Origin of the sequence: Paenibacillus sp. USDA918EY, assembly GCF_009870825.1 — a bacterium.
Lineage (GTDB): Bacteria > Bacillota > Bacilli > Paenibacillales > Paenibacillaceae > Paenibacillus_AQ > Paenibacillus_AQ albilobatus.
The window spans coordinates 283,840-341,371 of the sequence record NZ_WTWY01000004.1; the positions used below are offsets into that span (position 1 = coordinate 283,840).

Below are 57,532 nucleotides of genomic sequence, written 5' to 3' on the forward strand. Positions count from 1 at the left end.
CGCGTCCGCCAAACTAAGGATGGCAGCCGACAGTTTAAACAATCCCAAACAGCCGATTTGGCTTCAATATTACAAGCTGATCCGCGAGGAACTCAACCTGATGAGGGCAGGGCTCGATCAAGGAGACATGCTGGGCGTGAAAAAAGCGTATGACCGCCTTCAGGAGCATTATGAAGTCATTCGTCCGGCGGTTATCATCCAACGAACCCCTTCGGACGTGACGATGGCGGATTCCTGGATGTCTTACATGGGAGGACTGGTGAATGCGGTGACGCCCAAACCGGCCGAGGTCGAAAGCATGATCGGGCAGGGCGAAGAAATGTTTAACGGGTTATTCGGCAAGAAAAAGGATTATCCGGCGCTGGCGCCGCTTGAACAGGTCGACGGGTCATGGCCGTGGCTGTTTTGGGGAGGGGCTTTTATCGCCGTCATCCTTGCTTATACCGCTTACCGAAAATATAGAGGCGAAAAAAACAGCTTTAAAAAAGTGACGCCAAGGACGTAACGCTCAAAAAGCTCCCTGAACGAAAGGTTCGGAGGAGCTTTTTTTGGCGTACGCAACGTTTTATGCCCGAGTTTTTGCCCAAAACATTTTTGAATGGAGTTCCCACGAGTGAAAAAGGGGAAGCCATCAGGCGCCATCAGGTTTCCTTGAACCCTTCCCCCAGCACGTCATGAACGTCGTTGATGATGACAAACGCCCGGGGATCGATCGATTTGACGATCTCGTTCAATCTCCGGATTTCATGTCTGGCGACGACGCAATACGCCATATGCTTGGCTTGTTTGGAATACGCGCCGATGGCCGGAATCAGCGTGACGCCGCGGTCCATTTCGGCCGTGATTTTGTCGGCGATCGCCGGGGCGTGGTCGCTGATGATCGTAAACGCTTTGGCCGCATAAGCGCCTTCCTGGATAAAATCGATGACCTTGGACGAGATGAACACGGCGACAAGCGTGTATAGAATTCTTTCTCTCGGGATAAAAAATAGGGAAGCGCCGATAATGACGATGTCGATGCCCAAAATGATCTGGCCCATGCTCCAGCCGAATTTGCGGTTGCAGATCCGAGCCACGATATCCGAGCCGCCTGTCGTCCCGCCGAACCGGAACACGATTCCGAGCCCCGCCCCAAGCGTGACGCCGGCATAAAGGGAGGCGAGAATATAATCGTGTTCGGTTTTGAAAGGGGTGATCCAGCCCCGGTTGATCCCTTTTTCGAACAGCCACAAAAAGAACGTCAGCGCGCCGATGCCGACGCCGGTGTAAATCATTTGCCTGCCGCCGAGGATTTTGAGTCCAAGCAAGAAAAGTGGAATGTTCAAAATGAGCGTCGAAAGCGCGGGCGGTATGGCGAACGCGTAGTTGAGCAGGACGGTGACGCCGGTGACCCCGCCTTCCATAAGCTGGTTGGGAATGATGAAATACAAAAGTCCGAACGCGTAAACCGCGGCCCCGAGAATGATCGGCAAAACCGTTTTCAAAGGTGAAATCCATTTTGATAACGTCATGAAACCCCTCGCATTAACCAGAAGTAGGAAGAACAAGCTCTTCGCTCCAATCATAGTATACCTTTTTCGGGGGGATTTAAAAAAGATTTGTGTTCATTTCGCCTTTGCGATAACATATGGAGTAAACTGATACCTTGTCTTAACGGGGTAGAACATGCAGATTTAAAGGGGGATGGTCCATCCGAGATGGAAAAGACACTAGCTGAAATGCAGAGGGAAGTCGACCGGTATATCTCCCAGTTCAAAGAAGGATATTTCAGTCCTTTGTCCATGCTGGCGCGGATGTCGGAAGAGGTCGGCGAGCTGGCTCGCGAGGTCAATCATTCCTTCGGAGAAAAACCGAAAAAAGCCACGGAGGAAGAAAACTCGATCGAGCTTGAACTCGGCGATATTTTGTTCATTACGATCTGTTTCGCGAATTCCCTCGGGATCGACCTGACGGAGGCGCATGACAAGGTCATGCATAAATTCAACACGCGTGACGCCGACCGGTGGACGAAAAAGGACACCGAATAAGCCCGTCATACATATGCTGTACAATAGCCCGTAATGACAGGGGGAGTACGGCAGGATGAAATCCGAACAATTTGTTCAAAAGGCATACCGCTGCATTTTGCAAAATGATTTCGAAGGGGCGCTTCAGTGGTTTGAAGCGGCTGCCGCGGAGGATCCGGGTTCCGCTGAAATCCGTTACCGCTGCTCCGTGACCTATGCGAGAAGCGGAAGGCTCGAAAAAGCGCTCGAGCATGCGCATAAGGCCTGCGAGCTGGACCCGGACAAATCGGAATATGCCCTGAATCTGCATCATCTGCAATCGATGCGGCTGGTGCAGGACGCAAAAAAGGTGCTCGATTCCGGGGATATGGCGCCTGCCAGCGAGCTGTACCGAACCGTTTCCGGCCTGAAGGAAGCCGTACGGCTTGACCCGCTGTACGGAGAGGCTTACATTTGGCTTGCCGTCGCATACACCCAGCTCAACGAGCACGCGCTGGCGATTGCATCATTAAAAGAAGCTATCGCCCTTCAGCCGCAGGATAACGGACTGCATGACATGCTGGATCAGCTCAAAAACCGGTTGAGCGCCTATTTGCATGATTCAACTACGTAGCGAAGAAAAGCGGGGGGAAAAGCTGATGTCAAATCAAATCAAAGTTGCGGTGGCCGGTGCGGCCGGAAGAATGGGGAAAGAGGTTGTCAAGCTGGTTCTCGAGGATCCGGATTTGCAGCTGGCCGCTGCGGTGAACCGGTCCCATGAAGGAACGGATGCGGGAACGCTCGTCGGTCTGCCGGCATGCGGCGTCAAGGTGACAAGCGATCTGGAGCTTGCTTTGGTCGAAACGAAGCCGGACGTGCTCGTCGATTTCACGACGCCGCAATTCGCTTATGCCAACACCGCGCTTGCGGTTGCCCACGGCGTCCGTCCCGTCATCGGGACCACCGGGTTTACCCCGGAACAAATCGAAGAGTTGGACAAGCAGTGCCAAAGCAAAGGCATCGGCGGCTTGATCGCTCCGAACTTTTCGATCGGCGCCATTTTGATGATGAAATTCGCGGCACAAGCCGCCAAGTATTTTCCTCATCTGGAGATCATCGAATACCATGGGGACCAGAAGCTGGACGCTCCTTCCGGCACCGCGGTCAAAACCGCCGAGCTGATCGCCCAGAACCGCGAAGAAATTCGCCAGGGCAATCCGAAGGAAGAAGAGACGATTGAAGGCGCGCGCGGCGGCTATTACAACGGCTTCCGCATTCACAGCGTCCGTCTGCCGGGCGTTTTCGCCCAGCAGGAAGTCATCTTCGGCGGATTCGGGCAGACGCTAAAAATACGCCACGATTCCTATGAACGGGCAGGATATATGCCGGGTGTCAAAATGGCGATCGAAAAGGTTATGGGTTACACCGGCATGGTTTACGGATTCGATCATTTTATAGAGTAGCTTCCGAAGGAGTGGGACAGGATGAAAATCGCGTTTATCGCACACGACCGCAAAAAAGACGAAATGGTCAATTTTGTCACGGCATACGAAAATGTGTTTGAAGGCCATGAACTGTATTCGACCGGAACGACCGGCAAACGGATCATGGAAAACACGAGCTTGAAAATTCACCGCTTCATGTCCGGCCCGCTGGGCGGCGATCAGCAAATCGGGGCGCTTGTTGCCCAAAACGAGATGGACCTGATCATCTTCCTGCGCGACCCGCTGATGGCTCAGCCGCATGAACCGGATATCAACGCGCTGCTGCGGCTTTGCGACGTACAGGGGATTCCGCTCGGAACGAATATCGCAACCGCGGAAATTTTGGTGAAAGCATTGGACCGCGGCGATTTCGCATGGCGCGAGCTCGTACATAAATACAAGCCTGGTGTTGAGGAATGAGCGAAAGGCTGGATATTTTGGTGTTCGGCGCGCATGCGGATGACGCTGAAATCGGCATGGGCGGCACCATTATCAAGCATGTGGACGCAGGTTACCGCGTTGGCATTTGCGATCTGACCTATGCCGAGATGTCTTCGAACGGCACGGTGGAACGGCGGCGGCAGGAAGCCGAAGCGGCGGCCGGGGTACTCGGGCTCGCGATGCGAAGCAACCTTGGTCTGCCCGACCGGGGATTGTTTATCACCCCTGGGCATGTACAGCGGATCACCGAAGAAATTCGGCGTTACGCTCCCCGCATCGTGTTCGCTCCTTATTGGGAGGATCGGCATCCGGATCATGTCGCGTGCAGCAAGCTGGTGGAAGAAGCCGTGTTCAACGCCAAGCTCCGCCGGTACATGCCGGACATGCCTGCCGTGCTTGTGGAACAGCTTTATTTTTACTTCATTAATGATATGGGACGGGCGGATGTCATGGTCGACATTACCGCCGAGCAGGCGAGAAAGGAACAAGCGCTTCTCTGCTACCGCTCCCAGTTTGAGAGCGCCCTCGGCGAAGAGGATGCCGTTTCGACTCCGCTCAATCAAGGGTATATCGAACGCGTCCGTTCCCGGGACAAGCTGACGGGACAGCGCCGGCTGATTCCGTATGCGGAAGGTTTCGCGGCGCGTTCGCCGTTTCTCGTGGACAAATTCATGTAGAGATCCTTTCAACAAGTCAGGACTGATCTTCGGCAGCTGCGCGAGGGTCAGTTCTGACTGTCTTCTGTGGAGATACGCCGATAGACGATATTCTTTCGCTTTCAGGACAAAAAATCTTAAACACATCTTTTCGTAAGGGAGGCAGGAAGAATTGAGCCAACCATTAAAAATAGGAATCACGTGTTACCCTTCCCTTGGCGGTTCCGGCGTCGTGGCGACCGAACTTGGGAAGCTTTTGGCCGAAAAAGGGCATCAGGTCCATTTTATCGCGAACAGCATTCCGTTCCGCCTCGGCGGAACGTTTCATAAAAACATCTTTTATCACGAGGTGGAAGTGAGCGACTATTACGTGTTCCGCTATCCGCCGTACGAAATGTCGCTGGCGACGAAAATGGCGCAGGTTGCCAAAATGCAGCAGCTTGACGTTTTGCATGTCCATTATGCCGTGCCGCATGCGGTCTGCGCCTTTCTTGCCAAACAGATGGTGGGAGACCAGCTGAAGGTCGTGACGACGCTTCACGGCACCGACATTACCGTGTTGGCGCAGGACGAGTCGTTAAAAGACCTGATCCGGCTGGCCATCAACGAAAGCGATGCGGTGACGGCCGTTTCCCAGGACTTGATTCAGGAGACGCGGGAAGTGCTCGACATCAGCCGCGACATCGATTTGACGTACAATTTCGTGGACAAACGGATTTATTATCCGCGTGACATCTCCTCGCTGCGGGGGGATTACGCCGAGCCGCATGAAAAAATATTGATGCATATTTCCAATTTCCGGCCCGTCAAGCGGGTGGGGGATGTTGTCGACATTTTCGCGAGGGTTCACGAAAAGATTCCTTCCAAGCTGCTGCTCGTCGGAGAAGGGCCTGAGCTGCCGAAAGTGCAGTGCAAAATCCAAGAGCTCGGCCTTCAGGAAAAAGTGCTTTTCCTTGGAAAGCAGGACGACATCGCGCAGGTGATTTCGCTGGCGGATGTGCTGCTGCTTCCGTCGGAAAAAGAAAGCTTCGGCTTGGTTGCGCTGGAGGCGATGGCTTGCGGCGTGCCGACGGTCGGCTCGATTGCCGGCGGCATCCCGGAGCTTGTCGTTCACGGCGAAACGGGATTTTTGGCTCCGATCGGGGAGACGAAACGGATGGCGGATTACGCGATACAGCTTCTGTCCAATGAAACGTTGGCTTCCACGTTCCGGGAGGCCTGCTTGAAAAGAGCATGCGAGAAATTTTGCGACGGGCTGATCACGAAGCAATATGAGCAAATTTATTACCGCGTCCTTGGACGAGGGGTTCCGGAGCTGGATTCGGTCTGCGGCTGACCCGGGTTCGGGGTTACGCTAGGAGGAATGATGTTGGTGCGATGGAAACAAGCCGACGCCGCCATGGCGCGGCAGGGCGAAGAAGTGGTCTCAAGGCTGCTTGAGCACGGGTATGAGGCCTATTGGGTCGGCGGCTGCGTCAGGGACGAGCTGATGGGCAGACCGGTCGACGATATGGACATCACCACCTCCGCATTGCCGGAAGAGGTCCAGACGGTGTTCGAACGGACCGTACCGACAGGGATCCAGCATGGCACCGTCACGGTGCTTAGCGGGAATTACGCGTTCGAAGTAACCACATACCGCGTCGAAGGAGCTTACGAGAAGCATCGAAGGCCTGCCGAGGTGGCTTTTGTTCGCGATTTGAAGGAAGATTTAAAGCGGCGGGATTTTACGATCAATGCGATCGCCAGAGACTTGGACGGAAACGTCGTAGACCCTTTTCACGGAAAAGAGGACCTGAACCGCCGCGTCATCCGCTGCGTCGGAGATGCAAAAACGCGCTTTCAAGAAGATGCGCTGCGGATGGTTCGCTGCATCCGGTTCGCTTCGGTGTTCGGATTCGGCATTGCGTACCGGACATGGAGAGGACTTTTTGAGGAACGGGAAAACATCCGCCATGTGGCGATGGAGCGGTTCCGGGTGGAGCTGGAAAAGATGATGGCAGGCAGCAAGCCGTCGAGAGGACTTGGCCTGCTGTATCGCAGCAAGCTGCCGGCTTACGCCAAAGCTCCTTTTCCGCATGCATCCGAACCGGGATGGATCGGCCTGATCGATGAAATTCCGCCGGGACGGGTCACGGTCCGTTGGGCGTTTCTTCTTTTGGCCTGCGGGTTATCGGCGGACGAAGCGAATGCTCACCTCCGGGACTGGACCTTCCCCAATGCGATGAGGGAGCAAATTGTCGGCATTTTAAACGTCGGGGAAGCTGTAAAAGCGATCGGCGATACCTTGGAGCTCCGGTTGGGGTGGATCCGGATCGTGCTTCGGTTCGGGCGGGAAAGCTCCGAGGCGTGGCTGCAGCTGGCGGATACGCTGAGCTCCGGAGGGGCCGCAAACGATTACCCGATCGGCGTCATCCAAAACGGGCGGACGTGGACGGAGGAAATGGCCGTGTACCGGATGTCCGAGCTGGCGGTAACGGGCAAGGATCTGCTGGCCGCGTCGGGACGCAAGGGCGGGCCGTGGATGGGCGAAATCTTGAACGACTTGCTGTTGCGGGTCGCCTCGCGGGCGCTCCCAAACGATAAAAACCGATTAATCGAAGAAGCGAAACAGGTGATATCAACCGATGAGTGAAAAGTTAACGCTGCTGGATTTGCTGCTGGCGAATCCGCAGAAATTTTTGTCCGGCGAGGAAATCAGCCGCAGGTTGTCCGTCAGCCGCACGGCGGTCTGGAAGCAAATCAACAAGCTTAGGGAGGCTGGATACGAATTCGAAGCCGTTCCGAACAAAGGCTACCGGATCGTCAACCAACCCGAACGAATCGATCCTTCGGCGTTAAAAAAGACGTTAAAGACGAAAACCTTTGGCCTAAAGCTGGATGTGCTCGAGACGAGCGTATCGACGCAAGAGGAAGCCAGGGAGCTGGCCGAAGCAGGAGCCCCGGAAGGGACGCTGGTCGTTGCGGAGGAGCAAACGGGCGGCAAAGGCCGAATGGGCCGCAAATGGTTTTCCCCTAAAGGCAAAGGCATCTGGATGAGTCTGGTGCTGAAGCCCGCCCAGCCGCTGCATTACATGCCCCAGCTGACGCTGCTGACCGGGGTTGCGGTATGCCGAGCCGTCCGCAGAGTAACCGGCGTAATGGCCGGACTCAAATGGCCGAACGACCTGCTTGTCGACGGCCGAAAAATATGCGGAATCCTGTTGGAATCGGCCGCGGAGGACGAATACGTCCGTTACTGCATTGCCGGAATCGGCATCAGCGCCAATCTCGACGCCGAAGATTACCCGGATGAGCTGAAACCGGTAGCGACGTCTTTGAAAATCGAAGCGGGAGAGGCGATCGACCGCGTGCAGCTCATTGCGGCGGTGATGGAGGAATTCGAAGCCTTGTACGACTTGTACCGGCAAGAAGGGTTTGCTCCGATCGCCTTGCTGTGGGAGGCGCTGTCCGTCACGCTAGGAAAGCAAGTCACCGTTTATACGGCGGCGGGGCCCGTAACAGGCCATGCGAAAAAGCTGGATCACAGCGGAGCGCTGACGATCGTGACGGAGGATGGGCGGGAACTCCCTGTTTTTTCCGGAGATGTCGAACTTAGACGATGAAATTTTTCGCGGGATTTGGTATACTCACATGTAGAGGCGGTATCGGCATTTGGACCGAACTGCACTCTGCATGTGCATCGAATCACAACAGCATACAGCAAGCATACGTTGGATTCTGCTCTGAGCCGAAGGGACCGAGACAGAAGGGACGATCGCAAGTGACTCTTTTTTGCCCTTTCGGAACCTTTTTAGTGATCTGCTAAAAGGTTTTTTTGTTTTTGTTGCAATCATCCGAAGAAAGGGGCTGCACACTATGGCAGTGAAACATCCGCTTAACATCGTAAAAATGAAAAAGATGAAACAGGAGGGCACCGCGCTTAGCATGGTAACCGCCTATGACTTCCCGACGGCACGGCTGGCGGAGGAAGCGGGCGTCGATATGATTTTGGTCGGCGATTCGCTTGGCAACGTCGTGCTCGGGTACGAATCGACGCTTCCGGTCACCATCGACGACATGGTGTACCATACGCGTTCCGTCGTCCGGGGGGCGGGAAATACCTTCGTTGTCGCGGACTTGCCTTTTATGACATATCACGGGAGCATCGACGAAACGTTGCGCAACGTGCGCAGACTGATGCAGGAGGGCCATGCCCATGCCGTCAAGATGGAAGGCGGGAAAGAAATCAGCGCCGCCGTCGAGACGATCGTTGCGGCCGGCGTTCCCGTGCTGGGACATATCGGCCTTACTCCGCAGTCGGTGAACCAAATCGGGGGATACCGGATTCAGGGGAAAGACGAGCAGGATGCTGAACGCCTTTTGGAAGACGCGAAAGCTCTCGAAAAAGCCGGCGCCTTCGGCGTCGTCCTGGAGCTTGTAACGGAACAGGTGGCGGCCTATATTACGTCGCAGCTGTCCATCCCGACGATCGGCATCGGCGCCGGACGCGGCGTTGACGGCCAGGTGCTCGTTTTCCATGATATATTCCAATACGCTTCCCCGTACCGCACCAAAAAATTTGTCAAAACGTTCGGCGATGCCGGAACGATGATCCGCGAAGGTTTGGCTCAATACGTCAAAGAAGTGAAAGAACGTTCTTTCCCGGATGAGAGCCATGTATTCACAGCAGACGACCATGTCGTGGAAAATTTGTACGGCCGGGGCCGGGAAAAGGTGAATAACGCATGAAAGCCGTTCGAACAATCGCAGAACTAAGAAACGAAATACAGAATTTAAAATCATCGAACGAGAAAAAAACGGTCGGTTTGGTGCCGACGATGGGATATCTCCATGAAGGTCATGCCAGTTTGATCCGAGCCGCGAAGGAAAAAACGGATATCGTCGTGGTCAGCATTTTCGTCAACCCGATCCAATTCGGACCGGCGGAAGATTTTGAAACCTACCCGCGCGATGAACAAAGAGATTTGGCCGCTGCGGAAAAAGCCGGCGCCGATCTGGTGTTTCTTCCGTCCGTGGAGACGATGTATCCGAAGGCGACCAAAACGAAAATTGCCGTGTCCGAGGTGACTTCGGGCTTGTGCGGCGCTTCGCGTCCAGGGCATTTCGACGGTGTGACGACCGTGGTCGCCAAGCTGTTTAACATCGTCCAGCCGGACGCCGCTTTTTTCGGCATGAAGGACGCGCAGCAGGTCGCCGTCATCCAGCAGATGGTTTACGACCTCAATTTTAACGTTAACATCGTCCCTTGCCCGATTATCCGGGAAGAGGACGGTTTGGCGCTCAGTTCCCGCAACGTGTATCTGAGCCCTGAAGAACGCAAGCAGGCGCTGGTCCTCTCCCGTTCGCTGCGCGAAGCGAAAGAAGCGCTGGAGAACGGCCAAATTCGGACCGCGGGCGAAGCCAAAGCCTTTTTGACCGCAAAAATCATGGAATCCCCGCTGGCCGACATCGACTATGTCGAAGTTGCGGCATTTCCGGCGCTGACGCCGCTTGCGGAGGGCGAAAACGTCCTTGAACAAAACGGAGCCGTGTTGATGGCGCTCGCCGTCAAATTCGGACGAACCCGTTTGATCGACAATAGTTTGCTTCATCCGAAAGGGGAATTGAGACATGTTTAGAACGATGATGAAGTCCAAAATACATCGCGCTACCGTTACCGAAGCGAATTTGAATTACGTAGGCAGCATTACGATCGATGAAGAGCTGATGGAAGCGGCAGACCTGCTCGAGAACGAAAAAGTACAGGTGGTCGACAACAACAACGGCGCCCGGCTGGAAACGTATGTCATTCCGGGACCGCGGGGCAGCGGCGTCATTTGCCTTAACGGCGCGGCAGCGCGTTTGGTTCAGCCCGGGGATACGGTCATTATTATGTCCTATGCGATGATGTCCAATGACGAAGCCCAAACCTTTAAACCGACGGTCGTGTTCGTCAATGAACAGAACCGGCCGCTGACGACGATGAACAAAGAAGTCCACGCGACGATCATTTAAGGGCGGCACCTAACGAAGACAAGGAATGGCAGGCTCCGCGGAGAATGAAAACCGCCGCTTCAACAAAAAATGAATGCAGGTGACCGCACTGATTTCATTTTTAGTTTAAGGGTGGGATGCAGCGATGTTCCAGCATGTATTCGCGGAAATGAACCACATGTTAGATGAAATCATGAAACATTACCCGACGGCGGAAGAGCCCCAGAAACATCAGCTGATCCAGAAATGGAACATGCTGAAAACGATGAGCGACGGCATCATTGATGAATGGTTGTCCTTCGAGGAAAAGATGGGGGAATTCCGCCAACATGTCGAGGTGCCCGCCGCCTTATTTTCTCATCAGAGCTCGCCCGAAATGGAATTAAGCGCATTCGTGCGCGGTCAAGGTTACTTCCGGCTGCTGATGTACCGTCAGGCCGCGCAGCAGTTTTCCCAAGTCATCCGTCAATATCCCGACAGTCTTTTGGCAAGGATGTATTTGGCCATGTCCCACTTGCATATGGACGAAACGGAGGAAGCGCAAAAAAACTTCCAATGGATTCTTCCGCTCGCCAAAAGCCAAAAGCTGAAGGCGATGATTTACAATGCTTTGGGCTGCATCGCCGCGAAGCATGGAGCGACGGGAAAGGCGCAGGAATTTTTTACCGTCGCGTTGCAGTGCGATCCCTCGCTGCCCGATCCGCTCATTAATTTGAAGGTGTGCCAGCAGAACCGCGGTCAGCTTCAATACGGCAGCCAGCTGATTTCGATGATGTAGGAAAATGCGAAGAGGCCGATGCATATGCGCTTTCGGTAAGCGCCTAGCGCATCGCCTTTTTGCTGTCCGTTAATTTTCAAATGTGAAATCTTCTGTTATGCTGGTAATTGAGACTGGAATGAAAGGATTAAAAGAATCATGAAATTTGCCGTACTGGATTTTGAAACGACAGGCAACCAGTCCGCCGATGAAATCATTCAAGTTGGACTTGCCATCATAGAAGAAGATTTGACCATATCCCGCGTGTACGGTTCCTATGTCAAACCGACGGTGGAAATACCGCCGTTCATTACGGGGCTTACCGGCATTACGGAAGAGGATGTGGCGGATGCGCCGCCGTTGGAAGAGATGCTGATGGAGCTCGTGCCGATGCTGGACGATGTCGTTCTGGTGGGGCACAACGTCGCATTCGACTTCAATTTCCTGCAGAACGCGCTCGACAGCAGCGGTTATCTTCCGTTCTCCGGGCGAATTCTCGACACGCTGGATTTTCTGAAAATATGTTTTCCGTCGTTGACCTCCTACCAATTGGGACAGGTGACGTCGCATTTCGGCATCCAGCATGACCGTCCCCATCAGGCGGATAGCGACGCGTTGGCCACGGCATATGTATTTTTAAAATGTCTGGAAGAATTAAACGACCTTCCGCTCATTACGCTGCAGCGGCTCAGCGAGCTGTTTGCGGATGAAGACAGCGACCTCGGGTGGTTTTTCGACGGATTGTGCCAGCAAAAAGAGCAGGAGCCGATCCAGGACTTGAACAGCCACAATTTCTACCGTCAGTTCGCCCTGGCCGTCGAGGACTGGACCGAGATGAAACCTCCGCGGGACGAGGCGGAAGGCAATCCGCTCGCCGGGATGGAATTCAACGAATATTTGGGCGAAATCCAAAAACGGCTTAAACTTATTATGCCCCAATACGAGGAGCGCGAACCGCAATCGATGATGTTCGACCAGGTGATGAACGCGCTGAATGAAGACAAGCATTTGCTGATCGAAGCGGGAACGGGGACCGGCAAATCGCTTGGTTACCTCATTCCATCCATATACCAAAGCGTCAAGCAGCAGCAGAAAGTGATGATCAGCACGCATACGATCAACCTTCAGGAGCAGCTGCGCGAGCGGGACGTGCCTTTATTGACGCAGGTTGTGCCGTTTCCGTTCAAGGCGGCCGTCTTTAAGGGCAGACAACATTATTTGTGTTTGAGAAAATTTGAACATAAAATAAACAGAAGAGACTTTTTTAATCCCAAGGAAGATACGATTACGGCGGCGCAAATGATCGTTTGGCTGGCGCAGACCGAAAACGGGGATGACGAAGAACTGAATCTCGGCGGAAGGGGCGGCGATTTCTGGGAAACGGTAAGCAGCGATTCGGATTCCTGCCTGGGACGAAGCTGTCCATGGTTCCGCAAATGTTATTACCACCGGGCGAAACATGAGGCGGGCATCGCGGACGTGGTCATCACGAACCACTCCAAGCTGTTCACCGACGTCAAAGCAGGACATCAGCTGCTGCCGTCTTACGAACGTCTCGTCATCGACGAGGCCCATCATTTGGAGGACGTGGCCGGCAAGCATCTAGGCCTGAATATGAAGTATTTTAGCGTCGTCCACACGCTGACACGCCTATACAAAGATTCGCGCAGCGGACAGCTTATCGCTCTTCGCCAGCAGCTGCAGCCGTCCGGACAGGATCGGGCAAGCGACTGGATCGCCGCGATTGACCGCATGAGCGAAGATTTGGTGGACGTCAAGGAAACGTGGGATAAGCTCAGCGAATCCCTTTTCGGCCTGATGCCGGAACGAAATGACGTTTCGCCGGGCGAAGCGGGGCAATTCGTGCTCCGGCTGCAGCCGTCGAAATGGCCGCAGGAGTGGGAAGCGCTGAAGGGGCTGGAAAACCAGATCCACGTCAAAATCAGCGAGATCGTCCGCCGCGGCGAAAAAATGCTGGCGGAATACAAAGAAAACGAAGACGATTACAGCGCCGACAGCCTGATTACAGACCTCAGCGGCCTGTTCAAGGATCTTGCCGCCGAACGCGACGACCTGCGGACCTTCATGAACTTGAACGATGAAACCGTCGTTTATTGGATGGAAGCCAGCAGCCATTTCCGCAGCAAATCGCTGCAGTTGTACGCGGTCCCGGTGGATGTCAGCAAACAGCTGAAGGAATTGTTTTTCGACAAAAAGAAAAGCGTTATTTTAACGTCGGCGACGTTGTCGGTAGACAAATCCTTCCAATATATGATCGACAATCTCGGCCTGGAGGAAGACCAGGAAAGCGGTCGCCTCGTGACCGTGCAGCTTCCGTCTCCGTTCAAATACCGGGACCAGGCGCTTCTCGTCATCCCGCGGGATTTCCCCAGCGTCAAAGGAAGCGTCGGCGACGCCGTGTTCGTCGATACGCTGGTGCGCTCCTTGGCGGACGCAGCCGTTGCGACGCACGGGCGGATGCTGGTGCTGTTCACTTCGTACCGGATGCTGCGGCAGGTGCATGAGCCGTTGAAAAACGCCCTTGCGGGCAGCGACATCACCGTTCTCGGCCAAGGCGTCGACAGCGGCAGCCGTACCAAGCTCATCAGACGTTTCCAGGACAGCAGCGCTTCGGTGCTGCTCGGTACGAGCAGCTTCTGGGAAGGGGTCGATATCCCCGGCGAGGCATTGACCTGCCTTGCGATCGTAAGGCTTCCGTTCCAGCCGCCAAACCATCCGCTGTACGAAGCGAAAGCGGAGCTTTTACAGCGCCAGAAAAAAAATCCGTTCATGAAGCTTTCCGTGCCTCAAGCGGTTATCCGTTTTAAACAGGGGTTCGGCCGCTTGGTTCGTACGGCGAATGACCGCGGCATCGTCATCGTTTACGATACGCGGGTGATCGAGTCTTATTACGGGAAATATTTTCTCTACTCCTTGCCGGGGCCAAAGATGGAGCATATGAATACGGAAAAAATGGTTCCCCGTATATCTGAATGGCTTCAAGAGGGTTAACGCACCCTTTTCATACGATGTTAACGATAGAAATTAAGCTGTTAAATAGGGGGAACAAGCATGAAATCGGAGAAAATTTCCGAAGCGGTCGTCCGCAGACTGCCAGTATATTTACGTTATTTGAATGATTTGAACAAGCGGGAGGTTGCGACGGTCTCCTCCCAGGAGCTTGGCTTGAAACTCGACCTGAATCCGGCGCAAATCCGCAAGGATCTTGCCTATTTCGGCGATTTCGGCCGGAAAGGGATCGGGTATGACGTTTCGTACCTGATCGAAAAAATCCGCCACATTCTGAACCTGGACCAGCAGATCAACGCGGTGCTGGTAGGCGCCGGGAATTTGGGCCAGGCCCTTTCGAATTACAACTATTACCTTCGCGAAAACATTAAAATCGTGGCGGTGTTCGACGAAAATCCGAAAAAGATCGGAAAACGGATCAATACGCTTACGGTGCAGCCGATGGAGGAAATGACGGACACGATCAAAAAACACAATATCCGGATCGGCATCATCACCGTGCCCGCCGTCGAAGCCCAGAACGTGGCGGATCAACTGATCGGGGCCGGAATCGAAGCGATTCTGAACTTCGCGCCGACGATCCTGAAGGCTCCGGCCAACATCCGGATTCATGCGGCGGACTTTACGACCGACCTGCTGAGCTTGGCATATTATTTGGATAACGGAAAGGAAGGTTCCACCGATGACGGAGAACAAGACAACGAATAAATGGATCATCGCGAACGGCAGCTTTGCCGTGCCTGATCAAGACAAGCCGGTAATCCGCGGATATATGGTGATCGAGGACGACCGCATCGCTTATATCGGGGAAGAAAAACCGGAACTTGAAGGCGATGTTCCCGTATTCGACGGGACGCATCTGTTTTTTATGCCCGGATTGGTCAATACGCACGGACATGCGGCGATGTCGCTGCTGCGCGGATACGGGGATGATCTGGCCCTGCAAATCTGGCTTCAGGAAAAAATGTGGCCGATGGAAGCCAAATTCACTTCATCCGATGTCTACTGGGGTACGTCCTTATCCGTACTGGAAATGCTGAAAGGCGGCACGACAACCTTCCTCGACATGTACGACCATATGGATCAAGTGGCGAAAGTGACGGAAGAATCGGGAATACGCGCCTCCCTGATGCGCGGCGTCATCGGTTTGTGTTCCGAGGAGCTTCAGCGCCACAAGCTGAACGAGGCGATCCAATTCGCGCGCGACTGGAACGGAAAGGCCAACGGCCGGATCACGACCATGATTTCGCCGCATGCGCCGTATACTTGCCCTCCGGATTATATCGAAAAATTCGTGCAGGCGGCGCATGATATGGATCTGCCGATGCATACCCATATGTCCGAAACGATGGCCGAAGTGGAGCAAAACGTCAAGGAATACGGTCTGCGTCCGGTTGCCCACCTGGAAAAGCTCGGCGTATTTTCGAGACCGTCTCTGGTGGCGCATGCCGTTCATTTGACCGATGAAGAAATCGGCATTTTGGCGAGCAACAACGTGGCCGTTTCCCATAACCCGGGAAGCAACCTGAAGCTGGCAAGCGGCGTGGCGCGCGTGACGGACTTGCTCAAGGCCGGAGTGACGGTCTCTCTTGGAACCGACGGAGCGGCAAGCAATAACAATTTGGATATGTTCGAAGAAATGCGTCTCGCCGCATTGATCCATAAAGGGGTTTCCGGCGATCCGACGGCAATTCCGGCGTACGAAGCGCTGAAAATGGGAACGATCTACGGCGCGGAGTCCCTTTTCCTGAAAGACGTCGGCACGCTGGCTCCGGGAATGAAAGCCGATTTCATCGCGCTCAACACCGACCAGGCCCATTTTATTCCGCACACCGATCTGATTTCCCACGCCATTTATTCAGCTTGCGGCAAAGACGTTGAGCACGTATGGGTGGACGGCAAGCAGGTCGTGAAACACGGCGCCTGCCTGACCATGGACGAAGAGCGCATCCGCCGGGAAGCCCAAGCCGCTTTTGAAGGTCTCTTGGCCCGATAGGACGGTAACAGATAGGGGAGCTTATGCTGAAGAATAAGAAGAAATGGATTTTTCTCGGAATCGTCGTTTTGCTGCTGCTTGTTTTCGGACTTTACCGTTATTACATATACGTAACTCAGGACATCCGGGCCCAGGAGACGGCAGCGATTCTGAAGGCGAAGCAGGAGACCAGCCTCGTAAAGGTGACCGAAGCCCAAAAATCGGTGTGGGATACGATCTGCTGGGCGATCGAAGGCTTGGACAAAGACAACCGGCCGGTGATGGTATGGGTAACGATGGACGAAGACGGCAAAGTCAAATCCGGCGAAGGCACGGTTCACGAAGAGCTGCTTTCAAACGGCATTTCGGAAAATCAGGTCAGGGAGAAGGCGCTGAAGGAGATACCCGACGTGAAAAAGCTGAAGATCGTGCCTGGAATGTATAACGGCCAGTATGCCTGGCAGCTTTTTTACTGGTCGAAGGATCATTATTACTACCAATTCTATCGGTTTAGCGACGGCCAAAGCATCGGAGGTCCGTTTACGCTGCCGAACCGGTAATGAAAAATAGGCGTCATATGTAGATTTGTCCGTTCAAGAATGAAAAAGAACCTCATGAAAATGGGGTTCTTTGGCGTGAGCAGGATAATATTTTAAATACTTTCACACATTACCTTCGATTTAGTATATACGATGTGATATACTCTTCATTGTAGTGATTCGATATACTCTATCGATCTGGTGTGACAGTCGTGTTGAAATGCAAATCGGAAAAGTCCTGAATGACCGTGACGAGATGCTTATGCTTAAAGCTCTTTGCCGCGGTTGTCTATTTTTCGTATGATATATATAGAAAATAGTTTTAGAATATGAGAGGAGGACATACGTTTTGAAACTGCGTCCAATACCAATTGCGATTACTGTTGTCATATCGGCGGCGCTGCTGTTCGGAGGCTGGTTCATTTACCGCCAAACGACGATGCAGGGTCCGCTGCAGAAAATCGTTCAAAATTATAAAGGCGTCAACAACGCCCAATTCGATATTAGCCGCAATCAGATCAACCTGAAGCTGGATTTGAAGCCGGACACGAACCTTTCCGGTCTTGTGAATCAAATTACGACGCAAGGCAAATCGGTGGTGGGGAACCGCGAGCTGAATTTCGACTTTGTGGACCACTCATCCGATAAGCTGAACCGTTTTTGGGACTCGGCCATGTTTTCCGTAGCGGAAGCGATGGATAACAAGAAATATACCGAAATTCCGGCCAAGCTGGATCAGCTTGCGAAAGATACCGGCATTAAAACCCAAACGGAAATGGATGCCAAAAACGTGTATATCGGCCTTAGCGACGGCGAACACAGCAAATTTATCGTATTGCCCCGGAACCCCGGAAAGATTGGGGTGTGGGAATAATGCCTAGATGGTCCAAAGAGATTCTCATCGGATTCGTTCCGGTGCTGCTCATATTTCTGGCATATATCGGCGTCAACATCATTCCGCTGATCATCGCGACGCTGCTTGTCGGCGGGCTGCTGTTCATGGCGAGCGTTCGCGGCGGGCTGGCCGTAGGGGCCGGAACGGAACGCAAACGCAAGAAGAGAGGCCCCAAGAAGCTGACGTTCGAAGAAATCGGCGGGCAGGATCATGCCAAGCAGGAGCTGATGGAAGCCCTGGACTTTTTGATTAAACATGAAGAGATCCGCAAGCTGGGCATCCGCCCGTTAAAAGGGATTCTGCTCACGGGCCCTCCCGGAACAGGCAAGACGCTGATGGCCAAAGCCGCGGCTCATTACACGGATTCCGTATTCGTGGCTTCTTCCGGCAGCGAATTCGTCGAAATGTACGTCGGCGTCGGTGCGGGACGTGTGCGTGAATTGTTCCGCGAAGCGCGAAACCGCGCCGTGAAGGAAAACAAGCAAAGCGCCATCATTTTCATCGATGAGATCGACGTCATCGGCGGCAAACGCGAAGGCGGCCAGCAGCGCGAATACGACCAGACGCTGAACCAGCTGCTGACCGAGATGGACGGCATTTATTCGTCCGACAGTCCGAGAATTTTGCTGATCGCGGCGACGAACCGCAAAGAAATGCTCGACAGCGCGCTGCTCCGTCCGGGCCGCTTCGACCGGCATATCCAGGTCGATCTGCCCGACAAAAAAGGCCGCGAGCATATTCTCCGGCTCCATGCAAAAAACAAACCGCTGAAAACCGATGTCGATCTCGGAAAAATCGCCGAAGAATCCTTTGGCTTTTCCGGGGCCCAGCTGGAGAGCGTCATGAATGAAGCAGCCATTTATGCGATGCGTGAAGGGCTGAAAGAAATAGAACAAAAACATTTGTCCATGTCCATTGACAAAGTGATGATGGGCGAACGCACCGACCGTGAATCGACGCTGGAAGAGAAAAAACGCGTCGCGATCCACGAACTCGGACATGCCATCATGGCGGAGCTCGTCCGGCCCGGCAGCGTAAGCCAGGTAGCGCTCAGCCCGCGCGGCAAAGCGCTTGGATATGTGCGTCATAATCCGACGCAGGAGCAGTATCTGTATACGAAGACGTTCCTGGAAGAGCAGATTATGATTGCGCTTGGAGGAGCTGCGTCGGAAGAAATTTTCTACGGCGGACGAAGCACGGGTTCAAGCAACGACTTCGAGCAGGCGCTCAACATCGTGCAGACCATGATGAAATCCGGATTGACCTCGCTAGGCATCGTGGATTTGGATATGGTCACGAAAGAAGAGCTGATGAAAGAAAATACCGCCATCCTGGAAGATCTCATGACACGGACACGGACGATGCTTGAAGAACGCCGTACAATCTACGAGCAGTCGCTCGATATCCTTTTAAAGGAAGAAACGCTGTCCGGCGACCAATTCCGTCGACTATTTCGTGAACATTCCCAATTACCAGCATAATTCTATGATGCTGGTCTTTTTTTTTACTTTTTTTTTATGCTAAGTTATTATTATAGTTTGGGTCACCATGTACCTCACATACAAAAGGTTATATGGGTACAACATAGAAAAAGCATAAGTGGCCATAGGAAGGTGGAAGAGAAACATGTATTTTAAAAAGATTGGCGTTATCGGCGGCGGTACGATGGGTCAAGGCATCGCAGAGATGCTGGCGACACGCGGCCTCGATGTGCTGCTCGTGGAAAAAACGCCGGAGAAGCTCGATTACTCTTATTCCATGATCGAACTCAGCCTGGATAAGCAGCTTGAAAAATGGGCGATTACCCAAGCGGAAAAAAAATTGATTTTGGGCAGAATTCATAAAGTGGTGCATCTTGCGGAGCTCGGCACTTGCGACATGGTCATCGAAACGATTTCCGAAGACCTGGACGCAAAACGCGTCGTGTTCTCCCAGCTGGATCAGGTATGCCCTAGCCATATTATTCTTGCCAGCAATACTTCTTCGCTCAGCTTGACCGAGCTGGCCAGCTCGACCATGTATCCGGAGCGCGTCATCGGCATGCATTTCATTCATCCGGTCAGCAAAGTGGATCTGGTGGAAATTATCCGCGGATTAAAAACATCGGACACGACCTTCACGGAAACGAAACGTTTTGTCGAGGAAGTCGTTCACAAAAAAGGCATCATGGTATACGAATCTCCAGGTTTCGTGTCCAGCCGGATGATCTGCCTCATGATCAACGAAGCGCTGCACATTCTCCAGGAAGGCGTTGCGTCTCCCGAGGACATCGACGATGCGATGCGCATCGGGTATCAATTCCAATACGGTCCGCTGGAGATGGCCGACCGCTTCGGCCTCGATTCCGTTCTTGCGGCTTTGGAGCGGATGTTCCGCGAATTCGGCGAGCTGAAATACCGTCCTTCGATCGTGCTTAAAAAGATGGTGCGCGCGGGGCATTTGGGCGTCAAAACGGGCGAAGGCTTCTTCAAGTATGACAAGGATGGTGACCGGGCATGAAAATTCTAGTAATCAACGCGGGAAGTTCTTCCCTCAAATACCAGCTGTACGACATGACCGACGAATCGGTGCTTGCCAAAGGTTTGGTAGAGCGAATCGGGATGGATTCTTCCATCGTGACCCACAAACCTACGGGCAAAGCCGAGGTGACGGAAGTCAGCGAGATTTTGGAGCATACGACGGCGATCCGCAAGGTGCTCGGCCTGCTGACAAGCCCTGAGCACGGCGTGATCGGCTCGATCGACCAGATCGAAGCGGTCGGGCACCGTGTTGTCCACGGCGGCGAATATTTTGGCGAGTCGGCGATCGTCGACAGCGACGTGAAGTCGAAAATCCGCCAGCTGTTCGACCTGGCTCCGCTTCATAATCCGGCTTCCATGATGGGCATCAAGGCTGCCGAAGCCAACATGCCGAACATCCCGCAGGTGGTCGTTTTCGATACCGCCTTCCATCAATCGATGCCGGAGCATGCTTATCTGTACGCCATTCCGAGAGTGCTTTACAAAAAACATAAAGTAAGACGTTACGGCGCCCACGGCACGTCGCATGATTACGTCAGCCTGGCGGCTGCGGAATTCCTGGGCCGCAACATCGAGGATATGAAAATCATCACCTGCCATATCGGCAACGGAGCCAGCATCACGGCCGTCAAAAACGGGCGTTCCATCGATACCTCGATGGGCATGACGCCGCTTGAAGGTTTGATGATGGGAACGCGCAGCGGCGATCTGGATCCGGCGATCGTACCTTTTGTCATGAACAAAGAAGAGCTGACGGTCAACGAGGTCAATTCGATGCTGAACAAACATAGCGGACTTTTGGCGATTTCGGGCATAAGCAGCGATATGCGGGAAATTACCGAAGGGATGCAAAACGGCGACGCCAATTCGAAGCTGGCATTCGACATGTACGAATACCGCCTCCGCAAATACATCGGTTCGTATGCGGCCGTCATGAACGGCGTCGATACGATCGTCTTCACGGCAGGCGTCGGAGAGAATTCGGTTGTTTTGCGGGAGAAAGTATGCGAAAATTTGACTTATCTGGGCGTCGAGCTGGACAAGGAACTAAACGAAATCCGCTCCGGCGAACCGCGCCGCATTTCTTCGGCCAATTCCAAGGTGGAAGTCCTGGTGGTTCCGACCAACGAAGAGCTTGTCATTGCCCGGGACACAAACCGCCTTGTCAAGGGATTGAAGTCGTAGAATATGGCGGCTCGAATTTAAGCAAGTTATTGTAAAGGGAGAGATTTAGGCATGGCCACCAAAAGTGTGATTCGTGACGTGAATAAGCACGTAGGAGAAACCGTTACGATCGGCAGTTGGATTCATAACAAACGTTCCAGCGGAAAAATCCAGTTTTTGCAGCTGCGTGACGGCAGCGGATATATTCAAGGCGTCGTCGTCAAAAACGAGGTTTCCGAGCAAGTATGGAATGACGCCAAAAGCTTGACGCAGGAAAGCTCGGTCTACGTGACCGGCGTCATCCGCGAAGAGCCCCGGAGCCAATCCGGCTACGAGATGACGGTTACGGGAATCGAGATTATCCACCTGACCGAAAATTATCCGATTACCCCGAAAGAACACGGCGTCGATTTCCTGATGGACCATCGCCATCTGTGGCTGCGCGCGCCGAAACAGCGCGCCATTCTGGTCATCCGCAGCGAAATTATCCGCGCCATTCAGGAATTTTTCGATCAAAACGGATTCACACTGGTCGATCCGCCGATTCTGACTCCGACATCCGCAGAAGGAACGACGAACCTGTTCCACACGAAATATTTCGAAGAGGACGCCTATTTGACGCAGAGCGGTCAGCTGTACATGGAAGCCGCGGCGATGGCGCTCGGCAAAGTATATTCCTTCGGACCGACGTTCCGGGCCGAAAAATCCAAAACCCGCCGCCACCTGATCGAGTTTTGGATGATCGAGCCGGAAATGGCTTTTACCGATCACGAGGAAAGCCTTCAGATCCAGGAGCGGTTTATCGAGCATGTCGTTCAATCCGTCGTGAAAAACTGCAAAACGGAACTTGAGACGGTCGGACGCGATGTTTCCAAGCTGGAAAACATCAAAGCCCCGTTCCCGCGCATCACGTACGACGATGCCATCAAGTTCCTGCAAGGGGAAGGCTTCGACATTCCTTGGGGCGAGGACTTCGGCGCTCCGCATGAAACGGCGATTGCCGAAAAATACGACAAGCCCGTGTTCATCACGCATTATCCGGCCGGAATCAAGGCGTTCTATATGAAACCGGACCCGAACCGTCCGGAGGTCGTGCTGTGCGCGGACATGATCGCGCCGGAAGGCTACGGCGAAATCATCGGCGGTTCGCAGCGGATCGACGATCCTCAGCTGTTGGAACAACGCTTTAAAGAACATGACCTGTCGATGGAAACGTATCAGTGGTATATGGATCTGCGCACGTATGGCACCGTTCCGCACTCCGGATTCGGCCTCGGTCTGGAACGTACGGTAGCTTGGATTTGCGGTCTGGACCACGTCCGTGAAACGATTCCGTTCCCTCGCACGCTGTATCGCCTCTATCCTTAATTGGGAGAGATGACGATCATGGACAGCGCAGGATGGAAAACATGGGCCGATGGAGCTTCAGCCGGCTTGGGAGCGGGCATGGCGATCATTCCGCACATGCTGCTTCGGCATTACCGCAAGCTGAAGCTAAGCGATCAAGAGGTGCTTCTGCTCATTCACCTTATTTCGTTTAAGCAGGTGGAGCAAAAAGATTTTCCGACACTGGAAGAGCTTCAGGAAGTGATGGGAATTTCGGCCCAAGCCATCGCGCAAAACCTTCAGAAGCTGCTTAAGGCCGGGATGATCAGCATCGACGAAGAGTTGGACGAATTGCGGAACATTCAATACGAACGTTACAACCTGTCCGGCTTGTACGAGAAGCTGGGCCGGCTTCTGGCCGAGCAGCATCGTAATCCGTCCGAACAGCATACCGAACAGCCTGCCCGCCGGAAAACGGCGGCGGAGCCCGAGCAGGAGCCGGGCAGCAATCTGTTCGTCGTATTCGAGAAGGAATTCGGGCGGCCGCTGTCGCCGATGGAATGCGAAACGATTTCCGGCTGGATCGACGACGACCGGTATCCGGAAGAATTGATCCGGATGGCCTTAAAGGAAGCGGTTTTCGCCGGAAAGGTTCATTTCCGGTATATCGACCGGATTTTGCTTGAATGGAGCCGCAACCGCGTCAAAACGGTCAGCGATGCCAAAGCCTATACGCAAAAATTCCGCAACGGCGGACGCGCATAAATGAAAATAAGAATCGGCGTACTTTGACATAAGATGGCTAACGGGAATTTTTCTTGAAATATAAAACCACGCAAAGCGTGCCTTTCCGAAGCATTCGGAAGGCACGCTTTTGTGGTAAAATACATAAGGAATGATGGATCTGATATCGATAGTGGGAGGAAATCCATGAAGAACATATTGGTCTTGGGCGGAACGCGCTTTTTCGGCAAACGGCTTGTTGAGCTGCTGCTGGACGAAGGTTTTAAGGTGACGATTGCCACCCGCGGGAAAACCAAGGATGATTTCGGCGATCGGGTGGAACGCATCCAGCTGGACCGTGAAAATAAAACATCGCTAATGAAAGCCGTCGCAGAGGGGCGGGAATGGGATACCGTTTTTGATAATATTTGCTTTTCCCCGCAAGCGGCGCTGGATGCCTGCGAAGTGTTCCAAGGAAAGGTAAGGAGATATATACTCACTTCAACGTTGTCCGTGTATGAGCCGGCTCCGCGCAAACATAAGGAAAATGACGTGAATCCGTACATTTATCCGGTGACGCTTGGCGTAAAAGACGATTTTCCTTATGGGGAAGGGAAGCGGCTGGCCGAAGCGGTGTTTTTTCAGCATGCCGATTTCCCGGTTGCGGCGGTGCGTTTCCCGATCGTGCTTGGAGAGGATGATTACACCGGCCGCCTTGAATTTCATATCGATCACGTGAAACAAGAGCGGCCGATGGGCATTCCGAACCTGAAGGCGGAGATGTGCTTTATCTCCTCCGGCGAAGCGGCGTCTTTTCTTGACTGGCTTAGAAAGCAGCGCGTCGAAGGTCCGATCAACGCATGCTCGCAAGGCGAAGTGAAGCTGTCCGAACTGCTCCGCTGGATCGAAAAAGAAACCGGAAAAAAAGCGGTGCTCACCAACCAGCCTCAAGATGAGGACAAATCGCCGTTTGGCGTTCCGGATTCGTGGCTGATGGACACCGGCAAAGCGGAGCGTCTCGGATTCGAGTTCCTGCCGCTGCGCGCCTGGCTGCCTGCGCTGATCGGCAAGCTGTCTGCCGAAAGATAACACCGTTACCTGCCCCAAGCCTTTCCTTTGCCGGGAAGGGCTTTTTTTTGCAGCTTCAAGTGAAAAATGGTTCAAAAAATTTTTTTGAAAAAATGCAGGGGCGGCAAAATCCTTGTCGTCAATTGTTACGGGGAAGGGGGAGAGAAAAATTGACGAAGCACGATTGATCGATCAAATCAGGCGCGGAGACCAGGCTGCATTCCGGATGCTTGTCGAGCGGTACGGGCAGCATGTGTTCCAAACCGCCTATTCGGTGCTTAAGAACGCCAAAGAGGCGGAAGACGCCGCGCAGGAAGTTTTTTTGCAAATCTATAAATCTCTCCCGGATTACCGTTCCCAAGGGTTGAAAACATGGATTACGCGCATTGCCGTAAATAAAGCGATCGACGCGAAACGAAAGCTGGGCAGGCGGCGGGAAGACCAGATGGCCGAAGGCGAACTTATCGAACATTTGCCGTCGTCGGAAGAGGATGCGCTGAGGCGGCTGGTCCGCAAAGAGAAACAACTGCTGCTGGAAAGGAAAATGGACAGTTTGCCCGCCCAGCACAAGGACATTTTGATTCAGTTTTATATAGAGGAAAAAAGTTATGACCAGATCGCCAGGGAACAACAAATTGCGGTGAAAACGGTAGAATCGAGGCTTTACCGGGCCCGAAGCTGGATTCGGAAGCACTGGAAGGAGGAAGAGTGGTATGAATGACGACCGGAAGGCCGTTCCGTCCGTGGAAGAATGGGCGGCATACATCCGCGGAGACGCGTCCGTGCAGGAGCGGGCCGCATACATGGAAGACCTGCTTTTGGAAAATGAACAGGCGCTGGAGCTGTACATGCAGGCACTGGAGCTCGTCGAGGCGGAGCTTCCCGTGTTGCCTCGACCGGAGCGGTTTACGGAAATGGTTATGACGCGGATCGGCGAATCCGAAGCCAAAGTGGTACACATGGAGGCCAGGGACGACAGGCGCCGCTGGTACGAGCACCGTTTGTTCCATTATGCCATAGCGGCCTGCTTGACATTGATCTTCCTCTCGGCAGGGTGGTTCGACAAGCTTTCACCCGGTCCGGAACACGTAAAAAAACATGCCGGGGAAGCTTCCTTCAGCGAAGAACTGGTCAAAGTGACGACGGGATGGATCGACCGGTTGAAGCCTTAATGCCGATTCCAGGCGGATTTTTCGGGGGATAACGGAAATTTTCGAATTTTCAAGCATATATGACGAAAGGAAAGATGAATTTGGAACCTTACCGCAATAAAATGACGGCCTTTATACTGAACTTCATCCCTGGACTGGGTCATTATTATATGGGGAGAAAAGGAAGAGGGTTCGTTTATCCGTTTCTGTTTTTCGGTGGGATATTGTTCGGGTTCATGCTGGCGGTCGTCACCGGTTACCAGGGGAAGTTTTTTCTTGGACTAACGGCCGTATGCGCCGTGCTTTTATGGCTCATCTGCATGCTGGATTTGATGGTGTATTTGCTGCGAATGCCGGCATATCGGCCCAATGATTATCGACCGTACGAACATGATATGAACGGTTACCAGCCTTATGCCAATCCGGGCATTCCGCCTGCCGGGCCGGAGCCGTATCCCGGTCAGATGGGCATGGGCGGCGCCGGTTCTGCATTTCGCCCGCACCCGCCTCATTCCAGCTCCGGACAAAATCCGGAGAGCGAACGGTTTTATACGATTTTGCTGTCCTTTGTGCCGGGGCTCGGTCATCTGCACATGGGACTCATGCAGCGGGGACTATCGTTTTTGATCGCTTTTTTCGGGCTGGGCACGATCATGTTTTTCCTGACCGGGATTACAAGCCGCACCATTTTCCTGCTGTTCCTGGGCGTGCTGCCGATCATTTGGCTGTACTGCATGTTTGATGCCGTTCAGCTCATTCACCGCAGACAGGCGGGGGAGATGCTTCAGGACCGCTCCTTGTTTGATGACATGGAGTCCGGACGCGAGGAAGGGAAACGAAGCAAAGTGATCGCGACGCTGCTTTCCGCTTTTCCCGGTGCGGGGCATATGTATTTGGGATTGCAAAAAAGAGGCCTGCAGCTAATGGTTATTTTCCTCGGCAGCGTGTATGTGCTGGATGTGCTGCGTTTGTCCTTGTTTCTCTTTTTGATTCCGCTTGTCTGGTTTTTCTCGTTTTTTGACGGGCTGCAGCAAACGAGCCGCTACGGACGCGAGCCTCTTGTGGACCGCCCGATCGTCGAAGGCATATCCGACCACCAGCGCTGGCTGGGCATCGGTCTCATGCTGCTCGGTCTTTATTATGTCGGATCCACGATCTTGGTCCCGTTCCTTGACCGCTGGTTCCCGGAATGGTTTATCGACTATAAAATGCGTTATTTGAAGCCTGCTATCGTGTCGATCCTGCTCATTGCGGGCGGCATCAAGCTGATGGCCGGCTCGGATAAGGGCCGCAGGGACAAGGAACGGAAGTTTCATGGGAAGTGATCTTTGAAAATAAGCAGTTTACAAACCCTGCTGAATCGTTTGTTACAAGAAGGGAGCGGATCCGCTCCTTTTTTTGTTTGCGGGAGGGAAATTATTTAGAGCGGGAATGCTATCGCCGGTATTTTTCATTTTAAAAGATATGAGGGTTTGAGGCCTTGGGAACGTTCCGCTAAGATGGAATACAAATGATTTTTTGAGACTGTGAGGTATAAAAACATGGCGACGATGGATGACTTTTTGAAGCTGGACATCAGGGCTGGGACAATCATGATGGCGGAGCCTTTGGCGAAGGCGCGCAAACCTGCGATCAAGCTGGAGATTGATTTTGGCGAGCTCGGGATCAAGCGCTCGTCGGCGCAAATCACGCTAAGGTATTCTCCGGACCGGTTGGTGGGCAGGCAGGTGGTTGCGGTTGTGAACTTTCCGCCGCGGAGGATTGCACGCTTTGATTCGGAGGTGCTGGTGCTTGGCGGCGTTCCCGGCGAAGGGGATGTTGTGCTTTTAAAGCCGGACGAGGAAGTGCCGAACGGAACCCCGATTGCCTAAAAAGCAGGCAGAGGCGTTAGGGAAAGAAGCGCCGCTGTGGTATATTATAAGAATGAATTCATCACAGAAACGGAGCGATTAGCAGGATGGCTGAGAATAAACAACAAAAGGCAAAGGGGTTCGCTGCAGACCGGGGAACGGAACGGCGTGCATTTCAATCGGCGGGTGCCCCTTCAGCCGGGAAAAAGGCTGCCCAAAAGCGGGCGGACGCCCCTTTGTCCCGAAATAAACCTGCCCAGCCAAAAGAAAAGGGCCGAAATGCAAAACCGGCTGCGAAAACCCATCCTAAAGCGCAAGATCGGAAAGGCACCTTCAATAAGGCTGGACAACCTTCCGCGGAATCGATTAAAGCCGGCGACCGGATCGTCGTGACGATCAAACGGATCGGCATTAACGGGGAAGGCGTCGGCTACTACCGGAAAAAGGCGGTTTTCGTGCACGGAGCACTGCCGGATGAGGTCGTGAAGGCCATGGTTACCCGGACCGAACCGGGATATTTGACAGGGGAAATCATCGAAATCGAAAAAAAATCGCCGCAGCGCATTGAGCCGCCGTGCCCGATTTATTACAAGTGCGGAGGCTGCCAGATTCAGCATATGAACTACGACGCCCAGCTGCAGGCGAAAGAAGAAATTATAAGGGAGTCATTTCAGCGTTATACGAAGCTGGAGACGCTTCTCATTCGCCCGATCCTCGGCATGGATAATCCGTGGGGATACCGGAACAAAGCCCAGCTTCAAGTGGGGCGGGAAGGAAAGGATGTCATTGCCGGCCTGTATGCGATGGGAACGCATCGCCTGATCGACATCAGCGGCTGCCCGATCCAGCATCCGGTGGTGAACCGGGTCATCGAGCAGGTGAAGGAAATCATGGAGGAGCTCGACATTCCCGAATACAGTGAACGAACGCGCCAAGGATCGGTGCGGACCATCGTGGCCCGCGTCGGCCAGACCGGCGGCAAGGTGCAGCTGACGTTCATTACGGCAACCGACCGTTTGCCGGATTCAAGGCGTCTTGTCGAAAAAATCCGCGAGCGGATGCCGATGGTGATTACGATCGCGCAAAATATCCATAAAGGGAAATCGCCGCTCGTGTTCGGCAACAAAACCGTCACTTTATGGGGGGAAGAGCAATTGGAGGAATCCCTTGGAGACGTACGGTTTGCGTTGTCCCCGCGCGCGTTTTTCCAACTGAATCCGGAGCAGACCGTAAAGCTGTACAATGCCGTGCAGGAAGCGGCGGGACTTACGGGCTCCGAGCTTGTCGTCGATGCGTATTGCGGGACAGGCACGATCGGGCTTTGGCTGGCGCCCCATGCGCATGAAGTGCGGGGCATCGAGCTGATTCCCGAAGCGGTGCTGGATGCCCGCGACAACGCCAAATCGTCGGGCGTGGACAACGCCCGTTTCTACGAAGGCCGGGCCGAACAGCTGCTGCCCGAATGGGTGCAGCGCGGCGTCCGTCCCGACGTCGTTGTCGTCGACCCGCCGCGAACCGGCTGCGAGCGCCCGCTGCTGGACGCCATCGTCCAATCCAAACCGAAGCGGATGGTGTACGTATCCTGCAACCCGGCTACCCTGGCGAAGGACTGCCAGGTGCTGCTCAGCGGCGGTTACAAGATCGAGTGGGTGCAGCCGGTGGACATGTTCCCGCAGACGAGTCATGTGGAGTGCTGTACGCTATTGGTGAGAACGCAGTGATATATAGATAGCGGTATTAACCTGAATTGAAAAAACTCAAGCGCGTGGCCGCTTGGGTTTTTCAATTTTTTATAACGAGTGCATTTCTTCTTGGCTTTTTATACTATAAGAGTGGCTAAGCTCACGCCTGCTTATCTTCATAATACTCCACAAGAAAAGGTTGAAATTCGCGCAGCTTCAGATGCATATCGCGTTTCATTCCATGATACGAAAAAGGAGCGTTTGTTATCCGGGCGAACAAGCCCTTTTCCATTTGGCATCTTTGCTTCTATGGATACGAATGAAAAACCACTTACCTAAATCATACAGAGATGGATGTTAGATGGTTCTCTTGTCAAATGATTTCCCTTTTATTATAATCGAATACATTAGGGATATCCAAAGTCTTTAAACTCGGGCAGCGCTGCATTCCTTGATTGGAGAACTGGAGCGGAGTAAGATAGGAGGGAGACATATAGAAATGGAGAAGTGATGTAACGATGAAATATTCCAAAGCGACAAACTACGCTCTTCATACGATGTTGTTTCTCAGTCAAGTCCCTTTGGACAAACCCATAGGGGTTCAGCAGCTGGCTGAGCAGCAGCAAGTATCGCCAACATATTTATCGAAAATATTGACCAAGCTTGCAAAGGCTGGAATGATCGAATCAACCTCCGGCTTGAAAGGGGGATATCGTCTTAAGCGAAACTGGGAGGATATTTCCTTTTTGGATATTATTCAGGCGATTGAGGGAACAGCTTCGTTATTTGATTGTGATCTAAATCATGGGCCGGGATGTTTGATTGAGCAGGTTATGGTTGAGGCGGAAAATAAGATCGAGAATTTTTTGAGAGAGCAGAAAATTTCCGATGTTGCTAAGAAAGCAACAAACATGTGGGATAGCAGCATCAAACATTCCTAACAATCTTGTTCCGTAAATTGCATAGGAGGGAGCAGAGTGGCAACCCATTTATTGAGTGATCCGGAAATATGGAAAAACGCTTGGAAACACGATCCAGAGGCAGGGGTTAACAGAATGAAAAGAGCGGGAATGAACCCGCTGCATTCTTTTGATAGCTATAAAACAGCAAAATCTTTCCATGATCAGGCATTCAGTGAAGAAGGAAGAAACAGAGCTGCCAGAATCATGGGATGGATCCAATCGCAAGGGGTTCATTTTGATCAAATTTCGGTCTTGGATATCGGAGCGGCTTCCGGCGGTTTCAGCATTCCGTTTGCGCAGCAAGGGGCAAGGGTTACCGCCCTAGAACCTTCGAAGACATTGACGGAGCTGATGAAAAATAGTGTTCCGCCGTCCTTGAAGGGAAGCATTAACATCGTCCAAGATCCGTTTGAGAATGTAAATGTTGACGAAAAGGGCTGGAAGGAAAAGTTCGACCTCGTGTTTGCGTCCATGTGCCCCGCCATTTTTGGCTGGGAGATGGTGGAGAAAGCTTTGTCTTGCGCAAGTCAATTTTGCTATATCAGCACGATTGCCGGTCCGAAGGAACATAATCTGATTCAGGAACTGCGCCCCGTGTTGGGAGTCGAAGAAGAGCAGGCACAGACATCGGATATGTTTTATATCATGCAGTTATTGAACATTTATGGTTATTCTTTTCAAACGCTCATTACCCGTGAAACGCAAGTCGCAGTGATGTCTCTGGATGATGCGGTAAAAAATACGCTGGGCTGGTTCGAATTTTGCGGGATGCCAACGGACAGGGAGTCGCTTTTGAAGGCGGAAGAGTACTTAAGAAAAACCTATGCTGGCAAAAAAATAGAAGTAAGACAAGGCGGACGTTTTGGGAAGGTACTCATCCGACTAAAAGATCAAAGTATGGGGTAACGCATAAGCCCTAAAAGCGTTGGGATCCGATACTTTTTTATTTTTAAATTATGGAGTTTATATACCTAAAATAACTTCTTTGTGATTGATAGGAAAGATAAACATGCAAGCTACAACGGCAGAAGGACAGCCAATAACATATAAAACGATGCTGATTAGGAACTGCCCTTTATCCGCATGGTAATGCAATAATGAAAATTTGAAACGAATTCTGAAAATGCTATTTTCCAATCGTTTGCCTTTAAAAATGAACGGAATGATTCACCGGATAAGATAGGGTATCCGTTTGAAAAATGCATACCGGTCTAGTTTGTCGAGAACCCTGTCCTCTGTAGAGGGAACAGGGTTTCTAGTGCAGACGACAAAAGAACCTACCTGAAGGGGTAGGTTTTCTGTAGCGTCATTGTTTAAGTAATTGTAACACGGCTTGAGGATTCTGATTTGCTTGGGTCAATATCGCTTGGGCAGCTTGCGTTAACATATTGGATTTTGTCAAATTCACAATTTCCTTGGCCATGTCTGCATCACGAATGCGTGATTCGGCTGTCATTAGGTTTTCAGCAGAATTGTCCACGTTCTTTAATGTGTGTTCCATACGGTTTTGTAATGCACCATACACCGATCGATAGTGCAAAACTTTTTCAATTGCTCCATCTGATTTGGCTAATGCTTGCTCAGGTATTGATGGTGGCAACAAGCCAATATTTTTAATTCCCAATCCCTGCGTACCTACATTGAACAGGGGAATAACAATAGTCTCGCCTTTGTTAGCTCCTGCCTGAATGTTAAGTTTTGGTGGTATGTAGTCTATATCCGTTACGTTTGTATCCACTGTCGTTTCAATATGTTTAGTTTCAACAACTTCATGCGTCAGTTCAAACGCATCAAAATTTAATGAAAACGGACCATATTTGAAACCTAAAGTTACACTCGAACCACTAGGCACGGTTAGCTGCCAATCAAAATTTATTTGGGGCTGCCCTGCTGCCGGATTATTGATGGAGAGCTCTGTTGGCGATAAAAATCCAAGTGAATCATCAAACTGAATGCCGGCGTTGGCTTCTGTCCCCGTCATGTTAAATGAACTGCCCGAGGGCGGATTTATTATGATATGGCCATTAGCCAATGGATTTCCACCGCTATCAGTGATCGCTGAATTTGTTGGGGGGTTAATCATATTACTTAGATTAATATCAGCAGCGAATGAATCTCCGTTACGGATTACATATTTGATTTCCATCGAGTTATCGGCTAATACAGTCCTGTATCTTATAATCGATAGGTTTGTACCGGGAAACCACATATGATCCCAAGCAGGATCACTGCCCGAGCTGCTACGAGAAGTATATTCCATTGGCCTCGAGCTTCCGTTAACTTCGATATTTTCGATCATCGAACCATACGCATCACCAAAATTTTTCGGTCCGAAACTGGTTGTATTCATACCCACAGAGTGCCAGTAGGCAGGCGTGGAAAATTGAGGGTCATTTATAGCTGTCAACGATTCATAAATAGTCATATTTGTGTCTGTTTTTGTTGTTGTAGTAGTGTCAACATTATATTCGTTATATCCTTCTGTTCCATCTGGTAAGACAATGGGTGTAATATTGTTCGAATTTGAGTATGTATGGGTCGTTTCAGATGTATCGGAACTGCTGATCACATGCCTTGCTTCTTCAGGTGTTCCTCGTGGTTTGTATACGATACTTTTGTTTATTGAAGTAACTGATGGAGGGTCACTTACCGAAAAAGCGCTGTTGCTGCTTGAACGATCAGCCAATATTCCATAATCATCTCTTGCTAACAAGTTCATCGTATTAAACTCAGTTTTATTTGAAAGGCTCTCGATTTCATCCGTAAGCTGATGTATTTCCATATCAATCTTTCGCCGATCTTCATCGGTAAGGGGATCATTCAAGCCCTGGATGATCAGTTCCCTTTGTCTGTGTAAAATATCAGTTATCTCCTGTAAACCGCCCTCTGCGGTTTGAATGAGTGAAACGCCATCCTGAACATTTCGGGAAGCTTGATTTAACCCTCTAATTTGTGCCCTCATTTTTTCGGATATTGCCAAGCCTGCAGCATCATCGGAAGCTTTATTAATGCGTAATCCCGAAGAAAGTTTTTCTAGACTATTCGAACTCGCTTTGGAATTTTTTCGTAAAGTGTTATTTATTCTAAAGGCCGGTAAGTTATGGGATATTTTCATGTTTCATACCTCTATGTAAATGAAATGATAGGTTTATTTTACCATGCCAATAGAACTAGAGTCCATAAATTTAACTTACAGACATAAATGACAGGGCCCGTTTAAATTCAGTCAAGAGTAGAGAATCCTACTAAATCATTGCGGGAATACCTCGCCTAAAAAATGAGTGGGAAGCCGGGATGTGCGTCTATTGTCCTATATGCCGCCGCCTAATTAATCGAGGCTCTAACTTCATGCTAACCATCTTCCTATGTTCCTGCATACGTCTATATGGAATGTTGTGTGTTGCGGGCAAAATTTTTATGATATGTTATATGCCAAATAAATGGATTGGATTGTTATAATTTTAACAAGCAATCCGCCAAAGGAGTGTTAAACAATGAATTTTGAAATGGTAATGCAAGAACTTGAAGCTCTCGGCAAGGAACGACTCAAGAAGATGTACATATCCAACGGCGCACATGAACCGCTTTTTGGCGTGGCGACCGGCGAGATGAAACCGATCTTCAAGAAAACGAAAATCAACCAACCTTTAGCCGAGCAGCTATACGCGACAGGGAACTACGACGCTATGTATTTTGCCGGCATCATTGCAGACCCCAATGCGATGACCGAAGCGGATTATGACCGTTGGATGGATGCGGCTTATTTTTACATGCTGTCCGATTATGTGGTTGCCGTTACTCTAGCGGAAGCAGACATCGCACAAAAGGTTGCCGATCGATGGATTGCAAGCGGAGAGGAGTTAAGAATGTCGGCGGGCTGGAGCTGTTACTGCTGGCTGTTGGGGAACCGTCCGGATGGTGAATTCTCCGAAGACAAAATTGCCGGCATGCTCGATCTGGTGGAACGAACGATTCACGATGCTCCCGAACGAGCGAAATACGCGATGAACAATTTTTTGTATACAGTTGCTGTATCTTATTTGCCTCTCCATGATAAAGCCGTTGAGACCGCTAATGCAGTAGGTCCGGTCGAAGTCAGGGACAAGACCAAAAGCAAGTTCATACACGCTTCCGCAAACATTCAAAAGGCTGTAGATAAAGGGCAGCTTGGTTTCAAACGCAAACATGTCCGGTGTTAAATCCAAGTATGCTACACTCCGTCTTTGATTGTTCAGGCCGCCGATTTCTTTCGATGGACTGATTTGTATTATGAGAAAACCGATGGGGCAAACGTTCTTTGCCTTTGCTACAAAGTTAAAGGGGATCGTAGCCGCTTGCAGATCTTTTAAAACGGTACTTGTTCTAATGATGAGAGTGCTTAGACAAATGTTTCCGTCACTTTATTCGGTTGTCTTCGATTCGAACTCTTTCTTTCAACGTATTGCCTTCTTTGGTTAGCCGATATAATCCCGCAACCGTTGGATTCATCTGAACCAATCCTTCTTGCAAAAGGACTTTAAGTCCCTCTTGTACGTCCGGTAAATTCCCTGATGCTTCCGGAAGCTGGTTAGCAAGCCGGATCGGGGTCTGCCATTCAGTGGTTAGTGTTAGCAGCACCGTTCGTTGTTTGGGTGTCAACTCCATTCTTTCTTCCTCCTTATAAGATCATCTTCAAAATACAGTTGTTTTCAATGATAACACATGCGGACAATCCGTTGGATGGCGGAAAGTACCCTTTGACCATGTAACTTCCTTACGATCCGGTGGCTCCGGCGGCCAATATTTTTTTATGGGAAAAATACGCCCCTATGATCGCTCGGATCAGCGAACCGGTGTCGGCAAATCATTTAGCCGCAGGCAAATAAACGGTAAATGCCGTACCTTGATCAGGCTCGCTCACGACGCGGATAAACCCGCCATGGGCTCTGACAAAATGATGAGCGATCGCTAATCCGAGCCCCGTTCCGCCTGAATGCCGCGAACGGGCTTTTTCCACGCGATAAAAACGGTCGAATAGGTGGGCCAGCTCCTCGGCTGGAATTCCGATGCCGGTGTCGATCACGGAGGCACAAGTAAAGGCTGCATTCCCGTCCATGACCCCGTCTTCAATGACAACCGAGATGCTTCCGCCTTCCGGCGTGTAGCGGATTGCATTCGTCAATAAATTGATGAACACCTGCGTAATCCGTCTCGCGTCGGCCATTACCGTTACCGGTCTCGTGTTCGAATAGAAGCGTATTTCCAGTCCGTTCTCTTCAGCCTCCATTTTCACATCTTCAACGATTTGTTCAAGTTTTGCTGACAGATCGAGCGGTTTGCAATCCAAAACCAACCGGCCCGCCTCAGCCAACGATAAGACGTGAAGATCTTCCACGATCAAACTTAGGCGTATCACTTCGTCATGGAGTCTGAGCATCATTTCTGGAGGGACGTATTGACCGGTCTGTTGCGCGTTTTCTAATTTTAGCTGCATGATGGACAGCGGAGTTCGAAGCTCATGAGCGACATCGGCCACCAACCGCCTGCGGGCGTCCTCAGCTTCCCGAAGGCGAAGCGTCATGTCGTTGAATGTATGGATTACTTTACCGTATTCGTCTTTTGATTGTACAGGAACGTTCACGTCCAGATCCCCGTGCGCCACGCGTTCGATCGCGGCAACGAGCTTTCGAAGCGGGATCGTCAGTACCCCCGAAATCCATAAACTGAAGAACAGCCCGAGTGCTAAAAAAAACACCCAATTTCCAAGCCAAAATGTTTGCATCTTACCGGAAACATAAGTCTTCAAGATCTCGATTTGTTCCCCGGGCGGCGCGTTCACATAAGCTGCACTGATTTCTTCCTTGCGGAATTGATCGAACAAAGACTCCATGTAAACCTGTTTGGTTACGGCATGGGCGCCGCCGACAATAAGAACGAGCAGTCCCATGCAGGCAAATATTTTTTGTCGTACCGTCAACGTCATCATCGTTCACCGAACCCGGAACCCAAACCGTACACCGTCTGAACATATCGAGGATTGGCCGGTTCGTCCTCCATAAGCAACCATTTCGGTTCCATTCCATCACGCCTTTCCAGTTTAGTCTGCTACCAGTGCGAGATTCCACCATTTGCCGAAAATTATACCGTGTTTCAACATGTTCTTGAAGAAATACATACAAAAAGAGGAGGATCTGCATAAGTTCTTGACATTTATTGTTTAAACTGATTGCGTAACAAAGAGAACTACCGGCACCGCAAAAAGGGCCGAAATGTATGCATGTCGATTAAGAGAGCGATAGTGCGGAAGGAGGGATCGATCCAGCCGAATCCTTCGTTTGTGCATTAACAAGTACATTTTGCCAAACAACAAAGGGGAGTGAGCAACAAATGAAAATGATGTTTGTTTCATTCGTAATAATTAGTACGCTTCTATTTATACCAACAATTCTTTCTGCCGATGTAACCAACGGTAGTGCTGAATACGGATATTTACCCCAATGCGGCTGAGGGCCCTCGTGGCCGGAGTAGTGGGGCTGGCCAGCGTGGTCATCGGCGGGTTGTCTCTCGTGCGCTCCCGCCGTGCGGGCTACGGGCGAGCAGGAGCCATCGTTGGCGGGGTGGCAGGGCTGATCGGCATCCTCCTCGCAGTGCTGCATTTGCTCAACTCCAGCGGTGGTTTCGGTACCGGCAACGGGCGAGCCGGGGCTATCGTAGCCATATTGGTGGGGCTGGCCGGCATAATCCTCGCCGGGCTAACTTGGGTCCGCTCCCGCCGCAACGGCTGAACCGGCCTGTTTCCATTGCAGCTATAAACTGGTATATTGTTTTAAAAGGAAATTATAGATGAAGATTTTGGAAAAATCCAAGGAGCGACTTTCAATCAGAAATATATAGAGTGAAACGGTTTAGTTCGTCTATTTATTGTGTCCGGGAGCGGGAGGAATCGAATTTTGCAAAATCCTGAGATGCCAAGCCAGTAATTTTAGGTTTATAAATCATCATGAATGATTCAAAGTTTTTTTAACTTCGAATGAATGAATTTAAAAAATATTCATTCATAGGAACATGCACTAGCGAATAGGAATAATTTTCGGATAGTTTACAGAAAACCAACTTGGATGGGATGGAATGAAAATGAAAAAGATATTGGGAATTTTATCTATTATATTGTGTGGTCTTTGGATCTCCCCTTTATTCAGCTCAGCGGGAAGCGATCAAAACATGCTAGTAGAGCGGTCAGAAGACTCCGTCCTATCCGAAGTGGATGCGTACATTGCTCGTGAAATGAAACGGCAACATCTTCCGGGCCTGGCTCTCGGGATTGTACAGGGGGATCGGATTCTTTACCTCAAAGGATACGGTCAAGCCGATTCGTCGGGTCGTCCCGTAACACCGGACACACCATTCGGCCTAGGTTCGATCGGCAAGTCGATTACGGCTATGGCCGTGCTGCAGCTTGCCGAAAAAGGAAAAATTGACTTGGATGCGCCTATACAACGATATATCCCCACCAAGCATAAAGGCGCAGAGTTCATTACGGTACGCCAATTGCTTAACCAAACAAGCGGGTTCACCCAAATTTCGACTTTTAGCAACACGTTGACAAGCGCCAACGAACAGGCTCAAGATGCTCTGGAAAAAAACGCCTTGTCTTATGCGGAAAAGTTTCTAAAGGACACCAAGCAAACCGAACATCCCTACAGGTATTCGAACGCAAATTATGTACTGCTCGGCTATATCGTGCAGCAAGTATCCGGCCAGTCTTATGGCGACTATGTGAAGGAGCATATTTTCAGCCCTCTGTCTATGCACAGCAGCTACGTTACGCTCGATGAAGCAGCCGGGCACGGACTGGCTACGCCCTACCGTCGAATATTCGGATACAACGTTGCCTACGACGGCCCCTATATTTTTATTCCAGGGGATGCGCCGGCGGGCTACCTCTATACCAGCGCGGAGGACATGAGCCATTATTTGATTGCCCAAATAAACGGCGGCCGGTTTGAAAATGATTCCGTTCTCTCTTCGGAAGGGATTCGGCTTATGCAGACCGAACCTGTTCCGGGAACGTACGCCATGGGTTGGATGACAGATCGCATAAACGGTTTGCCGGTGATCGGTCAGCCGGGCGGTTCGATCGGTTTTCAAGCCCAAACGTATATAGTTCCGGAAAAACAGCTGGGAGTCATCGTATTCGCTAATGTGCTTGATGCGATCGATTCGACGTTATTCAAATCGCACATCATAACGACTACCCATATCGCTTCCGGGGTCGTCAACATCCTGAATGAACGACCGATTGGAGGATCGAGTCTAAGCATTTCGCAGAAATACATGCTTGTAAATATACTCATGTTCATCCTAACCGCTTGGTTATTATACGCGCTCGCCCGAACAGCCAAGCGCTGCTTTGGACCGTGGAGTCCTGACTATTCCGGCCATTCTAAAATATCCGTCAAAGTTATATCCAGAATTGTTGTGGATTTTGCAGGTCTGATTGTCGTCCTGATATTAAGTATGACTCAAGTGGTGCCAGTGTGGCATATCGCGGAAATCTACCAGCCGGACGTCATCCTTTGGCTGAAGATGATGACTGTACTTTTGGCATTGAAGGGAAGCATGGGAATGATTCGGTTGGTTCGCACGATTTGGCATGAAACAACATCAACGTTGAAGTATTGAAAATAAGCGGGAATATCGCCTAGGGGTGTTTTTGATGATCCGTAAAGCAGTTGGAGCCATTGTGGAGCATGACGGGAAGGTTATGCTGGTACATAAAGTGAAGGGAGCCCAAGGGAAAATAAAAGCGATGTGGGACTTCCCCAAAGGCGGTATCGAACCTCAGGATGTCACTTTGGAGCAAGCTTTGTTTCGGGAACTGAAGGAGGAGACGGGTTCGACGAATTACGAAATCATGAAGCGGTATGACGATAAAATTCTCTTTTTATTCGATCGGGCGACCCGTGAAAAGATTGGTTTTGAACGTCAGGAAACGACGATGTTTCATGTGGTGTACAGAGGAGACGGGACGGATTTGACACCGGAGGATGACGAAATCGACGAGATTCGATTTTTTGCGAGAGAACGAATTCCGGAGCTGTTATTTCCCGAATCGCGCGAGTTTTTCGCAAAACATGTCAGTTTGAGTTGATCCGCAAAAAGCGACAGATATATTTTAAGACGTTTGGGTTCGTCGTGTCCCAGGCGTCTTTTTTTTGCTGTTTTTAAGGCTTGATCTGACGCTATTCGAGAGAAAACCTCTTTTTTGAGTGGGAGTATCAAGAATATATTCCATTACTTTACAATCGATAAATTATCCATAATAATAGATGATATATACTAGAATGGAGAGGTGTTCTATGAATCCGGTTTATATTACAAGTATCGGCAAATTTCTGCCGGGCGATCCTGTCGGCAATGACGAAATGGAGGATTATCTTGGCAAAATCGGAGGTAAACCTTCCAAAACCAAACGGATCATTCTTGAGCGAAACCAAATCCGTTATCGGTATTACGCGATGGACAAAGAACAGAAAAGTTTGTACTCTAACGCGGAGATGGCCGCTCTTGCCATCCGCGACGCCTTGGAGCGGAACGGGAACGTAACGGAACGGGATATCGGTTTCCTGGCGACCGGAACGACAAGACCCGACCTGCTTCTGCCCGGCTTTGCAAGCATGGTGCACGGCGAAACGGGCCTGCCCGTCATGGAGATCGCCTCGCACGCCGGCTTGTGCGCAAGCGGAACCCAGGCGCTTAAAAATGCATACATACAAATCAAATCCGGCGAGCACCAAGCCGCAATCTCCTGCGGAAGCGAGTTTTACAGCCGCGAATTTAAACATACCAAGTTTGAGGCGCAAGGAATCTACAGCAATAGCCGTATCCCGTTCGATACCGATTTTTTGCGGTTTATGTTATCGGATGGAGCGGGTGCCGCCGTGTTGCAAAACACCCCCAATCCTGCAGGCCTCTCGCTGCGCATCGAATGGATCGATAACAAGTCCTTTGCGAATCAATACGAAGTCTGCATGTACTCCGGAATGAATAAAGAGGACGGGATTTCATCCTGGCACGACTATCCGTCGATTCATGAAGCGGCCGACCGCGGAGCGTTGAATATGAAGCAAGATGTCAGACTGGTCAATGAAATATCCAAAGTAGGCGTCATCCGTTTTCTGGAGCTTGTGGAGGAAGGGCGATTTGATCCGGAAAACATCGATTGGATGGTCTGCCATTATTCATCGCATTTTTTTAAGGACGAATTGTTCAAATTGTTGGAACTTGGCGGCGTGCATATTCCGGACGAAAAATGGTTTACGAATTTGTATACGAAAGGGAATACGGGCGCGGCTTCCATTTATATCATGCTGGAGGAACTGCTGAACGAGGGGCATCTTACCGAAGGACAGCAGCTGTTGGCCATCGTACCCGAAAGCGGCAGGTTCCAAACCTCTTTTACGCTGCTTACCGTCGTGGGACCTTCAGCGGGAGCGTAAAGACCTGTCGTTGGTTTACGGGAAGGCTGACCGCCTGAACAACTAGAGGCTCATTCCGCATTTAGCGGGATGAGCCATTTATTTTAAATAGAGCTGGTGAGCAGCAAGAACGGGTTATTTAAACTCCAATTCCTCCATCACTTGTTCGACCGTTTTATGGAGAGTGATTTCCGGGTAATAGGTTAAAATTTCAGCGACTGCTTCTTTTAGGGTAGGGAAGGTTTTAAGCGGTTCGGTATCATCGTTGATCGGAATCTCGTATACTTCGTATTCGTAACCACCGTGTTCGATTTTATTGGGCTTAATGCCATGATTAAATATCCAAGCCTCTTTTTTTAAGTATGACAGCCTTTTGGTGAGCAGATGCTCAACGTCAATGCCGTACAGCTTAAGCGCATCATTGGTTTGTCGCTGAATTTGCCTGCAAACGTTCAATCGATGGGCATCAAATTCAAGCATGCCGCTCAGCATATTTTTCTCCGTTTCCCGGACCTGTTCCCACGCACGCATCTGCCCGTAAACTTGCATCAGATCCGTTTTTGGAATCGTTTGATCGGAGCCCGCAATCGAAAAATGCGAAGGAATATCCCCGGCGGAGTAGTAACGGACTGCTTTTCCCTGCGACCGGGCATAGTCGATTTCTTTTCCGGTGCTGCTGCCTATGTACCCGTCCACATCGATCACGAAAATTTCGTCGGAAAGATCGATTTTTCTCAGATGAATCTCCCCCATCCGTTCAGCTTGTTCCTGCGTGATTTCAAAACCTTCGCTTTGCTCAAAAAAAGCAACGGTCATCACGACATTTCCCTGAAGGGTCAAAAAAGCGTTGGCCTGTTCGAATTGGCGCTTGAATTTGGTCGAACCGCATAAGGTAATTATTTTCATGATGGCATCCTTTCATATAAGCAGTCGTTGGAATCATTATACTGGAATTTTGGGGATAAGGGTGCTCTATTAGAAATCCAGCGGGCCCTTTGATACAATTATTAACATCAGCTGCTTTTCTACTATCTTTTGAAAATCGTTTCAAAGGGAGGGTTCCATTTGCCAACGCCATCGATTCCAAAAAAGGGCCGACACATCATCGAGCGAAAAATCCGTTATGACAATACGACGGTGGACCATCACTGCGAGCTTTTGAAAATGGAACTGCCAAAGATCGTGCTGCTGCATAAAGTGGACAAATCGTTTACCATGCAGGCCGGCGTTCGCGAGCTCACGATTCCTGCAGGCTGCTATACGTTTGCCTATTATTGGGTAGACCGTCCTTATAATCTGTATTTTTGGAGAGACAGCAAAGGGCAATATATCGGATCTTATTTTAACATTGTCCGGAATACGGCCGTTACGGAGGAGGCGGTGATTTTCGAAGATTTGATCATCGATCTGTTGGTGCTGCCCGATGGGGAATATTTTGTGTTGGACGAAAACGAGCTGCCCGAGCCGCTGCATCGGTTCGAAGGCGGGGGCGTGCAGGATGCGCTTCAGTCGCTGATCGGCCGAATGGACGGCATCATCCGGGATGCCATGACGGAAACCGAACTGCTGGGGGCTGAACTCTATGGTTGAATCCACCCGTGCCATTCCCGTCATATGCAGCGGAATCGCTGCCGGCTTATTGAAAAAAATCGATGATGAATACAAGGTGCTGCTGTTAAAACGCTCTTCTTCCGTGCTGCATGGCGCATGGTGTTACATCGGCGGAAGCATCGAGGAAGGGGAAAAGGCCTGGGAAGCCGCCTTCAGGGAAATTCGCGAGGAAACGGGGATTAACGAGGTTTCGCTTTACGTTTCCAATGCATTCGACGAGTTTTATTCGCCGGCAGGAAACTACATTTACAAAGCCCCCGTATTTGTCGGGTACGTCGCAGACGGCCAGAACGTCGTTTTAAACGACGAACACAGCGAATATCGCTGGCTTTCGTTCGAAGAAGCCGCGGAAACAGCCGCGCTGCCGGGCAACGATGAGGTTTTGAAAATTGATCGAAAAACATTTTGTCCGCAAAAAACCGTCCGAATGGCTTCGCGTTCAACCTTGAAGGAGGAGTTCAGGTGAAAACGTACATATATATGGTAAGACATGGGGAATCGCCCAAAACGGAGGGAACGGAGAGCACGCGAGGGCTCACGGAAAAAGGGAGGTTAGACGCCCGCCGGGTCACCGAACTTTTGCGGGAGGAAGGCATCGGCGTATTTGTTTCAAGTCCGTACGCCCGCTCGGTGATGACCATTCGGGAGTTAGCCGACCAAGCCGGGAAGGAGATCATTGTATACGAGGATCTTAAAGAACGGAAATTTGACGCCGGTGAACATCGGATTTCCGATCGGGAGCTGTCCCCTTTGCTGGACCGGTCGTTTGCGGATCCGCATTATGCCTTGCCGGGAGGGGAATCCAACGCGGCTTGCCGGCAGCGGGCGATCGGCGTTTTAAAGGAAATTTTAGATGTTTACCGCGGACAAAAGATAGCCATTGGCACCCATGGGGCCGTGATGACGCTGATGATGGGGCATTACGACAGCCGATACGGTTTGGAATTTTTGCTCCAATTATCGAAGCCGGATGTGTACCGGATGCAATTTGACGGTCAGGAACTGATAGAGGTTAAAAGATTGTGGGATGAATCCGCGAATGTTTGAAAAACAGCATTCGAAGGCAAAAACGAGCGTGAATCGCGAAAGGAGAAATCGTCTTGGAAGCTTTTGAGCAACTCCATCCAAACATTCCTTGGCAGCGGTTAACGACCCCCTACGGGAGAGGGACGGACATTCCGCGGCTGATCGAGACGGGACAATTTGAATCATTGGCCGAGCTGGCCGAGCATCAAGGCACGTTATGGCAGGTTACGCCATGGGTGCTGCTTGAACTGCTGCGCGGTCTTGAGCTGCGGGGTCCGAAGGAGGCTGCTTCGGGTGAAATCAGGGTGTGTTTGAATGTCGCTTCCGCGCTATCCGATCAGGATTTGGAATTGGAACATCCGGTAACAAGCATGAACGAGCTGTTGAACGAGAAATATCTTTGGCCTGAGGACGAAGAGGAAGACGAACTGGAATGGGAGAGAGGAGAACCGGCCGGATACGACCCCGAGGCGTTTTTCAGCTATTACTATTACAGCGATTTCTTGTTGAAGCAGGCGAGACCCTTGTTTGAGGATATCATGCGCGTCAATCCCGACCTTGCGCCCGAGGTACTGGAACTGCTGGAGCTTTTGAAATAAATTCGGCTAGCGGCCGTTTTTTTGCAGCGAATGGAACGTTGAAAAACGGCCCATCTTGGCCCTGGTCGCGCCAAAGTGAATGAGCGGCTGGATGCGCTGCTATTTACCTTGGAAGAAATGCTCCGTCCGATCGGAGATTACCGGGAACAACCCACAAGAGGAGGAAAAAGATGCTGTTCGAATCTTCAAGAATTTATTTTCGAAAAATGATGGAAGACGATATTCCCATATATCATCAATGGAGAAACGACCCGGACGTCATGCGGACGACCAGTCCGTACCTGGATGTGTATACCTTCGCGGAAACCCAGGCGTTCGTGGAACAAGTCATATTGGGATCCGGCACATCCAAAAGCTACATGATCATCGAAAAACAATCGCAGGCACCCATCGGCATCACTTCACTGGTTCAAATCGACCGCAAAAATCGCAACGCCGAGTGCATCATCGATATTGGCGACAAGGAATACTGGGGGAAAGGCTACGGCACGGAGGCGCTTTCGCTTTTGCTGGATTACGCCTTTTCCGAAATGAATCTGCACCGGGTGTCGCTGCAGGTGTTTGCTTTTAACCTAAAGGCCATATCCATGTACAGGAAAATCGGATTCAAGCAGGAAGGGATTTTGCGCGAGTTTCTGTTCAGGGAAGGCGCTTGGCATGATTTAATTCAAATGGGCGTCCTCAAGCACGAATACAACGGCAAAAAACTCAAGTGATCGGGGGAGCGGTTTTGGATAACGCGTTTTTGGCGGAACCGGGTTTCGAGTATAGGGACGAATACATAGATTTCTACGAGGAATGGTTAGCCAGCGGAGAGTCCATCGTGCCTTGGGTGGTTAGCAGGGAACCGTCCGACTTTGAAGGCATGCTTCAGTTTTTGCGGCAAAATGAAAAGGGGGAAGGAATCCCGGAAGATTGGGTGCCGAGCTCCACTTATTGGCTCGTTGCCGAAAATAAACGCGTGATCGGGGCGGTCAACATCCGGCATCGCCTGAACGAAAAACTGCTGCAAAGCGGCGGCCATATCGGGTATGGCATCCGTCCGGCCGAACGGCAAAAAGGTTATGCCTCCCTATTGCTTTCTTTAGCTCTGGAAAAAGCAAAGGAGCTCGGCATTACGAAAGCGCTTGTCGCATGCGACGACTGGAATGGGGCTTCGGAAAAAACGATTTTGAAAAACGGTGGGGTGCCGGACGCCAGTTTTACGGAAGAAGACGGGAATATCGTCAAACGGTTTTGGATCGAAACCTGATCTATTCGAAAAATGCATGCACAGCAGAAAAAGAGGGGAAGGTCCCATCTTTTTCTGCTGCAGATAATCCAGCGGTTTGGGCGGACTCCCGCTACGCGGATTAGACGCTCTCTTCCAGTGGATGCAACCGACGATCCCTCACGCCCTATGGCTGCCAATTTACGTTAATCGTCGCGGTGCCGCTTGGCGGATATCGTATCCCATACGTTCATCAGTTGAGTGATGGCAGCGTCAATGGTTTCGTACGGAACACCGTCCCGGGCTTGTAGCGAAATTCCTCGAAGAAACGTTTCAAATAACGTCACCAGCATGGGAATATCCGTTGAAGCGGGCAATTCCCCGTTGGCAACGGCCCGTTTGATGCAATCATTCAGCCAACCGTGAACCCTTTCCCGTTCCTTGGCCAGAATCTCTTGAATGTGATGTTGTTCAGGAGAACAGTTTACAGCGGACAACACCAACAGACAGCCCAAAGGATGGGAGTGATCTGTCTGTACCCGCGCCGATTGCCGCAATCCCTGCTCCATGGCTGCTTTTGATGTTAAGCTCGTATCCCTGAAACTTTCCGACACTTGTCCATATGTAGAGATATATTTATCCACCGCTTCGCGGAACAAGGATTCCTTGGAATCGAATGCCGCGTAAAAACTCGCCGCCGAAATATTTCCCATCGCAGCGCGCAGCTGGGCAAGCGAAGTGGATTCAAAGCCGTGTTCCCAAAAAAGCACCATCGCGGCGGCAACCGCTTCGTCACGGTTAAATGCGCGCGGGCGTCCCGTTCGTGGCATAAGAAGACCTCCTTTATTATTTTATACTAATCGATCCATAAGTCCTTGACAAGGAAGCGGAGTTGAAATTAATATATGGAATGACCGATTCACAATTCATCAATGAGCATTTTGCAAAAACCAGAAGCAAGCAACAAATTGTCTCTCTTCATTTTACGGAAAGGGATGTGTGGACAGATGATAACGTTTAGAGATAAGACCTATCGGTGCACCTCCGAAATCGTCCTCAGCTTAGTTAGCGGGAAGTGGAAAATAGCTATTTTAAACGAATTGGCAAAGGGCCCCATCCGGTATAATGAGCTGCGGCGGCTGCTTCCAGACGCGACGCAACGCATGCTTACGATGCAGCTAAGAATGCTTGAAAGCGACGGACTCATTAGTCGCAAGGTTTATCCGGTATCACCGCCAAAAGTGGAATACTGTTTATCCGAACTGGGCGAACAACTGGCTCCCATGCTCCTGATGTTATGCGATTTTGGCACCACCTATATCGAAAGTTTTCCCGATGAAGTATCGCGTGCCTGATAAAAAAGGGATTCAACGCGGCTCGATGTCCGTTTACCTGTACGCGCCATACCTGATCGATCGGCTGAAGATATTAGAACTTTAAAAGGCTGTCCTGAATGTAGCTTGGCGATCGGAAGATCCATTCGCATCAGCATCCGGTATCGGATATAGGCTTGTTATGGAGCTATCCTGTTCCCCTTTACATCACCCAATCAAAGTGCTATGATACGAACATGACGTTAACGTTATATTTCTATCGTGAAGGGAGTGATCGATGATGAACCGCATGCGCATTGGCGAGTTGGCAGAGAGAGCAGGGGTTACCCAGCGCACGGTTCGCTATTACGAGAGCATCGGACTGCTTCCTTCAGGCGAACGCGAGGGCAACGGCCATTACTACTACACGGAAGAAACGGTCGCCCGACTGCGGAAGATCGATCAGTTGAAGATGCTGGGCTTAAGCCTTGAGGAGATTCGGGACGTAATCGAGTCTTACTTCACGGATCCTGGCGGGGTGCAGGCGAAGCGGAAGGTTCTCGGCCTGCTGCGCCGGCATCTGGCCGACACGGACGAGAAGCTCGATGCACTGGGGCAGTTCCGCGCCGATCTGCAGTCCCATATCGAACGCTTCGAGCGGTGGCTCGAGGCTAATGATCATAGCTAAATTTTTTTACCCAAAACATGACGTTAACGTCATGTTTTGAAATTCGAAGGAGGAATGATCTTAATGAGAGAGAACATTGGATTTATCGGCCTCGGCCTGCTCGGGCTGCCCGTCGCAGCCAATCTGCTTCAGGCGGGGTATGCGCTGACCGTTTACAACCGCACCGCGGCCAAAGCGGAGCCGCTCGTTGCCCAGGGCGCGTTGCAGGCGACCCGTCCCGCCGACGTCGTGACGGCCGGGGGCATCGTCGTCACCTTGGTGTGGGACGACGATGCATTGGAAGGCGTCGTCAGAAGCGAGGATTTCCTGGAGCGGCTCGGGCCGGGCGGCATTCACGTGTCCATGAGCACGGTATCGCCGGATACGGGCAGGAAGCTGGCGGACTTGCACGCGCGGCACGGCTCCGTCTATGTCGAGGCGCCCGTATTCGGTCGACCCGAGGCGGCCGCGGCAAAGCAGTTGTGGATTCCCGTTGCGGGTCCGCAGGAGGCGAAGGAGCGGGTGCGGCCGCTGCTGGAGGCGATGGGAGCCAAAGGGATCTTTGACTTCGGCGAAGAAGCCGGTACGGCCGTGCTCGTCAAACTGATCGGTAACTTCCTCATCGTCTCCGCCGCACGCTCGCTGGAGGAAGCACTAGGCATGGCCGAACGCGGCGGGGTCGATCCCCAGGCGGCGGTCAACATGCTTACGAGCACGCTGTTTGCCGCCCCAATCTATCAATCCTATGGCAAAATGATTGCCGAGAAGACGGCAACCATCTCCCAAAGCAAAATTCCGCAGAAGGATGTCGGCCTTTTCCTAGCGGCGGCACAAAACGCGCAATTCCCTGCTCCGCTCGCCAGTCAGCTGCTCGATATGCTTGAGGGTGGAGATCGGAGCAGACAGTAGACTGAGCCGATTCGCATCATAAGAAGGGGCTGTAACTCGAAAGGGACAGCCCCTTACCTTATGTTTTGTTATACAAGCTTGCTCCGCATTAGCCGCGAAGTCCAATTTCCTCTTTAAATGCACTTCTGCTGCGGGCACCCCGCTCCAAACGATAGTTGATCATAGCCAGCACGGCTGCCAAGACGGCAACGATCCCCCCGGACCAGGAAAGATCAATGAGCTTCATATTTGTCGTGACAAATCCTCCCAAAGCGGATCCGATCGCAATGCCAACATTGACGGATACGGAGGTTAAGGACGAAGCCAAGTCCCTGGCTTCCGGTACATGCCGATCGGCCCAATCAATGAAGTACAACTGCATCGTTGAGTTCATGAGATAAACGACCAGAGCCATACATGAGATGCTGATGAGTCCCCCGACAAGCGATCCGGAAGAAACGAATAGCGACGCGAGAATGACGGCTTGAGCCAGGAATACGTAGCGAATTTTTCCCATCCCGTTTCGGGCTGCCAGCTTTCCGCCAATTAACGTGCTAAAGATAGACGCGACGCCATACAGCAAAAAGACGAGGCTAATATACGGTGCCGGAACCAAAAGCACATCCTGGAGCACGGAGCTAAATACGTATAGACGCTATAAGTTGCTCCAATGCTTAACGCAGGAATAAAGAAAGCAAGCACAATTCTGGGATAGGCGAATAATCGGAGTTGTTTTTTGAGTGAACTCCGCGCTCCTTGTAGTCCCCTGGGGATGGTTGCCAAGCTTGCCATCAGAGATACGACTCCCAATAGCGTGGTAAACCAATAGGACAAATGCCATCCGCCCCATTGCCCGATATAAGTGCCAAGGGGCACGCCGAGAACGCTGGCCACGGTAAAACCCGTAAAGATGATGGAGATCACCGGCCCTCTTTTTTCGAGAGGCATCGTTTCACTGGCCACCGCCATCGCAAGTGCAATCAAGACGCCTGTAACCACGGCCGTGACCACTCTGGACGCCAGAAGCAATCCATACGATCCCGATATAGCCGTTATCATATTCCCGGCAATAAATACGCCGATCAAAGCAAGGATGAGCGGACGCTTGGAGAATCGGCTGAATAATGCCGTGAAAATCGGTGTACCTATGGCAAAAGACAAAGCAAAAGCCGACACCAGGGAGCCTGCGACCGATATGGCGATCTTCATGTCCGCGGCTACTTCGGTTAATAATCCGACCATTACAAATTCACTGGTTCCCAATACAAAGGTCAATAAAAATAAATTTATAGTCAAAAGTTTTTGCTGCTTCGTCAAGAAAAGTCTCCTTCCTGCTCTTAACCGGATGACAGAATCTCATTTTGTAAAACTTGAAAAAGCTTAATGTAGGGCTGCGGAATTTGACGGCAAAAGCCATTATCCTATGGCTATGCCGTCAAATATTCCATTCTTGAAGCCTAAATGCTTACAGGACTAAAAATTGCGTTCCGAACCCTTTGCCGGAAACATAAGCCGCCTCCAGTTCCTCCTGATCCCCATGGTCCAATAAAACCACATTTTCGGGATACAGCTTCCCTAGCAAGGCCCAAACGAGAAGTTCATTTCCGCCGGTCGGGATAAAATGAACTCCATCGGCATTCGTCACCAATCCGGAATGCGAGAGAATGTCTGTCGCATGGTGCAAGCTGATGGAGGTTCGCTTCACGGCACCGGCATTGTCGCTGCCTTGCGGCCGATATAAAAAGCGATGCCCTCGAAAAAGCTGTCCGAGATCTATCGTAAACTCGCGGCCCTGCATTTCCAGGCTGAGACGCAGCGTCGTCCGATCGGCACCCGTATTAGGCAGCAACCGGGCAATGAGCGGTTTATCGTCACGTTCTTCGAAAACAGAAAGCGTGTCCTCGCTTACAGGCGTACCTTTTCCTGCTTCGGTACGCGGCGCGGCATAATAATCGTCATATTCATAATCGAAGGAGACACCGGCCAAATCATGTGTTCCTTCGGTCTGTATCGTTTGTACCGGGTGCCATTTGAGCAGGTACCGCGCCGCCGTCCGGGCAGACTCTCCCCAGCCAGCCGGCAGCACGGTTCCGAGGCGGTATTGGAAGCCGTAACCCACTGCGGTCAAACCCGAACTGACCACATTTTGCGCGTGCTGGACAATCGATTTGTGCGTCAACTTTTTCCCGAGCAATTGAGTTAGGAAGACCTCCCGGGCCGGTTCCAGAAAACGCAGTCCTTTGAACTCCGTATATTCCTTGACTTCAAACGGAACTTCCTCCCAATTGGCAAACGGTAGCAAGGCATCCCGGAGCAATACGAATTGGTGCAGGTATTCATTATAAATCTGCATGATCCTTGGACCGCCGAAGGGTCCCCAAACCTGAGCAATAGCCTGCGGGATCAGGGCATGACCGTAACAATGGCTTCGAAATTCCATCTTTCCTAACGTTTCCGGCCCGTACTTAGCCAGCGTCTTTTTTTCGGCATTATATTCCCGGGCCCAGCTTACCAATTGCTCGCCGATTCGCACCGCTTGGGCTGTGAGTTCGACGCCAGCTTTATCTTCTAGCGCCAAGGGGCCCAGCGGCAGGGAGGACACACGTCCGGATATCGCCAAATTAGCCTGGAGACTGTCCAAGAGTACCGTCGGATCGCCGTTTACCGGTTCCCCAAGCTGAACCAGCATCGCCTCAAGCATCTTGTCCAGCTCCATCACGATTTCTTTTGCCCGATATACACCTGCAGGCAAATTCCAATCCAAAGTTTCGTTCATGCCCTGTCTGATGGAGTCGCTAGGATATTTGCCAATGAGAGACTCAATGTCGATCGCCTTCCCCCATACGATTTGCGTATCTTTCAAAGTCAGTCGATATTCTTGCATATGTTCGCACCTCACATACCATTTTTTAAACGACCGTGCCGCTTGTCGAAATCTGGATCGATCGTTCTGTATGTAGGTTATCAGGTTCTATTCTGTTTGAGTAGTACGCACTTTTTTGTATGATCCGATCATTTTTGTAAGGTAGGATACTTTTTGATACTGAGAACAACACGCGCCGCGCTTGTAAAGATCATCCCGGCCGGTTTTGCGCTCTGGCCATCGCGGGTGAACGGGGGATTTGATGTATTTTGGGGTAAAGGACAGGACATCGAACATAAGGAGGAGAGAGGATAAAAGAAAAAGAGGGGAGTGGTCCCCTCTTTTTTGCTTCAGATGAGCCTGTGGCGGATTGAGCGGAAGACGAGCCTCTCCTCTTCAGAAACAGAAGTACGACGTTCATTTCCAATGGATTAGGGCTGTCAATCCCTCACGCCTTATGGCTGCCAATTTACGTTAATCGTCGCGGTGCCGCTGGCCGGCGCGGTGAAGGTGTGGTTGCTGCCGCCTTCCCACGTGACGGTGGAGCCTTGTTTCTTCAAAAACTTGAACTCGATCGTCTTGCCGGCCGGAACGCTGACATCATAATACCAATTCGGATATTGGTAAACGACCTGATTGTACATTGGCCCGATTGCTTTCGCCGGGTCCCAGTTCCCCAGCTCGCTGACACTGCCCGTCAGGTAAACGTTTTGCCCAAGCGCCGTCGTCGCGTTGTTCACCACGAAGCGGACGCTGACCTGATCTCCGGACAGTACCTCGAAGTTGTCGTACACATTGCTTTCCGTACCGGCGGCGTTTGCGATTTTAATATTGTAGATGCCGCCGGCGACGGCAGGGATTTTCACTTTAATTTCCGTGTCTTCCCAAGCCGTGATGTTTGCGCCGGTGACCGCCGTCGTACCGAAGTAGACGGTGCCTTTGGTTGAGCCGAAGCCGCGGCCGTCGATCGTGATCGTCACGCCAGGCTTGGCCATCATCGGCCCGACATGCCCGATGGTCGGCGTTGCCGTTGCCGTCGTGTATTGCCACACGGCCGTGCCGCCGGCCGCAAGCGTGAAGTTCGACGCGGCTCCGCCAGTGCCGACCGTTAACGCATTGCCGTTCAGAAGACCGCCAAGCACGTCATTGTAGCTGCCTTGCGGCAGGGAAGTCACAAGCCCCGAGATGGAAGCGGGCGTGTTCAAATTGCGGTTGACGGCAACCACGGCAACGTTGCCGCCGAACTTGCGCTCATAAATGAGCACGTCGTTGTTGATCCAGCGCTCCTGCGTTGATCCGTAGGCGATCGCCGGATTCGACTTGCGCAGCGGCGCCAGCTTTTGAATGACCTGATAGGCGGTCGTCGACGTGGAGAAGGAAGGGATCCGCGCTCGATTGTCCGGATCGGTCCCGCCCGACATATACTGCTCGGTGCCGTAATAAATGGCCGGCACGCCGCGCGAGGTCAGCGTGAACGCCAAAGCTTGCTCGAGTTTCCGGCGGTTCGCATTGCTTGCGTGGAAGCGCTCCATGTCATGGTTGTCGATGAACGTCACCTGGTCGTCCACCTGGGCGTAATCGGCTGCGGAGCCCTCCAGCATCGCCTTCAGGCCGTACATATTGTCGGTGTTGTCCCGGAACACCTGCCGCACCTTTTGGGCAAAACGGAAATCGAGCAGGCTCATGCCCGATTCGTTGGCGAACTGGTGGTTTTCCGGGCTCACTTCGTTTACGCCAAGGAACCACTCGCCGAAGGTGAAAACCGGCTTATAGTTGTTGACGGTAGCCATAAAGCTCTTCTGCCAGCCGAACGGCATATGTTTCACCGCGTCCATACGGATGCCGTCGATGCCAAGGTCCAGCCACATTTTGATCGCGTCCTTCAAGTAAACGTCCACGGTGCTGTTGTTGTGGTTCAGATCGGCGAGATCGTACAGGTTTTTGTAAATGCCGTTTTCGATCGTGGAAAAATCGGTACCGCCGTTATGATGGAACAAATTTTGCGTATCGTTCGTATAACCGCCGAGCAGCGTGCCGTTATTGTACAACCGGCCGTTCTCCGCGAAGGAAGGCTGATCGGACGAAGCCGGCGACGTATGGTTCGGGGCAAAGTCGATAATGACCTTGATGTTTTTCGCATGCGCGGCGGCGATCAGATTCTGGAAGTCCGCGATCGTGCCGTAGGCCGGATTCGTCTTTTTGAAGTCCCGGGCCCAGTAGCCGTGATAGGCGGTATTGTTCACGCCGGAATAATTGATGATGCTGTAGATGTTCTCGACCGGCTGCGAGATCCAGATGGCGGTGATGCCCATCCCGGTCAGGTAGCCGTCGTTGATTTTGTTGATGATTCCCTGCCAGTCGCCCCCGCAATACAACCGAAGGTTCGTGCAGGTCCCGTCGAACGCCGCGCCGGTCGGATTGTTGGCCGGATTTCCGTCCGAGAACCGGTCGGTGAAAATTTGATAGATGACGTCGGTGCTGAAATTTTGCTTGTTGGATACCGAGGTATCCGGCGCCGCCTGGGCAGGGCTGAAAAGCCCGAAGATGAGCGATAACCCCAGGGCAAAAGCGGCTGTCGTTTTCAAAAATTTCTTCATATTATACCTCCTATGTAATGATGAGAAGTCCAGACTTGTCCGTTGTCCTCGCAACACCTCCTGGAAAAAAAGGGCGACAAAAAACCCCGGCGTCTCCTATTGAGATACCGGGGTTGTTCCATACCGGATGTGCGGTGAAGGAATGCATGGCCCTTATATTATCGTGCTCGCGTTCCAACCATATTGTAGATGAAAGCGAATACAAATGTCAATAAATAACAGTATTTATTTTCCGACAGATTTTAAATTCGCCTATTTTTCGTGCAGCCCATGTCTCCACCGGGAATCATCATGCTCAAGGTAAACATTGGGCGCAAAGTGGGAATACATAATATGTACCGCTCAAAATCGAATCGTATTGGGGTCTGTGAAATGAGGGATATTCATTTTTTATCTTTAACCTTCGAGCTGATCGTCGGATTTTTTTTGTTGTTTGTCATCGTAAAAATCGTCGGAAGAAAAATGATTCGGCAGATCACGCCGTTTACCTTTATCGCCTCGATCATGTTCGGGGAACTGCTCGGCAACGCGCTGTTTGAACCCGGCATCGGTATCGGTTATATTCTTTATTCCATTTCCTTATGGGGATTACTGCTCATCATCGTCGAATATCTCGGGCAAAAATCCTTGTTTTTTCGCGGCCTGTTCGAAGGAAAACCGTCCGCGCTGATCAACAACGGCGTCGTGGATTATCGGCAGCTGAAGAAAAACCGGATGAACCTCAATCAGCTGCAAAGCCTGCTTCGCCAAAGCGAAACCTTCTCGATTCGCGAGGTGGCCTACTGTTACTTGGAGGTCGATGGGTCCCTCAGCATTTTGAAAAAATCCAAATACAAGAAAACGACGCAGGGGGATTTGAAGCTGCCGGAAAAAAAAGTGCACGTCCCCGTAACGCTTATTCGCGACGGGACCGTATTATGGGACGAAATCAAGGATGCGGGTTTTAATGAGGTATGGCTGAAAAAACAGCTTCAAACCCAGCGGGTGTCCGATTACAAAGACGTTTTTATCGCCGAATGGCTGGAAGGAGACGGGATCTTTGTTCAAACCTATGCTCAAAGCCGGCGAAAGTAACCAATCGGGCATTTTTTCTTAGTCCGTCGCTATGCGGCAGAAGAAACAAATTTTGACAAAAACCTCCGGCTGGACTATGATGGAAAATATTTCGCATAGTTCTACATACCTATGAATCTAATAGAACGGAGGGGGAAAATCGCATTGCAGCCATCCAAACAACCATCCATGAAACCGCCCGCCAGACCGGCGTCTTCGCCGGCAGATAGGCAGGCGGGAAGAAGTGCCGGCCAAGTCAGGCCGAGCGGTGCTACAAACTCTCATTCGGGCCGTGTTCCCGCAGCGGGCAACCGCAGCCAGTCCCAATCGTCGCAGGTCCGCAAACCGGCCACAAAGCAAAGCAAAAAAAAGCAGCCCGTGAACCGGCTTGGACAAGCCGTCGTTTCCTTGATCTGCGGAATTTTCGGTATTTTGTTGTTTTTGAACTCGTTATCAAAATTTCAGCTGGTCTCTACATACTATTATTACGACCCTATGCCCATGGCGATGTTTACGATGATGGTATCCTTTATTGTTAATCTTTTAGGTTTTGTGCTGGGGATCCGGGCAAGACGTTCGATCAGCGGCAGAGGCATGGCCATCGCCGGGATCACTTTAACGGCGGTGCCTGTTGTGTTAATGTCGCTGCTTATTCTTTTCGTCATTGCGACCATGTTCATCATAAACGGCGTCAAAGTCAACTAGTCAAAATAGAACCGGACAGACCATTCGATGAGCGTATGAAACGAAAAAAGGGGCCGCAGCCCCTTTTTTCAAGCTTTGCTTTCTCCCCGCAAGCATCCGGTCTAAACGGCCATGTTCCGCGCGATCAGTTTCGTCATCGCATGCTGGTGAGGAACTCCCGATGAATTGCAGTCGAACACCACCTCGGAGCTTTCATACAGGTACCAGTCTTCATAATGGCCGGGCAATTCGCCGGAACGCCATAGATACGCGTTGGTCTCGTTTTCGGGCGGCGGTGCGATAAACGGTTTATGGACGAACGCATTCAAAACATGAAGTCCGTTCGGACGGGTAAATCTTTTGTAGTTCCCGAATATTTCATCGCGCAATTCCGGTTTGATATAATGCAGCACGCCGCTCGAAAATAAAACGTCAAAATGGGAATCCAGGCGGAAATCCAAAACATCCGCTTTAAGCACGTTTACGTTGACGCCGGCTTGCTCTGCAAGCCTTTTGGTTTTTTCGATCCCTGCGTCCGTGATGTCGAATGCGGTGACGTCGTATCCGTTTCTTGCAAAAAACACCGCGTCTTTTCCTTCGCCGCAGCCGATGTCGAGCAGCTTCACATGCCTGGTGGGAGGCATCAGCTGCAGCACCCGGAAACAAGCTTCGTTTGGTTCCGTGCCCCAAATGTACTCGGGCGTCCGGTATTTCTCTTCATACACGGTCACCGGCTTGTCGTAAGAAAGATATCCCAAAAGTTTCTCGATGCTTACCTGCAGCGTTTGGGACAACGCCGGAAGCAATGCGATGTCGGGCATCGATTGCGCATTTTCCCACTTGGAAACGGCTTGAAAGGAGAGGCCCAGCTTTTGCGCCAGCTCCTCCTGCGTAAATCCCCGTTCTTTCCGGTATCTGCCGATATTTCTTGCCAATGTTTCCTTCAACCTGTCCACGCTCCTTTACGTACCTCATTGTACCGGGAGCGCTTCAAGCCGGACAATAACTTCGAAATTGAATTTTTATCCCGCTCAACCGGCGGTTGAATTTGTCGCCCCCAAACCTTACTTCAATGCGAACATGACCCGGTTGCGCCCATTCCGCTTGGCTTGGTATAATACATGGTCCACCTCCTGGAACAGATCGGTGATCAGGGTCGCGGAACCTGAATCGGGATCGGTCGGGAACCGGTCGACGGATAACAGCCCTATGCTCACCGTTACGGACAACGGCTGGATGAGACCCGGGACGGCGATTTCATTCGACTCGACGGACGCGCGGATCTGCTCGGCCAACTCAAGCGCTTGTCCAGAATCCATGCCGGGAAGATAAACGATAAACTCTTCGCCGCCAAAACGGGCCAAAATATCCGTTACTTTCAGCTGTCGCTGGATGGCGGCAACCGTGCCGCAGATCACTTCATCCCCGGTTAAATGCCCGTACTGATCATTGATCCGTTTAAAAAAGTCGATATCCAGCAAGAGGATGGCGAAGGGGTTTTCATTTTCGATATGTTTGATGACTTCTTGCTCTAATTGCTGTGTTATGTAATTTCGATTGTAGCAGCCTGTCAGGCCGTCCGTGGTCGCCATTCGCTGAAGCTTTTGATTCGTCAGATGCAGCTCCAGCTGCATATCGTACAAGGCTAGGTTTTGTTTCTGCAATATCGTGTTTTGTCTCGACGTCTCGTTGACAAGCTCGCGAAGCCGGCTCCTGTCCTGAAACGTGATGGTGCGTCCGACACGTGTACCGTCAACGACGATGGGTGACGCATGGACAAGGATATGCTGCTTGCCTTCATGATCGTATACTACTTCGATTTCTGAACTTTCCAGCGGATCGTTTTTGTATTTTGCGAGGAACTGCTTTGCGGCAATGGCTTCCCGACGGGGAAGAATGGCCGCCATGTCGAACCGGTCGCCCGTTTTTAAGTGCAGAAAAGGGGGCAGCGAGCGGTTCGTTTCCACGATCGTTTCGTTGTCGTCCAGAACAAGAATGCCAAGCTGGATCGTATTGATAATGTCTTGGTGCGCGATTTTCAAAAGGTCGAACACTTTGTCCCGATGAATGGCAACGATAAAAAAGATTGCGGACAACAGGATGCCTATCGACGTCAAACCCGGTATCACCATGCGGGAGACGGGAAAAACGACATTAAGCAAAATATCGGCGCAAATGAACGCCATGACGACGATCATTCCGCGCAGCACCTGACTGACCTGTTTTTTGATCCGGGGCGCCCGGTTGTTTGATAATGCCTTCCCAATGACGCAAAGCGAAACGATTCCGTACCCGATCATCACCGGCGTCGTGATCCAAAACAGCGGTCCGTAGATTCGTTCGACGTATTCGCCATGTTGCGGCTGCACAAACGTTCCGCC

General features: G+C 51.4%; 59 protein-coding genes and 1 pseudogene (2 of these 60 running past the window's edge). 48 read left to right on the forward strand and 12 right to left on the reverse strand.

Going from position 1 to position 57,532, the window contains the following annotated elements; all coding sequences use genetic code 11:
* On the forward strand, positions 1-505 hold the 3' portion of the coding sequence (locus GQY55_RS11410; protein ID WP_160041316.1) for a sporulation protein YpjB. It extends 368 nt beyond the left edge of the window; the window shows 505 of its 873 coding nt (coding positions 369-873); its start codon lies off the left edge, out of view; its stop codon occupies positions 503-505.
* 136 nt (positions 506-641) lie between these two features.
* On the opposite strand, the gene GQY55_RS11415 is transcribed toward GQY55_RS11410, so the two are convergent.
* Positions 642-1,511: a YitT family protein gene (locus GQY55_RS11415; RefSeq protein ID WP_160041318.1), complete on the reverse strand. Its 870-nt coding sequence runs from the start codon at positions 1,509-1,511 to the stop codon at positions 642-644.
* Positions 1,512-1,697: 186 nt separating this feature from the next.
* Here GQY55_RS11415 and GQY55_RS11420 point away from each other — a divergent pair, with 186 nt between their 5' ends.
* The 31 genes from GQY55_RS11420 to GQY55_RS11565 all read left to right on the forward strand — a co-directional run bounded on the left by GQY55_RS11420 (position 1,698) and on the right by GQY55_RS11565 (position 31,089).
* On the forward strand, positions 1,698-2,027 hold the full coding sequence (locus GQY55_RS11420) for a nucleotide pyrophosphohydrolase (RefSeq protein ID WP_160041320.1): 330 nt from the start codon (positions 1,698-1,700) through the stop codon (positions 2,025-2,027).
* Between the two features lie 55 nt (positions 2,028-2,082).
* A complete protein-coding gene (locus GQY55_RS11425) occupies positions 2,083-2,619 on the forward strand; it encodes a tetratricopeptide repeat protein (RefSeq protein WP_160041322.1) in 537 nt (178 codons plus the stop codon).
* A gap of 25 nt (positions 2,620-2,644) precedes the next feature.
* A complete protein-coding gene (gene dapB / locus GQY55_RS11430; protein ID WP_160041324.1) occupies positions 2,645-3,448 on the forward strand; it encodes a 4-hydroxy-tetrahydrodipicolinate reductase in 804 nt (267 codons plus the stop codon).
* Positions 3,449-3,469: 21 nt separating this feature from the next.
* Entirely contained in the window at positions 3,470-3,889 is a 420-nt protein-coding gene (mgsA, locus tag GQY55_RS11435) for a methylglyoxal synthase (protein ID WP_160041326.1), read from the forward strand.
* Positions 3,886-4,587, forward strand: coding sequence for a bacillithiol biosynthesis deacetylase BshB1 (gene bshB1 / locus GQY55_RS11440; protein WP_160041328.1), 702 nt, complete (start codon positions 3,886-3,888; stop codon positions 4,585-4,587). Before mgsA ends, bshB1 begins: the two co-directional genes overlap by 4 nt.
* Before the next feature lie 151 nt (positions 4,588-4,738).
* Complete coding sequence (gene bshA / locus GQY55_RS11445; protein WP_160041330.1) at positions 4,739-5,902, forward strand: N-acetyl-alpha-D-glucosaminyl L-malate synthase BshA; 1,164 nt, start codon at positions 4,739-4,741, stop codon at positions 5,900-5,902.
* 30 nt (positions 5,903-5,932) lie between these two features.
* On the forward strand, positions 5,933-7,201 hold the full coding sequence (locus tag GQY55_RS11450; RefSeq protein ID WP_236575548.1) for a CCA tRNA nucleotidyltransferase: 1,269 nt from the start codon (positions 5,933-5,935) through the stop codon (positions 7,199-7,201).
* The gene (locus GQY55_RS11455; RefSeq protein WP_160041334.1) at positions 7,194-8,171 is read left to right on the forward strand and encodes a biotin--[acetyl-CoA-carboxylase] ligase; all 978 of its coding nucleotides are present in this window, start codon (positions 7,194-7,196) and stop codon (positions 8,169-8,171) included. Before GQY55_RS11450 ends, GQY55_RS11455 begins: the two co-directional genes overlap by 8 nt.
* 253 nt (positions 8,172-8,424) lie before the next feature.
* Positions 8,425-9,297: a 3-methyl-2-oxobutanoate hydroxymethyltransferase gene (gene panB, locus GQY55_RS11460; protein ID WP_160041336.1), complete on the forward strand. Its 873-nt coding sequence runs from the start codon at positions 8,425-8,427 to the stop codon at positions 9,295-9,297.
* A complete protein-coding gene (gene panC / locus GQY55_RS11465; RefSeq protein WP_160041338.1) occupies positions 9,294-10,187 on the forward strand; it encodes a pantoate--beta-alanine ligase in 894 nt (297 codons plus the stop codon). The genes panB and panC overlap by 4 nt, the downstream gene beginning before the upstream one ends.
* Positions 10,180-10,563 carry an aspartate 1-decarboxylase gene (panD, locus tag GQY55_RS11470; protein WP_160041340.1) on the forward strand — a complete coding sequence of 128 codons (384 nt, stop codon included), beginning with the start codon at positions 10,180-10,182 and terminating at the stop codon, positions 10,561-10,563. The genes panC and panD overlap by 8 nt, the downstream gene beginning before the upstream one ends.
* Positions 10,564-10,687: 124 nt before the next feature.
* Complete coding sequence (locus tag GQY55_RS11475; RefSeq protein ID WP_160041342.1) at positions 10,688-11,320, forward strand: tetratricopeptide repeat protein; 633 nt, start codon at positions 10,688-10,690, stop codon at positions 11,318-11,320.
* Positions 11,321-11,458: 138 nt separating this feature from the next.
* Complete coding sequence (gene dinG / locus GQY55_RS11480; protein WP_160041344.1) at positions 11,459-14,311, forward strand: ATP-dependent DNA helicase DinG; 2,853 nt, start codon at positions 11,459-11,461, stop codon at positions 14,309-14,311.
* Positions 14,312-14,371: 60 nt separating this feature from the next.
* Positions 14,372-15,037 (forward strand): redox-sensing transcriptional repressor Rex, encoded by a 666-nt coding sequence (locus GQY55_RS11485; RefSeq protein ID WP_160041346.1) that lies wholly within the window; start codon positions 14,372-14,374, stop codon positions 15,035-15,037.
* Positions 15,012-16,325, forward strand: a complete 1,314-nt coding sequence (locus GQY55_RS11490; protein ID WP_160041348.1) for an amidohydrolase — start codon at positions 15,012-15,014, stop codon at positions 16,323-16,325. Before GQY55_RS11485 ends, GQY55_RS11490 begins: the two co-directional genes overlap by 26 nt.
* A 23-nt stretch (positions 16,326-16,348) precedes the next feature.
* Positions 16,349-16,864, forward strand: a complete 516-nt coding sequence (locus tag GQY55_RS11495) for a cell wall elongation regulator TseB-like domain-containing protein (RefSeq protein WP_160041350.1) — start codon at positions 16,349-16,351, stop codon at positions 16,862-16,864.
* 328 nt (positions 16,865-17,192) lie between these two features.
* Complete coding sequence (locus tag GQY55_RS11500) at positions 17,193-17,717, forward strand: hypothetical protein (RefSeq protein ID WP_160041352.1); 525 nt, start codon at positions 17,193-17,195, stop codon at positions 17,715-17,717.
* Positions 17,717-19,219 carry an AAA family ATPase gene (locus tag GQY55_RS11505; protein ID WP_160041354.1) on the forward strand — a complete coding sequence of 501 codons (1,503 nt, stop codon included), beginning with the start codon at positions 17,717-17,719 and terminating at the stop codon, positions 19,217-19,219. The genes GQY55_RS11500 and GQY55_RS11505 overlap by 1 nt, the downstream gene beginning before the upstream one ends.
* Positions 19,220-19,364: 145 nt before the next feature.
* Positions 19,365-20,237, forward strand: a complete 873-nt coding sequence (locus GQY55_RS11510) for a 3-hydroxyacyl-CoA dehydrogenase family protein (protein WP_160041356.1) — start codon at positions 19,365-19,367, stop codon at positions 20,235-20,237.
* Positions 20,234-21,442: an acetate/propionate family kinase gene (locus GQY55_RS11515; RefSeq protein WP_160041358.1), complete on the forward strand. Its 1,209-nt coding sequence runs from the start codon at positions 20,234-20,236 to the stop codon at positions 21,440-21,442. The genes GQY55_RS11510 and GQY55_RS11515 overlap by 4 nt, the downstream gene beginning before the upstream one ends.
* A gap of 51 nt (positions 21,443-21,493) precedes the next feature.
* Positions 21,494-22,789 carry an asparagine--tRNA ligase gene (gene asnS, locus GQY55_RS11520; RefSeq protein ID WP_160041360.1) on the forward strand — a complete coding sequence of 432 codons (1,296 nt, stop codon included), beginning with the start codon at positions 21,494-21,496 and terminating at the stop codon, positions 22,787-22,789.
* Positions 22,790-22,807: 18 nt separating this feature from the next.
* Entirely contained in the window at positions 22,808-23,512 is a 705-nt protein-coding gene (locus GQY55_RS11525) for a DnaD domain-containing protein (protein ID WP_160041362.1), read from the forward strand.
* Positions 23,513-23,677: 165 nt separating this feature from the next.
* Entirely contained in the window at positions 23,678-24,559 is an 882-nt protein-coding gene (locus GQY55_RS11530; protein WP_160041364.1) for an NAD-dependent epimerase/dehydratase family protein, read from the forward strand.
* A gap of 112 nt (positions 24,560-24,671) precedes the next feature.
* Complete coding sequence (locus GQY55_RS11535; protein ID WP_201452139.1) at positions 24,672-25,259, forward strand: RNA polymerase sigma factor; 588 nt, start codon at positions 24,672-24,674, stop codon at positions 25,257-25,259.
* Positions 25,252-25,710, forward strand: coding sequence for a hypothetical protein (locus tag GQY55_RS11540; RefSeq protein ID WP_160041366.1), 459 nt, complete (start codon positions 25,252-25,254; stop codon positions 25,708-25,710). Before GQY55_RS11535 ends, GQY55_RS11540 begins: the two co-directional genes overlap by 8 nt.
* Before the next feature lie 74 nt (positions 25,711-25,784).
* A complete protein-coding gene (locus GQY55_RS11545; RefSeq protein ID WP_160041368.1) occupies positions 25,785-27,014 on the forward strand; it encodes a hypothetical protein in 1,230 nt (409 codons plus the stop codon).
* Positions 27,015-27,230: 216 nt separating this feature from the next.
* Positions 27,231-27,560 (forward strand): chaperone CsaA, encoded by a 330-nt coding sequence (csaA, locus tag GQY55_RS11550; protein ID WP_160041370.1) that lies wholly within the window; start codon positions 27,231-27,233, stop codon positions 27,558-27,560.
* Between the two features lie 86 nt (positions 27,561-27,646).
* Positions 27,647-29,260 carry a 23S rRNA (uracil(1939)-C(5))-methyltransferase RlmD gene (gene rlmD, locus GQY55_RS11555; protein WP_160041372.1) on the forward strand — a complete coding sequence of 538 codons (1,614 nt, stop codon included), beginning with the start codon at positions 27,647-27,649 and terminating at the stop codon, positions 29,258-29,260.
* Between the two features lie 90 nt (positions 29,261-29,350).
* Complete coding sequence (locus tag GQY55_RS31320; protein WP_212957780.1) at positions 29,351-29,560, forward strand: hypothetical protein; 210 nt, start codon at positions 29,351-29,353, stop codon at positions 29,558-29,560.
* 179 nt (positions 29,561-29,739) lie between these two features.
* Complete coding sequence (locus GQY55_RS11560; RefSeq protein ID WP_160041374.1) at positions 29,740-30,162, forward strand: Rrf2 family transcriptional regulator; 423 nt, start codon at positions 29,740-29,742, stop codon at positions 30,160-30,162.
* A 36-nt stretch (positions 30,163-30,198) separates the two neighbouring features.
* Entirely contained in the window at positions 30,199-31,089 is an 891-nt protein-coding gene (locus GQY55_RS11565; RefSeq protein WP_236575549.1) for a class I SAM-dependent methyltransferase, read from the forward strand.
* Between the two features lie 400 nt (positions 31,090-31,489).
* Here GQY55_RS11565 and GQY55_RS31930 read toward each other — a convergent pair whose 3' ends face one another.
* Complete coding sequence (locus GQY55_RS31930; protein ID WP_160041376.1) at positions 31,490-33,298, reverse strand: flagellin N-terminal helical domain-containing protein; 1,809 nt, start codon at positions 33,296-33,298, stop codon at positions 31,490-31,492.
* A 379-nt stretch (positions 33,299-33,677) separates the two neighbouring features.
* Between GQY55_RS31930 and GQY55_RS11575 the strand changes: the two genes are divergently transcribed.
* The gene (locus GQY55_RS11575) at positions 33,678-34,382 is read left to right on the forward strand and encodes a DNA alkylation repair protein (RefSeq protein ID WP_160041378.1); all 705 of its coding nucleotides are present in this window, start codon (positions 33,678-33,680) and stop codon (positions 34,380-34,382) included.
* A gap of 196 nt (positions 34,383-34,578) precedes the next feature.
* Here the strand turns inward: GQY55_RS11575 and GQY55_RS11580 are convergent, their stop codons facing one another.
* Entirely contained in the window at positions 34,579-34,827 is a 249-nt protein-coding gene (locus tag GQY55_RS11580) for a hypothetical protein (protein ID WP_160041380.1), read from the reverse strand.
* 199 nt (positions 34,828-35,026) lie between these two features.
* Positions 35,027-36,109 carry a sensor histidine kinase gene (locus GQY55_RS11585; protein WP_236575550.1) on the reverse strand — a complete coding sequence of 361 codons (1,083 nt, stop codon included), beginning with the start codon at positions 36,107-36,109 and terminating at the stop codon, positions 35,027-35,029.
* Positions 36,110-36,659: 550 nt separating this feature from the next.
* On the opposite strand from GQY55_RS11585, the gene GQY55_RS31335 reads away from it, so the two are divergent.
* The 4 genes from GQY55_RS31335 (at position 36,660) to GQY55_RS11600 (ending at position 40,661) form a co-directional block, all read left to right on the forward strand.
* Positions 36,660-36,947, forward strand: a complete 288-nt coding sequence (locus GQY55_RS31335) for a DUF6223 family protein (protein WP_236575551.1) — start codon at positions 36,660-36,662, stop codon at positions 36,945-36,947.
* Between the two features lie 436 nt (positions 36,948-37,383).
* Positions 37,384-38,844 (forward strand): serine hydrolase domain-containing protein, encoded by a 1,461-nt coding sequence (locus GQY55_RS11590; protein WP_160041382.1) that lies wholly within the window; start codon positions 37,384-37,386, stop codon positions 38,842-38,844.
* A 34-nt stretch (positions 38,845-38,878) separates the two neighbouring features.
* Positions 38,879-39,313, forward strand: coding sequence for an NUDIX hydrolase (locus tag GQY55_RS11595; RefSeq protein WP_160041384.1), 435 nt, complete (start codon positions 38,879-38,881; stop codon positions 39,311-39,313).
* A 208-nt stretch (positions 39,314-39,521) separates the two neighbouring features.
* On the forward strand, positions 39,522-40,661 hold the full coding sequence (locus GQY55_RS11600; protein WP_160041386.1) for a beta-ketoacyl-ACP synthase III: 1,140 nt from the start codon (positions 39,522-39,524) through the stop codon (positions 40,659-40,661).
* 582 nt (positions 40,662-41,243) lie between these two features.
* Here the strand turns inward: GQY55_RS11600 and GQY55_RS11605 are convergent.
* Positions 41,244-41,546, reverse strand: a pseudogene (locus tag GQY55_RS11605) (DUF4406 domain-containing protein); the annotation flags it as partial.
* Positions 41,547-41,705: 159 nt separating this feature from the next.
* Between GQY55_RS11605 and GQY55_RS11610 the strand changes: the two are divergent.
* From GQY55_RS11610 to GQY55_RS11635, 6 genes are all read left to right on the forward strand, one after another.
* Complete coding sequence (locus tag GQY55_RS11610) at positions 41,706-42,230, forward strand: DUF402 domain-containing protein (protein ID WP_236575553.1); 525 nt, start codon at positions 41,706-41,708, stop codon at positions 42,228-42,230.
* On the forward strand, positions 42,223-42,717 hold the full coding sequence (locus GQY55_RS11615; RefSeq protein ID WP_236575554.1) for an NUDIX hydrolase: 495 nt from the start codon (positions 42,223-42,225) through the stop codon (positions 42,715-42,717). The genes GQY55_RS11610 and GQY55_RS11615 overlap by 8 nt, the downstream gene beginning before the upstream one ends.
* The gene (locus tag GQY55_RS11620) at positions 42,714-43,298 is read left to right on the forward strand and encodes a histidine phosphatase family protein (RefSeq protein WP_160041388.1); all 585 of its coding nucleotides are present in this window, start codon (positions 42,714-42,716) and stop codon (positions 43,296-43,298) included. The genes GQY55_RS11615 and GQY55_RS11620 overlap by 4 nt, the downstream gene beginning before the upstream one ends.
* 53 nt (positions 43,299-43,351) lie before the next feature.
* On the forward strand, positions 43,352-43,876 hold the full coding sequence (locus GQY55_RS11625; RefSeq protein WP_160041390.1) for a hypothetical protein: 525 nt from the start codon (positions 43,352-43,354) through the stop codon (positions 43,874-43,876).
* Positions 43,877-44,046: 170 nt separating this feature from the next.
* Positions 44,047-44,592: a GNAT family N-acetyltransferase gene (locus GQY55_RS11630; protein WP_160041392.1), complete on the forward strand. Its 546-nt coding sequence runs from the start codon at positions 44,047-44,049 to the stop codon at positions 44,590-44,592.
* 14 nt (positions 44,593-44,606) lie between these two features.
* A complete protein-coding gene (locus tag GQY55_RS11635) occupies positions 44,607-45,128 on the forward strand; it encodes a GNAT family N-acetyltransferase (RefSeq protein WP_160041394.1) in 522 nt (173 codons plus the stop codon).
* 164 nt (positions 45,129-45,292) lie between these two features.
* On the opposite strand, the gene GQY55_RS11640 is transcribed toward GQY55_RS11635, so the two are convergent.
* Entirely contained in the window at positions 45,293-45,916 is a 624-nt protein-coding gene (locus GQY55_RS11640) for a TetR/AcrR family transcriptional regulator (protein WP_160041396.1), read from the reverse strand.
* Between the two features lie 177 nt (positions 45,917-46,093).
* Between GQY55_RS11640 and GQY55_RS11645 the strand changes: the two genes are divergently transcribed.
* From GQY55_RS11645 to GQY55_RS11655, 3 genes are all read left to right on the forward strand, one after another.
* Positions 46,094-46,441 carry a winged helix-turn-helix transcriptional regulator gene (locus GQY55_RS11645; protein WP_160041398.1) on the forward strand — a complete coding sequence of 116 codons (348 nt, stop codon included), beginning with the start codon at positions 46,094-46,096 and terminating at the stop codon, positions 46,439-46,441.
* A gap of 268 nt (positions 46,442-46,709) precedes the next feature.
* Positions 46,710-47,087, forward strand: a complete 378-nt coding sequence (locus GQY55_RS11650) for a MerR family transcriptional regulator (RefSeq protein ID WP_268895008.1) — start codon at positions 46,710-46,712, stop codon at positions 47,085-47,087.
* A 63-nt stretch (positions 47,088-47,150) separates the two neighbouring features.
* On the forward strand, positions 47,151-47,975 hold the full coding sequence (locus tag GQY55_RS11655; protein ID WP_160041400.1) for an NAD(P)-dependent oxidoreductase: 825 nt from the start codon (positions 47,151-47,153) through the stop codon (positions 47,973-47,975).
* A gap of 88 nt (positions 47,976-48,063) precedes the next feature.
* Here the strand turns inward: GQY55_RS11655 and GQY55_RS31935 are convergent, their stop codons facing one another.
* From GQY55_RS31935 to GQY55_RS11670, 4 genes are all read right to left on the reverse strand, one after another.
* Complete coding sequence (locus GQY55_RS31935) at positions 48,064-48,588, reverse strand: MFS transporter (RefSeq protein WP_306434046.1); 525 nt, start codon at positions 48,586-48,588, stop codon at positions 48,064-48,066.
* Positions 48,501-49,271: an MFS transporter gene (locus GQY55_RS31940; RefSeq protein ID WP_306434047.1), complete on the reverse strand. Its 771-nt coding sequence runs from the start codon at positions 49,269-49,271 to the stop codon at positions 48,501-48,503. The genes GQY55_RS31935 and GQY55_RS31940 overlap by 88 nt, the downstream gene beginning before the upstream one ends.
* A gap of 148 nt (positions 49,272-49,419) precedes the next feature.
* Complete coding sequence (locus tag GQY55_RS11665) at positions 49,420-50,838, reverse strand: hypothetical protein (RefSeq protein ID WP_160041402.1); 1,419 nt, start codon at positions 50,836-50,838, stop codon at positions 49,420-49,422.
* 434 nt (positions 50,839-51,272) lie between these two features.
* Positions 51,273-53,414, reverse strand: a complete 2,142-nt coding sequence (locus tag GQY55_RS11670) for an alpha-amylase family glycosyl hydrolase (RefSeq protein ID WP_160041404.1) — start codon at positions 53,412-53,414, stop codon at positions 51,273-51,275.
* A gap of 381 nt (positions 53,415-53,795) precedes the next feature.
* On the opposite strand from GQY55_RS11670, the gene GQY55_RS11675 reads away from it, so the two are divergent.
* Both GQY55_RS11675 and GQY55_RS11680 read left to right on the forward strand, forming a co-directional pair.
* Positions 53,796-54,488: a DUF421 domain-containing protein gene (locus GQY55_RS11675; RefSeq protein ID WP_160041614.1), complete on the forward strand. Its 693-nt coding sequence runs from the start codon at positions 53,796-53,798 to the stop codon at positions 54,486-54,488.
* A gap of 144 nt (positions 54,489-54,632) precedes the next feature.
* Complete coding sequence (locus tag GQY55_RS11680) at positions 54,633-55,172, forward strand: DUF4190 domain-containing protein (RefSeq protein ID WP_160041406.1); 540 nt, start codon at positions 54,633-54,635, stop codon at positions 55,170-55,172.
* 101 nt (positions 55,173-55,273) lie between these two features.
* On the opposite strand, the gene GQY55_RS11685 is transcribed toward GQY55_RS11680, so the two are convergent.
* Positions 55,274-56,098, reverse strand: coding sequence for a methyltransferase domain-containing protein (locus GQY55_RS11685; protein ID WP_160041408.1), 825 nt, complete (start codon positions 56,096-56,098; stop codon positions 55,274-55,276).
* Positions 56,099-56,215: 117 nt separating this feature from the next.
* On the reverse strand, positions 56,216-57,532 hold the 3' portion of the coding sequence (locus GQY55_RS11690) for a histidine kinase N-terminal 7TM domain-containing diguanylate cyclase (protein WP_160041616.1). The gene runs 339 nt beyond the window's last position; the window shows 1,317 of its 1,656 coding nt (coding positions 340-1,656); its start codon lies beyond the right edge, outside the window; it ends in the stop codon at positions 56,216-56,218.

What these genes read in the sequence shown, in the direction of transcription:
- GQY55_RS11415 (WP_160041318.1), bottom strand. Translation starts at nt 1,511, where the DNA reads ATGACGTTATCAAAATGGATTTCACCTTTGAAAACGGTTTTGCCGATC.
- GQY55_RS11420 (WP_160041320.1), top strand. Translation starts at nt 1,698, where the DNA reads ATGGAAAAGACACTAGCTGAAATGCAGAGGGAAGTCGACCGGTATATC.
- GQY55_RS11425 (WP_160041322.1), top strand. Translation starts at nt 2,083, where the DNA reads ATGAAATCCGAACAATTTGTTCAAAAGGCATACCGCTGCATTTTGCAA.
- dapB (WP_160041324.1), top strand. Translation starts at nt 2,645, where the DNA reads ATGTCAAATCAAATCAAAGTTGCGGTGGCCGGTGCGGCCGGAAGAATG.
- mgsA (WP_160041326.1), top strand. Translation starts at nt 3,470, where the DNA reads ATGAAAATCGCGTTTATCGCACACGACCGCAAAAAAGACGAAATGGTC.
- bshB1 (WP_160041328.1), top strand. Translation starts at nt 3,886, where the DNA reads ATGAGCGAAAGGCTGGATATTTTGGTGTTCGGCGCGCATGCGGATGAC.
- GQY55_RS11450 (WP_236575548.1), top strand. Translation starts at nt 5,933, where the DNA reads ATGTTGGTGCGATGGAAACAAGCCGACGCCGCCATGGCGCGGCAGGGC.
- GQY55_RS11455 (WP_160041334.1), top strand. Translation starts at nt 7,194, where the DNA reads ATGAGTGAAAAGTTAACGCTGCTGGATTTGCTGCTGGCGAATCCGCAG.
- panB (WP_160041336.1), top strand. Translation starts at nt 8,425, where the DNA reads ATGGCAGTGAAACATCCGCTTAACATCGTAAAAATGAAAAAGATGAAA.
- panC (WP_160041338.1), top strand. Translation starts at nt 9,294, where the DNA reads ATGAAAGCCGTTCGAACAATCGCAGAACTAAGAAACGAAATACAGAAT.
- panD (WP_160041340.1), top strand. Translation starts at nt 10,180, where the DNA reads ATGTTTAGAACGATGATGAAGTCCAAAATACATCGCGCTACCGTTACC.
- GQY55_RS11475 (WP_160041342.1), top strand. Translation starts at nt 10,688, where the DNA reads ATGTTCCAGCATGTATTCGCGGAAATGAACCACATGTTAGATGAAATC.
- dinG (WP_160041344.1), top strand. Translation starts at nt 11,459, where the DNA reads ATGAAATTTGCCGTACTGGATTTTGAAACGACAGGCAACCAGTCCGCC.
- GQY55_RS11485 (WP_160041346.1), top strand. Translation starts at nt 14,372, where the DNA reads ATGAAATCGGAGAAAATTTCCGAAGCGGTCGTCCGCAGACTGCCAGTA.
- GQY55_RS11490 (WP_160041348.1), top strand. Translation starts at nt 15,012, where the DNA reads ATGACGGAGAACAAGACAACGAATAAATGGATCATCGCGAACGGCAGC.
- GQY55_RS11495 (WP_160041350.1), top strand. Translation starts at nt 16,349, where the DNA reads ATGCTGAAGAATAAGAAGAAATGGATTTTTCTCGGAATCGTCGTTTTG.
- GQY55_RS11505 (WP_160041354.1), top strand. Translation starts at nt 17,717, where the DNA reads ATGCCTAGATGGTCCAAAGAGATTCTCATCGGATTCGTTCCGGTGCTG.
- GQY55_RS11510 (WP_160041356.1), top strand. Translation starts at nt 19,365, where the DNA reads ATGTATTTTAAAAAGATTGGCGTTATCGGCGGCGGTACGATGGGTCAA.
- GQY55_RS11515 (WP_160041358.1), top strand. Translation starts at nt 20,234, where the DNA reads ATGAAAATTCTAGTAATCAACGCGGGAAGTTCTTCCCTCAAATACCAG.
- asnS (WP_160041360.1), top strand. Translation starts at nt 21,494, where the DNA reads ATGGCCACCAAAAGTGTGATTCGTGACGTGAATAAGCACGTAGGAGAA.
- GQY55_RS11525 (WP_160041362.1), top strand. Translation starts at nt 22,808, where the DNA reads ATGGACAGCGCAGGATGGAAAACATGGGCCGATGGAGCTTCAGCCGGC.
- GQY55_RS11530 (WP_160041364.1), top strand. Translation starts at nt 23,678, where the DNA reads ATGAAGAACATATTGGTCTTGGGCGGAACGCGCTTTTTCGGCAAACGG.
- GQY55_RS11540 (WP_160041366.1), top strand. Translation starts at nt 25,252, where the DNA reads ATGAATGACGACCGGAAGGCCGTTCCGTCCGTGGAAGAATGGGCGGCA.
- GQY55_RS11545 (WP_160041368.1), top strand. Translation starts at nt 25,785, where the DNA reads ATGAATTTGGAACCTTACCGCAATAAAATGACGGCCTTTATACTGAAC.
- csaA (WP_160041370.1), top strand. Translation starts at nt 27,231, where the DNA reads ATGGCGACGATGGATGACTTTTTGAAGCTGGACATCAGGGCTGGGACA.
- rlmD (WP_160041372.1), top strand. Translation starts at nt 27,647, where the DNA reads ATGGCTGAGAATAAACAACAAAAGGCAAAGGGGTTCGCTGCAGACCGG.
- GQY55_RS11560 (WP_160041374.1), top strand. Translation starts at nt 29,740, where the DNA reads ATGAAATATTCCAAAGCGACAAACTACGCTCTTCATACGATGTTGTTT.
- GQY55_RS31930 (WP_160041376.1), bottom strand. Translation starts at nt 33,298, where the DNA reads ATGAAAATATCCCATAACTTACCGGCCTTTAGAATAAATAACACTTTA.
- GQY55_RS11575 (WP_160041378.1), top strand. Translation starts at nt 33,678, where the DNA reads ATGAATTTTGAAATGGTAATGCAAGAACTTGAAGCTCTCGGCAAGGAA.
- GQY55_RS11580 (WP_160041380.1), bottom strand. Translation starts at nt 34,827, where the DNA reads ATGGAGTTGACACCCAAACAACGAACGGTGCTGCTAACACTAACCACT.
- GQY55_RS11585 (WP_236575550.1), bottom strand. Translation starts at nt 36,109, where the DNA reads ATGGGACTGCTCGTTCTTATTGTCGGCGGCGCCCATGCCGTAACCAAA.
- GQY55_RS31335 (WP_236575551.1), top strand. Translation starts at nt 36,660, where the DNA reads ATGCGGCTGAGGGCCCTCGTGGCCGGAGTAGTGGGGCTGGCCAGCGTG.
- GQY55_RS11590 (WP_160041382.1), top strand. Translation starts at nt 37,384, where the DNA reads ATGCTAGTAGAGCGGTCAGAAGACTCCGTCCTATCCGAAGTGGATGCG.
- GQY55_RS11595 (WP_160041384.1), top strand. Translation starts at nt 38,879, where the DNA reads ATGATCCGTAAAGCAGTTGGAGCCATTGTGGAGCATGACGGGAAGGTT.
- GQY55_RS11600 (WP_160041386.1), top strand. Translation starts at nt 39,522, where the DNA reads ATGAATCCGGTTTATATTACAAGTATCGGCAAATTTCTGCCGGGCGAT.
- GQY55_RS11615 (WP_236575554.1), top strand. Translation starts at nt 42,223, where the DNA reads ATGGTTGAATCCACCCGTGCCATTCCCGTCATATGCAGCGGAATCGCT.
- GQY55_RS11630 (WP_160041392.1), top strand. Translation starts at nt 44,047, where the DNA reads ATGCTGTTCGAATCTTCAAGAATTTATTTTCGAAAAATGATGGAAGAC.
- GQY55_RS11640 (WP_160041396.1), bottom strand. Translation starts at nt 45,916, where the DNA reads ATGCCACGAACGGGACGCCCGCGCGCATTTAACCGTGACGAAGCGGTT.
- GQY55_RS11645 (WP_160041398.1), top strand. Translation starts at nt 46,094, where the DNA reads ATGATAACGTTTAGAGATAAGACCTATCGGTGCACCTCCGAAATCGTC.
- GQY55_RS11650 (WP_268895008.1), top strand. Translation starts at nt 46,710, where the DNA reads ATGCGCATTGGCGAGTTGGCAGAGAGAGCAGGGGTTACCCAGCGCACG.
- GQY55_RS11655 (WP_160041400.1), top strand. Translation starts at nt 47,151, where the DNA reads ATGAGAGAGAACATTGGATTTATCGGCCTCGGCCTGCTCGGGCTGCCC.
- GQY55_RS11665 (WP_160041402.1), bottom strand. Translation starts at nt 50,838, where the DNA reads ATGCAAGAATATCGACTGACTTTGAAAGATACGCAAATCGTATGGGGG.
- GQY55_RS11670 (WP_160041404.1), bottom strand. Translation starts at nt 53,414, where the DNA reads ATGAAGAAATTTTTGAAAACGACAGCCGCTTTTGCCCTGGGGTTATCG.